Annotated in this window: 48 protein-coding genes, 1 tRNA gene, 6 pseudogenes and 1 other annotated feature; of the genes and pseudogenes, 31 read left to right on the plus strand and 24 right to left on the minus strand. The window is 48.3% G+C overall.

Annotation, left to right across the window (positions count from 1 at the left end; translation table 11 throughout):
* Positions 1-110 precede the first annotated feature (110 nt).
* The 4 genes and pseudogenes from ACJHWR_RS04155 to ACJHWR_RS04170 all read left to right on the plus strand — a co-directional run bounded on the left by ACJHWR_RS04155 (position 111) and on the right by ACJHWR_RS04170 (position 3,131).
* Positions 111-476 (plus strand): Kiwa anti-phage protein KwaB-like domain-containing protein, encoded by a 366-nt coding sequence (locus ACJHWR_RS04155; RefSeq protein ID WP_000900706.1) that lies wholly within the window; start codon positions 111-113, stop codon positions 474-476.
* 86 nt (positions 477-562) lie between these two features.
* A pseudogene (locus ACJHWR_RS04160) lies at positions 563-1,053 on the plus strand (IS3 family transposase); the annotation flags it as partial.
* A gap of 59 nt (positions 1,054-1,112) precedes the next feature.
* Positions 1,113-2,325, plus strand: a pseudogene (locus ACJHWR_RS04165) (IS3-like element IS1203 family transposase).
* Positions 1,394-1,509: a sequence feature (AL1L pseudoknot), on the plus strand. It overlaps the preceding pseudogene by 116 nt.
* Before the next feature lie 182 nt (positions 2,326-2,507).
* A complete protein-coding gene (locus ACJHWR_RS04170; RefSeq protein WP_001470157.1) occupies positions 2,508-3,131 on the plus strand; it encodes a hypothetical protein in 624 nt (207 codons plus the stop codon).
* 134 nt (positions 3,132-3,265) lie between these two features.
* Here ACJHWR_RS04170 and ACJHWR_RS04175 read toward each other — a convergent pair.
* Positions 3,266-4,856 (minus strand): annotated as a pseudogene (locus tag ACJHWR_RS04175) (IS3 family transposase).
* A 108-nt stretch (positions 4,857-4,964) separates the two neighbouring features.
* Between ACJHWR_RS04175 and ACJHWR_RS04180 the strand changes: the two are divergent.
* A complete protein-coding gene (locus tag ACJHWR_RS04180) occupies positions 4,965-5,165 on the plus strand; it encodes a hypothetical protein (RefSeq protein WP_012311738.1) in 201 nt (66 codons plus the stop codon).
* Positions 5,166-5,254: 89 nt separating this feature from the next.
* Positions 5,255-5,641, plus strand: coding sequence for a conjugative transfer protein MobI(A/C) (gene mobI, locus ACJHWR_RS04185; protein WP_001342709.1), 387 nt, complete (start codon positions 5,255-5,257; stop codon positions 5,639-5,641).
* A gap of 57 nt (positions 5,642-5,698) precedes the next feature.
* On the opposite strand, the gene ACJHWR_RS04190 is transcribed toward mobI, so the two are convergent.
* The 7 genes from ACJHWR_RS04190 to ACJHWR_RS04220 all read right to left on the minus strand — a co-directional run bounded on the left by ACJHWR_RS04190 (position 5,699) and on the right by ACJHWR_RS04220 (position 15,230).
* The gene (locus ACJHWR_RS04190) at positions 5,699-6,733 is read right to left on the minus strand and encodes a virulence RhuM family protein (RefSeq protein WP_000774671.1); all 1,035 of its coding nucleotides are present in this window, start codon (positions 6,731-6,733) and stop codon (positions 5,699-5,701) included.
* A 35-nt stretch (positions 6,734-6,768) separates the two neighbouring features.
* Positions 6,769-7,608, minus strand: coding sequence for a hypothetical protein (locus tag ACJHWR_RS04195; protein WP_000350135.1), 840 nt, complete (start codon positions 7,606-7,608; stop codon positions 6,769-6,771).
* A 2-nt stretch (positions 7,609-7,610) separates the two neighbouring features.
* Positions 7,611-8,165, minus strand: a complete 555-nt coding sequence (locus ACJHWR_RS04200; protein ID WP_001090220.1) for a hypothetical protein — start codon at positions 8,163-8,165, stop codon at positions 7,611-7,613.
* On the minus strand, positions 8,165-11,401 hold the full coding sequence (locus ACJHWR_RS04205; protein ID WP_000718842.1) for a type I restriction endonuclease subunit R: 3,237 nt from the start codon (positions 11,399-11,401) through the stop codon (positions 8,165-8,167). Before ACJHWR_RS04205 ends, ACJHWR_RS04200 begins: the two co-directional genes overlap by 1 nt.
* Complete coding sequence (locus ACJHWR_RS04210; protein ID WP_000991122.1) at positions 11,401-12,687, minus strand: restriction endonuclease subunit S; 1,287 nt, start codon at positions 12,685-12,687, stop codon at positions 11,401-11,403. The genes ACJHWR_RS04205 and ACJHWR_RS04210 overlap by 1 nt, the downstream gene beginning before the upstream one ends.
* Entirely contained in the window at positions 12,687-14,666 is a 1,980-nt protein-coding gene (locus ACJHWR_RS04215) for a class I SAM-dependent DNA methyltransferase (RefSeq protein ID WP_001053122.1), read from the minus strand. The genes ACJHWR_RS04210 and ACJHWR_RS04215 overlap by 1 nt, the downstream gene beginning before the upstream one ends.
* Positions 14,667-14,732: 66 nt before the next feature.
* Positions 14,733-15,230, minus strand: coding sequence for a type II toxin-antitoxin system RelB/DinJ family antitoxin (locus ACJHWR_RS04220; RefSeq protein WP_000648433.1), 498 nt, complete (start codon positions 15,228-15,230; stop codon positions 14,733-14,735).
* A 272-nt stretch (positions 15,231-15,502) separates the two neighbouring features.
* On the opposite strand from ACJHWR_RS04220, the gene ACJHWR_RS04225 reads away from it, so the two are divergent.
* Positions 15,503-16,200, plus strand: a protein-coding gene (locus tag ACJHWR_RS04225; protein ID WP_223677309.1) for an IS1 family transposase whose coding sequence is annotated in 2 segments (ribosomal slippage) — positions 15,503-15,752 and positions 15,752-16,200 — 699 coding nt in all. Because the reading frame shifts where the segments join, the coding sequence is not laid out codon by codon here.
* A gap of 16 nt (positions 16,201-16,216) precedes the next feature.
* Here the strand turns inward: ACJHWR_RS04225 and ACJHWR_RS04230 are convergent.
* Positions 16,217-16,399: pseudogene (locus tag ACJHWR_RS04230) on the minus strand (integrase); the annotation flags it as partial.
* 223 nt (positions 16,400-16,622) lie between these two features.
* Here ACJHWR_RS04230 and ACJHWR_RS04235 point away from each other — a divergent pair.
* Positions 16,623-17,363: an outer membrane protein gene (locus ACJHWR_RS04235; protein ID WP_001477155.1), complete on the plus strand. Its 741-nt coding sequence runs from the start codon at positions 16,623-16,625 to the stop codon at positions 17,361-17,363.
* Positions 17,364-17,536: 173 nt separating this feature from the next.
* The gene (locus tag ACJHWR_RS04240; protein WP_012311728.1) at positions 17,537-19,036 is read left to right on the plus strand and encodes a phosphoethanolamine transferase; all 1,500 of its coding nucleotides are present in this window, start codon (positions 17,537-17,539) and stop codon (positions 19,034-19,036) included.
* 323 nt (positions 19,037-19,359) lie between these two features.
* Here ACJHWR_RS04240 and ACJHWR_RS04245 read toward each other — a convergent pair whose 3' ends face one another.
* Together ACJHWR_RS04245 and ACJHWR_RS04250 are read right to left on the minus strand one after the other, a co-directional pair.
* Positions 19,360-20,625 (minus strand): tyrosine-type recombinase/integrase, encoded by a 1,266-nt coding sequence (locus ACJHWR_RS04245; protein WP_001218930.1) that lies wholly within the window; start codon positions 20,623-20,625, stop codon positions 19,360-19,362.
* A gap of 186 nt (positions 20,626-20,811) precedes the next feature.
* A tRNA-Leu gene (locus ACJHWR_RS04250) sits at positions 20,812-20,896 on the minus strand.
* A gap of 195 nt (positions 20,897-21,091) precedes the next feature.
* On the opposite strand from ACJHWR_RS04250, the gene ahr reads away from it, so the two are divergent.
* The gene (gene ahr / locus ACJHWR_RS04255; protein ID WP_012311922.1) at positions 21,092-22,111 is read left to right on the plus strand and encodes an NADPH-dependent aldehyde reductase Ahr; all 1,020 of its coding nucleotides are present in this window, start codon (positions 21,092-21,094) and stop codon (positions 22,109-22,111) included.
* 3 nt (positions 22,112-22,114) lie between these two features.
* Here ahr and idnK read toward each other — a convergent pair whose 3' ends face one another.
* Positions 22,115-22,678 carry a gluconokinase gene (idnK, locus tag ACJHWR_RS04260; RefSeq protein ID WP_000896742.1) on the minus strand — a complete coding sequence of 188 codons (564 nt, stop codon included), beginning with the start codon at positions 22,676-22,678 and terminating at the stop codon, positions 22,115-22,117.
* 216 nt (positions 22,679-22,894) lie between these two features.
* On the opposite strand from idnK, the gene idnD reads away from it, so the two are divergent.
* The 5 genes from idnD to ACJHWR_RS04285 all read left to right on the plus strand — a co-directional run bounded on the left by idnD (position 22,895) and on the right by ACJHWR_RS04285 (position 28,743).
* Complete coding sequence (idnD, locus tag ACJHWR_RS04265) at positions 22,895-23,926, plus strand: L-idonate 5-dehydrogenase (protein ID WP_001197412.1); 1,032 nt, start codon at positions 22,895-22,897, stop codon at positions 23,924-23,926.
* Between the two features lie 23 nt (positions 23,927-23,949).
* Entirely contained in the window at positions 23,950-24,714 is a 765-nt protein-coding gene (gene idnO, locus ACJHWR_RS04270) for a gluconate 5-dehydrogenase (RefSeq protein ID WP_000998703.1), read from the plus strand.
* Positions 24,715-24,778: 64 nt separating this feature from the next.
* Positions 24,779-26,098 carry a gnt-II system L-idonate transporter gene (idnT, locus tag ACJHWR_RS04275; protein WP_001128336.1) on the plus strand — a complete coding sequence of 440 codons (1,320 nt, stop codon included), beginning with the start codon at positions 24,779-24,781 and terminating at the stop codon, positions 26,096-26,098.
* Positions 26,099-26,164: 66 nt separating this feature from the next.
* Positions 26,165-27,163, plus strand: coding sequence for a DNA-binding transcriptional regulator IdnR (gene idnR / locus ACJHWR_RS04280; RefSeq protein ID WP_001304655.1), 999 nt, complete (start codon positions 26,165-26,167; stop codon positions 27,161-27,163).
* Between the two features lie 77 nt (positions 27,164-27,240).
* The gene (locus ACJHWR_RS04285; RefSeq protein ID WP_001294574.1) at positions 27,241-28,743 is read left to right on the plus strand and encodes a helicase HerA-like C-terminal domain-containing protein; all 1,503 of its coding nucleotides are present in this window, start codon (positions 27,241-27,243) and stop codon (positions 28,741-28,743) included.
* Between the two features lie 118 nt (positions 28,744-28,861).
* On the opposite strand, the gene lptG is transcribed toward ACJHWR_RS04285, so the two are convergent.
* The 3 genes from lptG to ytgA form a co-directional block, all read right to left on the minus strand.
* A complete protein-coding gene (lptG, locus tag ACJHWR_RS04290; RefSeq protein ID WP_001295681.1) occupies positions 28,862-29,944 on the minus strand; it encodes an LPS export ABC transporter permease LptG in 1,083 nt (360 codons plus the stop codon).
* The gene (gene lptF, locus ACJHWR_RS04295; protein WP_000584114.1) at positions 29,944-31,044 is read right to left on the minus strand and encodes an LPS export ABC transporter permease LptF; all 1,101 of its coding nucleotides are present in this window, start codon (positions 31,042-31,044) and stop codon (positions 29,944-29,946) included. The genes lptG and lptF overlap by 1 nt, the downstream gene beginning before the upstream one ends.
* A gap of 62 nt (positions 31,045-31,106) precedes the next feature.
* A complete protein-coding gene (ytgA, locus tag ACJHWR_RS04300) occupies positions 31,107-31,157 on the minus strand; it encodes a protein YtgA (protein WP_211180521.1) in 51 nt (16 codons plus the stop codon).
* 153 nt (positions 31,158-31,310) lie between these two features.
* Between ytgA and pepA the strand changes: the two genes are divergently transcribed.
* From pepA to valS, 3 genes are all read left to right on the plus strand, one after another.
* Entirely contained in the window at positions 31,311-32,822 is a 1,512-nt protein-coding gene (gene pepA / locus ACJHWR_RS04305) for a leucyl aminopeptidase (RefSeq protein WP_000397144.1), read from the plus strand.
* 133 nt (positions 32,823-32,955) lie between these two features.
* A complete protein-coding gene (holC, locus tag ACJHWR_RS04310; RefSeq protein WP_000786399.1) occupies positions 32,956-33,399 on the plus strand; it encodes a DNA polymerase III subunit chi in 444 nt (147 codons plus the stop codon).
* Positions 33,399-36,254, plus strand: a complete 2,856-nt coding sequence (valS, locus tag ACJHWR_RS04315) for a valine--tRNA ligase (protein ID WP_000416392.1) — start codon at positions 33,399-33,401, stop codon at positions 36,252-36,254. The genes holC and valS overlap by 1 nt, the downstream gene beginning before the upstream one ends.
* Before the next feature lie 53 nt (positions 36,255-36,307).
* On the opposite strand, the gene ACJHWR_RS04320 is transcribed toward valS, so the two are convergent.
* Positions 36,308-37,504, minus strand: a complete 1,197-nt coding sequence (locus tag ACJHWR_RS04320; protein ID WP_000079610.1) for a YjgN family protein — start codon at positions 37,502-37,504, stop codon at positions 36,308-36,310.
* Between the two features lie 192 nt (positions 37,505-37,696).
* On the opposite strand from ACJHWR_RS04320, the gene ACJHWR_RS04325 reads away from it, so the two are divergent.
* Positions 37,697-38,200 carry a GNAT family N-acetyltransferase gene (locus tag ACJHWR_RS04325; protein ID WP_001059402.1) on the plus strand — a complete coding sequence of 168 codons (504 nt, stop codon included), beginning with the start codon at positions 37,697-37,699 and terminating at the stop codon, positions 38,198-38,200.
* A 45-nt stretch (positions 38,201-38,245) separates the two neighbouring features.
* On the opposite strand, the gene rraB is transcribed toward ACJHWR_RS04325, so the two are convergent.
* A complete protein-coding gene (rraB, locus tag ACJHWR_RS04330) occupies positions 38,246-38,662 on the minus strand; it encodes a ribonuclease E inhibitor RraB (protein ID WP_000002953.1) in 417 nt (138 codons plus the stop codon).
* A gap of 161 nt (positions 38,663-38,823) precedes the next feature.
* Between rraB and argF the strand changes: the two genes are divergently transcribed.
* Positions 38,824-39,828, plus strand: a complete 1,005-nt coding sequence (argF, locus tag ACJHWR_RS04335; protein WP_000012928.1) for an ornithine carbamoyltransferase — start codon at positions 38,824-38,826, stop codon at positions 39,826-39,828.
* A 71-nt stretch (positions 39,829-39,899) separates the two neighbouring features.
* Here argF and ACJHWR_RS04340 read toward each other — a convergent pair.
* The 3 genes and pseudogenes from ACJHWR_RS04340 to ACJHWR_RS04350 all read right to left on the minus strand — a co-directional run bounded on the left by ACJHWR_RS04340 (position 39,900) and on the right by ACJHWR_RS04350 (position 42,866).
* Positions 39,900-41,553 (minus strand): annotated as a pseudogene (locus tag ACJHWR_RS04340) (DNA-binding protein).
* Between the two features lie 122 nt (positions 41,554-41,675).
* Complete coding sequence (tabA, locus tag ACJHWR_RS04345; RefSeq protein WP_001315168.1) at positions 41,676-42,128, minus strand: toxin-antitoxin biofilm protein TabA; 453 nt, start codon at positions 42,126-42,128, stop codon at positions 41,676-41,678.
* 144 nt (positions 42,129-42,272) lie between these two features.
* Positions 42,273-42,866 (minus strand): TetR/AcrR family transcriptional regulator, encoded by a 594-nt coding sequence (locus ACJHWR_RS04350; RefSeq protein WP_000256675.1) that lies wholly within the window; start codon positions 42,864-42,866, stop codon positions 42,273-42,275.
* Between the two features lie 70 nt (positions 42,867-42,936).
* On the opposite strand from ACJHWR_RS04350, the gene bdcA reads away from it, so the two are divergent.
* The 6 genes from bdcA to ridA all read left to right on the plus strand — a co-directional run bounded on the left by bdcA (position 42,937) and on the right by ridA (position 46,464).
* Positions 42,937-43,650, plus strand: a complete 714-nt coding sequence (gene bdcA / locus ACJHWR_RS04355; RefSeq protein ID WP_000500699.1) for an SDR family oxidoreductase — start codon at positions 42,937-42,939, stop codon at positions 43,648-43,650.
* A 131-nt stretch (positions 43,651-43,781) separates the two neighbouring features.
* Positions 43,782-44,177: a RidA family protein gene (locus tag ACJHWR_RS04360; RefSeq protein ID WP_000230273.1), complete on the plus strand. Its 396-nt coding sequence runs from the start codon at positions 43,782-43,784 to the stop codon at positions 44,175-44,177.
* 280 nt (positions 44,178-44,457) lie between these two features.
* Positions 44,458-44,592, plus strand: coding sequence for a pyr operon leader peptide (pyrL, locus tag ACJHWR_RS04365; RefSeq protein ID WP_001296693.1), 135 nt, complete (start codon positions 44,458-44,460; stop codon positions 44,590-44,592).
* 3 nt (positions 44,593-44,595) lie between these two features.
* Positions 44,596-45,531 (plus strand): aspartate carbamoyltransferase, encoded by a 936-nt coding sequence (gene pyrB / locus ACJHWR_RS04370; RefSeq protein ID WP_000013046.1) that lies wholly within the window; start codon positions 44,596-44,598, stop codon positions 45,529-45,531.
* 12 nt (positions 45,532-45,543) lie between these two features.
* A complete protein-coding gene (pyrI, locus tag ACJHWR_RS04375; protein ID WP_000148581.1) occupies positions 45,544-46,005 on the plus strand; it encodes an aspartate carbamoyltransferase regulatory subunit in 462 nt (153 codons plus the stop codon).
* Between the two features lie 72 nt (positions 46,006-46,077).
* Positions 46,078-46,464 carry a 2-iminobutanoate/2-iminopropanoate deaminase gene (ridA, locus tag ACJHWR_RS04380; protein WP_000047539.1) on the plus strand — a complete coding sequence of 129 codons (387 nt, stop codon included), beginning with the start codon at positions 46,078-46,080 and terminating at the stop codon, positions 46,462-46,464.
* Positions 46,465-46,669: 205 nt separating this feature from the next.
* Here the strand turns inward: ridA and mgtA are convergent, their stop codons facing one another.
* Both mgtA and mgtL read right to left on the minus strand, forming a co-directional pair.
* Positions 46,670-49,366: a magnesium-translocating P-type ATPase gene (gene mgtA, locus ACJHWR_RS04385; RefSeq protein ID WP_410226671.1), complete on the minus strand. Its 2,697-nt coding sequence runs from the start codon at positions 49,364-49,366 to the stop codon at positions 46,670-46,672.
* Between the two features lie 140 nt (positions 49,367-49,506).
* Entirely contained in the window at positions 49,507-49,560 is a 54-nt protein-coding gene (gene mgtL, locus ACJHWR_RS04390; RefSeq protein ID WP_001387276.1) for a mgtA regulatory leader peptide MgtL, read from the minus strand.
* Between the two features lie 181 nt (positions 49,561-49,741).
* On the opposite strand from mgtL, the pseudogene treR reads away from it, so the two are divergent.
* The 5 genes and pseudogenes from treR to nrdG all read left to right on the plus strand — a co-directional run.
* Positions 49,742-50,692, plus strand: a pseudogene (gene treR / locus ACJHWR_RS04395) (trehalose operon repressor TreR); the annotation flags it as partial.
* A 118-nt stretch (positions 50,693-50,810) separates the two neighbouring features.
* Positions 50,811-52,232 (plus strand): PTS trehalose transporter subunit IIBC, encoded by a 1,422-nt coding sequence (gene treB, locus ACJHWR_RS04400; RefSeq protein ID WP_001299664.1) that lies wholly within the window; start codon positions 50,811-50,813, stop codon positions 52,230-52,232.
* A 49-nt stretch (positions 52,233-52,281) separates the two neighbouring features.
* Positions 52,282-53,937 carry an alpha,alpha-phosphotrehalase gene (gene treC / locus ACJHWR_RS04405; RefSeq protein WP_012311860.1) on the plus strand — a complete coding sequence of 552 codons (1,656 nt, stop codon included), beginning with the start codon at positions 52,282-52,284 and terminating at the stop codon, positions 53,935-53,937.
* A gap of 393 nt (positions 53,938-54,330) precedes the next feature.
* Positions 54,331-56,469: an anaerobic ribonucleoside-triphosphate reductase gene (gene nrdD, locus ACJHWR_RS04410; protein WP_000187798.1), complete on the plus strand. Its 2,139-nt coding sequence runs from the start codon at positions 54,331-54,333 to the stop codon at positions 56,467-56,469.
* 184 nt (positions 56,470-56,653) lie between these two features.
* Positions 56,654-57,118, plus strand: coding sequence for an anaerobic ribonucleoside-triphosphate reductase-activating protein (gene nrdG, locus ACJHWR_RS04415; RefSeq protein WP_001009180.1), 465 nt, complete (start codon positions 56,654-56,656; stop codon positions 57,116-57,118).
* On the opposite strand, the gene ACJHWR_RS04420 is transcribed toward nrdG, so the two are convergent.
* Both ACJHWR_RS04420 and ACJHWR_RS04425 read right to left on the minus strand, forming a co-directional pair.
* The gene (locus ACJHWR_RS04420; protein WP_001105432.1) at positions 57,119-57,409 is read right to left on the minus strand and encodes a type II toxin-antitoxin system RelE family toxin; all 291 of its coding nucleotides are present in this window, start codon (positions 57,407-57,409) and stop codon (positions 57,119-57,121) included.
* Complete coding sequence (locus ACJHWR_RS04425) at positions 57,399-57,641, minus strand: type II toxin-antitoxin system RelB/DinJ family antitoxin (protein WP_000212715.1); 243 nt, start codon at positions 57,639-57,641, stop codon at positions 57,399-57,401. The genes ACJHWR_RS04420 and ACJHWR_RS04425 overlap by 11 nt, the downstream gene beginning before the upstream one ends.
* Positions 57,642-57,671 lie beyond the last annotated feature (30 nt).

Genomic DNA, 57,671 nt, shown 5'->3' on the forward strand with positions numbered 1-57,671 from the left:
ACATCTTGTTGTCTGATTATTGATTTTTCGCGAAACCATTTGATCATATGACAAGATGTGTATCCACCTTAACTTAATGATTTTTACCAAAATCATTAGGGGATTCATCAGTGCTTGGCATTAGTGCCATTGAGAGTATGGATATTATCGCTGATATAAATTCGATAAAAGAACTAATAGATGATGTAAAATATGCCAGAAAATTAACAAGGGTGGCAAAATCTTCGCCAGTAATATTGGCTAATATTGAAAATGAAAAAATAATAGAGTTTTGTAAGATCTACCCAGTGCTGGTCAATAGAATCAGATTCAATGAAGATGGAACAAAGATTACGCTTGACACGAAGGTCTCAAAAGATCTCTTTATTAAAGTCCTGATGGATGATTTTTTAACCTCACAGTTAACTCAGTTTTATTATGAAAGTCTAGCAAAAGATGCTTTAAAATTAGCGGCTGACAATACTAAAGAGAACTAATTAACATTGTGGTGAATATTTCACCACAATGTAATTCTTTAATAATTTAAATGAGGCCTGAAGCTTTTTATTTTTCATCCTGTTTCCCATTTGAGGTAGAGGTTAAATGTCAGGCTGTCATGGCGCTGAGTACTCTACGATTATCGACCTGTGAAGTTACCTGGCGCATTGGTATCAGTTGTACAGTATTGTATAAATGGAAAGCTGAAATTATCGGCAACAGTACTTACCAGACTATGAGTAAGCATAAGGAACTTTCCCTGGAGGCAAATTCGATGCGTTGAGGGAGGAAATCGCCCGACTGAGCAGGAAATACGCCACGATACGTACGATGCTGGCAGATATCTTTAACAGTAACTACCAGTGTTATGGTTATCGTCGCTTACATGCGATGCTCAGATATGAGGGGCTACGGCTATCAGAAAAAGTTGTACGCAGACTTATGGTGAAGGAACAGCTTGTCGTTAACTGGAACCACCGTCGCCACTACAGCCCATATTGCGGAGAAATCGGACCGGCTCCGGATAACTTTATTGCCAGAGATTTTAAGGCGGAGCAACCTAATCAGAAATGGCTAAAAACTGAACCGCCCCGGAAATCCTGGAGACTAAACTCCCTGAGAAAGAGGTAAACAGGATGACTAAAAATACTCGTTTTTCCCCCGAAGTCCGTCAGCGGGCGATTCGTATGGTTCTGGAAAGTCAGGATGAATATGACTCACAGTGGGCGGCAATTTGTTCCATTGCTCCAAAGATTGGCTGTACGCCGGAGACTCTGCGTGTCTGGGTTCGCCAGCATGAGCGGGATACCGGGGGCGGTGATGGTGGGCTCACCAGCGCTGAACGTCAGCGTCTGAAAGAGCTGGAACGTGAAAATCGTGAACTGCGCCGCAGTAACGATATCCTTCGCCAGGCTTCCGCTTATTTTGCGAAGGCGGAGTTCGACCGCCTCTGGAAAAATGATGCCACTGCTGGATAAGCTGCGTGAGCAGTACGGGGTCGGACCGGTATGCAGCGAACTGCATATTGCCCCGTCAACGTATTACCATTGTCAGCAACAGCGACATCATCCGGATAAACGCAGTGCCCGTGCGCAGCACGACGACTGGCTGAAGAGAGAGATACAGCGCGTATACGATGAAAATCATCAGGTGTACGGTGTGCGTAAAGTCTGGCGTCAGTTGTTACGGGAAGGAATCAGGGTGGCCAGATGTACAGTGGCACGTCTCATGGCGGTTATGGGACTTGCCGGTGTTCTCCGGGGTAAAAAGGTCCGTACGACCATCAGCCGGAAAGCCGTTGCCGCAGGCGACCGCGTAAACCGTCAGTTCGTGGCAGAACGACCTGACCAGCTGTGGGTGGCTGATTTTACTTACGTCAGCACATGGCAGGGCTTCGTCTATGTGGCGTTTATCATTGATGTGTTTGCCGGATACATCGTGGGGTGGCGGGTCTCATCGTCTATGGAAACGACATTCGTGCTGGATGCGCTGGAGCAGGCGTTGTGGGCCCGTCGTCCGTCTGGCACCATCCATCACAGCGATAAAGGCTCTCAGTATGTGTCACTGGCCTATACGGAGCGACTAAAAGAAGCCGGATTACTGGCATCAACAGGGAGTACAGGCGACTCGTATGACAACGCGATGGCTGAGAGCATCAATGGTCTTTACAAAGCGGAGGTAATACACCGTAAGAGCTGGAAAAACCGTGCAGAAGTGGAACTGGCCACACTAACGTGGGTGGACTGGTATAACAATCGACGATTGCTGGGAAGGCTGGGCCATACTCCTCCGGCAGAAGCAGAAAAAGCTTATTATGCTTCCATCGGAAACGATGATCTGGCAGCCTGAGTTCACAGATAAAACACTCTCCAGGAAACCCGGGGCGGTTCAAACAGTCGTTCAGTCCTTTATGTTACCCGTTATGACAACAATCAGTTGGTGATGGACGTATGAACCTTCTGTGCTTCCGTTGATTCTTATTGACTGATAAAGTTTTGTCTGCTGAATCTTTATACGGAATTCTCTTCAGTATGCCTGCACAAATTGACTATCTTGCGGATAAATATTGTTTTACAGAACTGAATGAATCTCCACGCCTTTGCCAGCAGTGGCAGGATGTTCTGGAGGAGTGTCGGCAGACAGAGGCCGGACCAGAAGAACGGCTGCGTATTGCCCTGCTGAATGTGGATTACGTCACCAGTTTTGAACTGCCTTTTCGTCTGCTTTTAACCCGCACGCCACAGCTGATTGCTGCGCTTCGAGAAGAATGGGATATCAGCCAGAAAAATGTGGTGTTCAACGATAAGCGATTTGGCTGCGTGTACAGCCTGAAGGCCAGTCTTTCCGGTGTGCCGGATACATTCCGGTATCATCTGTCTCACCGTATTCGCCGGATGGTTGGGAATGAAAATACATCATCACCCTATCAGCAGATTGCCCGGGAAGTGAAAGTGCCCCGTGAACGGCTGAAGTATGCGCTGGAGGCGGGATTGCTGGTGACTGCGCTGGACGGCCTGTTCTGGTCTGGCAGTCAGCGTATTGCGGCTGATGTCCTGAGACTAAGACAGAACGGAATGCCGGTAGTGACAACGAATGTGGAGGTGCACGATAACCTGACAGGAACAACCCGCAAAGTACCGGCATACCATCTCTGATACAACCATCAGGGGGAATATTGCTCTGGCAGCATGCAAAATGGCATCTGAATCGATCGCAGTTTGGCATTCGAATCGATCATGATTTGGCGGTGTTTTTCAAGGTAGTTGTCGCTTTTTGTAATAAAATTACGTTATGCAGCCTCTTTTTCTGGATTCAGGTAGACTTCTGATATGTAGTTCCAGTTACGTAGATACTTGCCCCAACGTTCAGGATGTTGCTCGCGAGCTAGCTGGTATACCGCTTTTCAGGCTGCCAGTATTTTCATGTCATTACCTTGATGACGCTCGGCTGGCGTGACGTATTTGATCCCGCAGTGCTTATGTTCAAAGTTGTACCAGTTTACAAAACTGGTTTACCCATACTCTGGCATCATCAATAGTGCGAAAACCGTTCTCAGGCCACCAGGGACAATATTTGAGAGTCCGGAACAAAGATTCTGAGTAAGGATTATCATTACTGACTCTTGGCCGGGAATAAGAACTTAGCACACCAAGCGCATACATTTTCGCCAACAACGTGTCACTGCGCATGGGACCACCGTTATCAGAATGGAGTACCAGATTGTTGGATGAACATTTTTCATTCCATACTGCACGCTGGAGTAGTTCTGCTGCATGTTTTCCAGATTCGCTGGCAAATACCTCAGCAGCAATAATTTTGCGACTGTAAATATCGACGATCATATAGAGGTAAAAATGCTGGCCTCTGACCCAGGACGGCAAATAGCTGATGTCCCAACTCCAGACTTGATTCGGTGCAACGGCCCTGAGTACATCAGGCCAGTTTATACTGGCATTCACGGGATCGTTTCTTCAACTGCTTGGCTGATTTCAGTACACGATAAAAACTTGATTCAGAAGCAATATAAATACCTCTGTCTGCCAGAGTTGGTACGATCACATTTGGAGGCAAGGATGCAAACTCTGGAGAGTTGCACAACTCCAGTATTCGCAATCTTTCCGCTTCTGACAGCTTATTTCGGGGAGAGCTGTTTACAGTATCGGATCTTCGGTCCGTGGTGATGATGTTGCCATTAGTCCAGCGCTGAAGTGTCCGAATAGAAATACCGATACACCTACAAGCCTGACCTTTCCGGGCGCCGTTGGCGACGGCCTCACGGACAAGAGAAATAATTTTATGCCGCTCCAGGAGAGGGGGCAGTCTTCCTCGCTGTTGTCCCAGAGGGCATTGAACTTTTCCCTTAATATAAGCAGGGCCGCAGCTTCCGCCAGAGTTTTATCTTTGCGCTTAAGCTCTTTCTCCAGTTCTCGTAACTTATTTTTTGCGTCACGCAATGCCCTGTCTGTTCGAATATTTTCCGTCAATTTTTTTCATGCGCCTGAATTGAGATAGCCCGCCATTCTTTAACCTGTTCAACAAACAATCCCATGCGTCGGCAATAATCGGCAAGCTCCATTTCTGACAGTGTCAACGACGGATGAAAAGTGATCCACTATTGCACCGTTCGTGACAGACAGCGTAGCCGTCTCAAGAACAACTGAGAATCGACGCTCCGGTGTCCAGTCTTCAACATCAACGGAGGTAATCTTTTCATTTTCAGGTAAAAGTCCTTGCTCCACTAACTCACATCTCCATTTTGATACAACTGAGGCACTGATCTTCAGCTTCCGGGCTATCTGACGGTGTGACCAACAGTATGGTGGCAAAAGCCATATCAGTCCTTTTTCTTTGAGCTCATTTGGTATTGGTTGTCCTGGCATTGTTATCTCCTTAAAAAATTGAGGCGACAACTATGCTGACACAGGGGGGTTATTGAGTGATCTCCTTTCATGAAAATACGCAGTATCAACCACACAGAGGATTATGTAATGACCAAAAATCATTCATTTTTAGAACAACAGATAGCTACATTTGGTGCAGCACTAAATGGGGGAAATCAACCGCAATCTGAGTACATAGAAGCCTTCTCAAAATCATTTAAAGGACTAGAAACACAAATTAATATTTGGGAAACCTTTATTGTCAATAGCACAAATGTTAATCAAGACGACGCAATGCTTTTTCCTTAACCATATCAGAGCAATATCTACACTACACCCATAAATCAACCGAAATAGAACAGCTCCGCTACTTCTACATAGCACAAAAAATTGCAGACTTGTTCTGGCTGAACAACGTTGCACATAGAGGTAAAAACTCTGAAGGCTACCCAGGTCATTTTGGTTGTCGTGTAAGGCAAAGAAACAAAAAACTCGAAATTTTCTGGGTTTACAACGAGTTTAAACCTAAAAAGAATTCTGACAAATACCAGGTGATCAGCCATTACCTCCCCCGTGAGGGCAATTATCGCTATTCACAAAGCACCTTTACCCGAGCACAAGATTGGGAAAAATCGGTGATTACTGCTGTTGAAGATGCTTTCTCAATAATCCGCAGAGCCAACTCAAATCTAATGCGGGTTAGACAACTGTGCCGTTGGAATGACACCAATCTATTCAAAATGACAGGCGATATCGACGATTTTAAGATGGATAATCCTTTATAGTTATGATCTTACAACACAGCCCTCAACTCATTAGAGATCAGGGCTGTACTATATCGGCTATTTATCTTTTTTTAGTATGGCCTTGAGGGCTGCGATATTGGCCCGTGCGCCTTCGGCTTCTTTTAAACGACGGCGCTGCTGGGCAAAGCGGTCAAACTCCAATTTCGCTTTGTCATCAGCGTCTTTCTTGGAGATTTTTCCTGCACCGTTTAATACATCTCTATCGTTAAAACTCAAGAACTGGTCAAGCTTATCGGCCCAGTCCTGTAAAAATACCTGCTTGCGACGCAGTGCTTGGTCTTCAGCAAAGTCGAGCCACATATTGACGATGCGATTAAGCTCTTTGATTTCGTCTTCACGCAAATAGTTCTTGGCAACAGTAACGTCTGTCTTGCGCACTTCATCGCCTTTATAGCTGGTTAAGCCCATATCCGGCTTACTGGCATCCACACGGCTGGCGATAAGCTCAGCAGCCGTCATATGCGTACAAGCATAATGCAGCTTATTCTGAATGGTTTGGAAGAAGCGGTTGGTCTCTTGGTTAGATGGCTCGTAATCAGCAGCCATGGTAAAGATTTCTTTGACTCGCAGATAAACGCGACGCTCACTAGCTCGGATATCACGAATGCGTTCCAGCATTTCATCAAAGTAATCTGGCACAGCAGAATGGCCAATGGGCGGATTTTTCAGGCGCTCGTCATCCATGACGAATCCTTTGATTAGGTATTCTTGCAACATTCTGGTTGCCCATTGGCGGAACTGGGTGCCACGTGTTGAGCGAACTCGGTATCCTACTGCAAGAATAACCGGAAGACTGTAGTGACGAATGCTTCGCTTTACTTCTCTGCCACCTTCCAGTTGAACTTGTAAGTAATCCTTACAAGTTGAAATTTGCTCAAGCTCTTCTTCAGAATAGACAGCTTTTACGTGTTGGGTGATTGCTTGAGAGCTAACTTGATAAAGCTCTGCCATTGCAGCCTGAGAAAGCCACAAGGTGTCAGACTCAAAACGACACTCAACGCGGGTTTGACCATCAGCACTGGTGAAAAGAACAAACTCACCTTGAGGAGCTTGTGGGATGTTATCGGCCATTGAATCAACCTTCATATGTTACTGATAATGGGCTATTATTTATCCATAGCGGTTACAGAGTTAGCGAGCCTTTTTTCTTTGCCAAACGGGGTCGTATAGAAGCGTTGTTCAATGCCATAAAGCAGTAACTTCAACTCATCGTCATTAGATATTTCAAACTTCTGATTTTCTTTATCGAATTTCAGCTTCTGTTCACCGCAGTAACCGTCGATATAATCAAGCATGTTAGCTTTATCGTCAGCAGACATCGCATCAAGTGTTGCCATAGCAAGGCCAATACGTTTTCTATTAGGTTTTGAGACGCTATCTACGTTGTAGTCATTACCCAACTCTATAAACTGTGCATCTAAAAACTGCTCAACTTCTTCTTTTGTTGCTTCCTTGTACAACTCATCGATACCTTTAAAAATGCTCGAGATCGTTGCCAGATTTTTGAATATCAAGGTATCGGCCACTTTGAAGTACACTGCATCAGGTAAGGCGTTTATTACTAAACGTGTTTGGCTCTTCTCAATTTCTGCGGCTTCACCAAAAACAAGCGTTTTGCGTTTTACGAATAGGCTTGGAGTGATTTTTTGAAAGTAAAAATCATTACCTTGAATTGCAAATAAGTAGGCGATCTTGGCGAAGTTATCTTTGGTTAAGTCATCGTAGTCTTTTGAATCATAGTCTTTTTTTAGCAGTTCAATACAAAACTCTTTTTGACTAAAGTCTTCAATTTTAAACCATGAGTCTTCGTCAAGGTTATGGTCTGGATTGTATGGAATACAGGCATTTAAGTCGATTGTGACGGTATCAAAAAGAGATTGATCAGAAACCAATTTGAAAATGCGTTTTTTTGCTCTAGTTTTTATATGTGCCAGTACATGGTCCATCATTATCCTCGCTCGATAAATGTGTAATTATTGATTCGATAAGCCAATGATATTTCGATGTCATCTGGCTTCTTGTAGCGCTCTCGGCTAATAAGGAAAATGGCCGTTCCGTTTTTGGTTGTAATGTTATAAAACTCATAACCAAACAGTAAAAACAATGGGTTAAAGTAGAGTGCTTGCGATAAGAGAGTAAAAACAAACAAAACGCCATAAACAAACCACAATGTCTCCCAGTTACCAATGCTCAACGCCACGAAAAAGTAACCCAAATAACTTGGTAGGAAGCTGTTATTGGCATGCTCAATACTCGCTACTTCACCCGCCTTAAAATCGTCTTTACCCAAATACTTACTCAGCCAAATACTCAATCCAGTCGATAAAACAGGGATAAGAAAATAGAGTAAATATGATACTGCGTTCGGAAGTGCTGCTATCCAATCGAAGCAAGCGAAACCACCAAAGAAATATCCGAGTGAGTACCCTTTTTGTACCGCAAAGATAATCACTAGTAGTGATGTTGCATTGAACGTAAGTAAAACCCGAAACGCAGTATTCATTATTTCACCGCCGCCTGTTCTGCACCTTGCTTCATCATGTCAAAAATCAACTCAACATAACTTGCCATAACTTGTGGGTCTTTGAGTAGCGTTCGGGCTATATCACCTTCTTTCAGCAGAGCCTGCACAACGGCTTGCTTCACCGCTTGCGGCAAGTCGCCTTTGAGGGCAATCGACTTGTCGTGCTTTTCTATCTGCTCAACCACAATTGGATTTTGGGTGACACGCGTAATAGTACCGTTGGCAAAGTTTCGGCGACCGGGTTCGTCGCCGACATCGCCAAACAGTTCGTTTAGGCGGCGAATGATATCGGCAAGAAATGCCTGTTCACGATCCGCAGGGTCGTTATAGTTGGGGCGGATAGGTTCAAGTACCTGATTAAACGCTTCTGGAAGCGGCTCTTTGTCGTATTTGATTTTGAATTTTTCTAGTACCAGTGCACTGAGATCGATGTTTTCTGGTGTTACCCCTTTCAATCGACGTGATAGCAAATGAGCAAACGCGGCAAAGTTTTCCAGTTCAGGATCACCAAACTCAATCAATTGCGCCATATAGCTATAGTGCTTCACAAATCGAGCTAAATCTGACTTAAAACGCATTAGTGCTTCGCGCTGCTTGGTGAAATCACTGCGCTGAGATTCTGCGTAGTTCGCCGCTTTTTCATCACCCGCAAGGTGCGCTTTGTTGTATTGCTGATCCCAATGGTTTGCAGCATCAACCAGCTCTTTGAGCTTAACGTTGAACACATCGGTAGGGCGTTGTGTGGCAGCTAGCAGTTTCTTGTGCGCGTGTGACTTTTTGTCAGGTGATTGGCCGAGAATCGATTTACCACGCGCTTGCTTAAACAACTCTAAATCTTGATGGTTGTATATGTTCTGTTCATCCAAAATATCTTTGATGTCATAGATGACGTTCACATCTTGCACTTCATTAAGCTGCGCGCCTTTGTCGTACTTTTTGAACGCATTGAGAATGGTTTGTGGATCGTTAACAAAATCAATCACGAAGGTTGTGTCTTTGCCTGGATAGGTGCGGTTTAGGCGAGACAGCGTTTGCACCGCTTCTACATCGGATATTTTCTTATCCAAATACATGGCAACCAGTTTTGGTTGATTAAAGCCCGTTTGGAACTTGTTGGCGACTAACATGACGCGATATTCGGTTTTCTCAAACTCATGGCGCAGGTCAGCCCCGTGCGTGTCTGGGTTTAAGTTGTACTCGGTGTACTCTTTATCGAAATCAATTTCTAGCGGGTCTTGGCTGTCTTCATCACCCAAATCTTTGCCGGGGACTTTGCCCGAGAAGGCAACCAAGGCTTGGATACCTTCAATACCATGCTTTTTAATGTATTTATCAAAAGCAAGCTTGTATTTCACCGCCTGTGGCCTGCCCGATGTGACCACCATGGCTTTGGCTTCACCTTCCAGTAGGTGAGCGATATTGGCCTTGAAGTGCTTAATAATAAATTCGACTTTTTGGCTGACCGTGGTTGGGTGCAGTGACATCCAGCGCGCCAACGCGCGGCGAGCTTGTTTGCTGTCTACGCGCTTCTCATCCAGATTGTTCTCACCAATTTTGTAGGCTGTATCGTAGTGGGTGTAATTCTCCAGCACATCAAGAATAAAACCCTCATCAATGGCCTGACGTTGGGTGTAGAGGTGGAACGATTCAGGAAGATTGTCATCTGACACTGGTTGGTTAGGGTCTTTCGGGCGGCCAAACAACATCTTGGTGCTGTGCTTGGGTGTTGCCGTAAAAGCAAAGTGCGAAACGTTCTTGGGCATGGCGCGCGCTTCTTGCACCTTAGTAAGAATGTCCTCAATGCTCATTTGCTCCAACTCTTGAGGGCTAAGGTTTAGAGTAAGCGCTGCGCGTAACCCTTTGGCTGTAGAGCCTGTTTGCGAGGTGTGTGCTTCATCGATGATCACCGCAAAGTTACTTTGTGCCAAAGATTGATTGGTCAGAATCGCTTCTAACGCATATGGGAAGGTTTGAATCGTCACTACAATGATCGGCGTGCCAGTCAATAGCGCTTCAGTCAGCTGTTTTGATTTCGACTCGCTGCTCTTTTCGCGATCAATCGCCTTAATCACCCCATATTGATGATCCAGCTGTTGCACCGCATCTTGCAACTGCGAATCCAGCACGGTGCGGTCGGTCACAATGATCACTGATTTAAAGACCGCTTTACCATCGGTGCTGCGTAAACGAATCAAATCATGGGCCGTCCAGGCTATGGTAGAGGTTTTTCCCGAACCGGCGCTGTGCTCACAAAGATACTGCATGCCTGCGCCGTTCTGGCGGGCATCATCAATCATCTTGTTGACTGCGGCTAACTGATGATAACGCGGAAAAATCTGTGTTTCCTTACGCTCAACCTTGCCATTGCTATCGGCAACCTCTTTGGTTTCGACATACACAAAGCTGTAGAAAATGCGTAGCCAATTATCTTTTTGGGCAATTTCTTGCCAAAAATAGCTGACCGGATACTCTCCATCTTCACCCGGCAAGTTGATGTGTACGGGCAAATCAGAGGTAGAACCATCATGGCCTTTATTGAAGGGCAGAAAATAGGTATTTTCTCCCGCCAGTTTGGTCGCCATGGCGATTTCTGTATCAGACATGGCAAAATGTACCACTGCACCGCGTTTAAAGGTTAACAGCGGCTCTTTACGCTTGGTTTTTGGGTCAACGGGCAGACGATCCTCTTTGTACTGCGCAATCGCCGATTCTAGCGACTGGGTAAAATCGGTTTTTAGCTCGGCGGTGGCAACGGGTAGACCGTTGATAAAGAACACCAAGTCAATTTCCCACTCGCGAGTCGGGCAATATTTCAGTTGGCGCACCACGCGCAAAATGTTGTGCTCATAACGGGCTATACGCTCTTCATTGCGCGCATCTTCGGGTTTGCGTTGGCCCATGGCAATCGTGCCGCAACCTGCAATGGTAAAGCCTTTACGCAGCACATTAATGGTGCCACCTGTTTTACTGCCAGCTTTGTGGGAAGAGAGGGCTTTTTCCAAACGCTCCAACAGCACCTGCTCGGCATTCACACCATGCAGTTTATTCAGTTTGTGCCAGGCATCTGGCTGGGTGGCCTTTACCCAATCCATGACATCTTGCGGGTAAAGGGCGCGTTGCTGGTCATAGTGGCAGGAATGGCCTTCTTTCCAGCCATTGTTCACCAACTGCTCGGTAATATATTGTTCAAAATGCACTTCATGATGTGCAGCCATTACACCGCCTCCCTGACGTCTATTTTTCCTGTGACAGCCGCGTTGATCAGCGATGTGCGGTGTTCTTTTAGAAGATCAATCGATTTATCAGTCTCTTGAATCAGTAAATCAATGTTTATCGTTGCTGCACTCAAGTAATTCGTTATTGTCTTTTGCTCATCAATTGGTGGGATAGCAATACTTGTATTAGCTAGTGAAGGAATGCTCAGGTTGTAGTTACCTACCGATGTTCTTGACTGAAATGTTAATGCTTGACGAACAGATAGTGAGTTCATCGCTTCCACTAAGAAGCTAGTATCCACTCCTTGCTTTGGTGTTAACTTTATTAGGTACGACGCAAATAAATACTGCCCATTTGAATCAAAAAGCGCGCTTTGGCCGACCAGATTAGGGTTACCGTTAGTTCTGATGACTAAAATGTCGCCTCTTGATAAAAGATAAGTTAAAGCATCAACATCACTGATATTTGCATATTTGAGATCTTCAAAATCAACATTGGTACTCTTGATGTTTGGTATCCTGAGAACAGGATAGCCAACATCAGACTGGTTACAGTCTTGAGAGGTTCCATACATAAAGTTGGAGCAAATATGCTTTATCTTTTTGACTTCCCAATGCTTCGGCACTTGCCCAATCCACTCGATGCCAGAGTCCTGCATCTCCACATTGGGATAGAGCCCCTTTGTGACCACATGGCTGATCAGTGCTTGGCGTTTTTCTTTGAGCAGCTTAATAAAGGTCTGCTTTTCCTCGATCAGACTGTCGATGCGCTGGGTTTCGCGATCAAGGAATGTGCTAACCTGCTTCTGTAATGAAATATCAATCAGTGGAACAGGTATTTCTAAAAGATCACCAGCTGTTAGGTTCTGACGAACTCCTCCACCCAGTTTGTTATAAATATTGGTTAGGTATAGAGCAAAAAAGTACCAGTAATAGAACCTTGGGTAGATGCTATTTGAACTCGCTGAAACACGGATGTATGCAGGGCTCATTATTCCTCGTTCATGCACAATCCCCACTCGGCTAGTCTTTATATTTTCAAGATCTATGAGCTTAAAAACTAAGTCATCTTTTTCAAAAATCTGATAAACAGAGTAATCAGAAGATTGAAGTCCTTGTAAATCGTCTAACGAGCGGTTTATGACACCTTTCATTGTTAGTGCAAGACGATTAGATTCTTTCATTCCTTGATTGATTTCTTTGCTACTCGTAAATAAACGTTTAGCTGGTACTGAGTTCCATTTCGAGTCAGATACGAAAGCATCTACTATGTTGCCAGCATTCATTACGCCACCTCATTCAGCAGAGCCTGAATGCGCGCTTCACATGCTTTTAGCTCACGATCAATCACACTCAACTCGCGTGGTGGCACGTATTGGTAGAAATAGCGGTTAAAGTTAATTTCATAACCGACAATGCCCACTTCGCCGTCTTTTTCATCACGCACTGAGTGATCAATAAAGGCATCCGGTACATGTGGCAGCACCTCTTGTGCGAAGTAATCTTCAACGTCGCGGTCAAAAGGAATGCTTTCGGTGTCTTTGAGTTTAGGGTCGGCGATCACTTGGCCTTTTTCATCCAGTGCAGGCTCAAATTGCGGATCAATTTTTACAAAGTGCGCAGTTAAGGCCGTAGCCAGTGCTTTTGAGCACTTACCAAAGTCACCCTTATTGTTATTCTTCTTAACCGCCAAACGTGCCCATTCATAAGGCTGAAGGCCAAGGTTATCGGTGAGGTATTGTACCCATGCCGCTTGTTGCTCTGGTTTGAGTTTTTTAAACGTATCTTGCTGCACAAATGCAGCAATGCCCGCAGCGGTAATATCTAGTTTGGCACGCAGTGGACGCTGAATGGTGACTTTACGGTAGGCAAAATCAGTAGTCTGGAAGATCTTACAGTTGTCACTGGCTTCAAAGCCATCGTACGCACGGACAATATCGTCAATCTGTTCATCACTCAGGTACTTGCGCTTATCGCCTTGCGATTTACGCATGGGAGTCCAAATATCTGCCAAGTTAATCAGTTGCACCTGATTCTTGCGTCTTGGCTCTTTATGGTTAGTCAAAATCCAGATGTAGGTGCCAATGCCGGTGTTGAAGAACATATCGGTTGGCAGGGCAACAATCGCTTCGACTAAGTCTTGTTCTAGCAGCCAACGGCGGATTTCTGATGGGCCTGAGCCTGCATCGCCATTAAACAGTGGCGAGCCAGAAAGGACTATACCCACTCGGCCACCACCATTTTCCGGCGTTTCCATTTTTGATACCAAGTGCAGTAAAAACAGCATTGAACCATCAGAAATACTCGGCAGGCCTGGCCCAAAGCGTCCGGCGTATTTGAGCTGTTTGTGCTCACGTTCTACTTCTTTCTTGGCTTTTTCCCACTTAATGCCAAATGGCGGGTTGGCAAGGCCGTAGTGAAACTTGTCGGCACGTAACTGATCGTCTGATAAGGTGTTGCCTTGCTTGATGTTATTGGCATCAAAACCGCGGATCATCATATTGGTCAGCGCCATGGCATGGGTCGCGGGGTCGAGCTCTTGACCAAAAGGCACGACTTTAGCGCTGCTGCCCATTTCTTCAATTTGGCTAATGGCATCGGAAAGGAAACCGCCCGTGCCACAGGTTGGGTCATAGATGGTGCGGATCACACCCTTTTCACTAAAGATATCTTCATCCGCCGCCAGCACCAGTTTGGTGGCAAGACGCACGGCATCACGCGGGGTCATAAATTCCCCGGCCTTTTCATTAACCGAACTGGCGAACTTTAGAATCAGCTCTTCATAAGCATCTGATAATACGCGGTCAGACACTACATCAGGATGCAAGTCGAGGTTGGCAAAATGGTTTACCATGCGATACAGCAACTTGGCTTTTTCCAGATCTTCTATGGTTTGACCAAATTTAAACTCATCAAAGATGGTACGAACGTTTTTGCTGAACTGGCTGATGTAGTGTTCTAGGTTGTCGCCGGTGTCTGACGCGCCTAAGGTTTCTAGGCTATATTCACTGGTGTTGTAAAAGGCGAATCCCGCAATTTCTGGCAACACTAAACCAAGGTCTATGCCGGATTGTTTTTCGGCCAGATAGAACTTACGAACTTCCTCACGGGTGGGTTCTAACACGCATTCAATACGACGCAGTAGCAAAAATGGCAGGATAATCCGCGCAAAATCGGTGTGTTTGAAATCACCCCATAAATCATCTGCCATACGCCAAATAGCACTGGAGAGTTTGGCGCTTTGTTCTTTGTCTTGTAAGTTCATTGATACTACCTAAATGAAGTTAAATCGTTAAAAAATCAGTGTATTGTTTGGTTATTATTTTGCGTTCTAGCTAAAGATGGCTTGCCAACGGCAAAATGCAGAACGATGTCTGTCGGTCCATTGGGTGCAAATAACATAGGTTTTTTCATCTCGCTGGGCCACTTTAGTGGTGGAGTAGCGGTTTCGCTCTTTGGCATCTTTGGCTGCACTGCGAATGTCTTCTGGCCGTGATGATTTAGCCAGTTTGAGCACGGGGAATGACAACCCAAAAATGTTGCGACAATAAGTTAGCTGCGTGAGGTTTTCTATTTCACTCAGTGGTAGAGCATGTTCAACCAAGTCTTGGATAGCTTCGGTTATCTCTGCATTGCTGATATTGTGTTGCGTTTGTGCAACTTCCCGTGTCTCTACTTCATTTTCAAGAGCAACAGAAAACGGAAAACCTTTGGCTTGAACGGATTTAGCTAAAAAGACGTTAATAGCCTGCTCAATAGGTAAGCCCAACTCAGCAAAGATACTCGTGGCTTTTTCAAGCAGTTGAGGGTCTATATTGGTTGCCTTCATATGACTCACAAAACCTACAAATTGTAATTTTTGTATCCTATAGGCTTTGCATTTTCACGGCTAGCAATAAAGTCAAAAAATGAGAAATAATTGATCTTAAAAAACTTAAAACAGGCTAACAAATCAGCAGTTACACTTGTCATGCCCTGCTAGTGAGAGGATCTTATCACTTTCGATATTGATGCAATCAGGTGCCGCAATAGAGGAAGCTTGGTCAGGTAATGGTGCCAACTTACTGATTTAGTGTATGATGGTGATTTTAAGGTGCTTGCGTGGCTTCCATTTCCATCAGATGTCCTTCCTGCTCCGCTCCTGAAGGCGTGGTGCGTAACGGCAAAAGCACTGCCGGACATCAGCGCTATCTCTGCTCTCATTGCCGTAAAACATGGCAACTACAGTTCACTTACACCGCCTCTCAACCCGGTACGCACCAGAAAATCATTGATATGGCCATGAATGGCGTCGGATGTCGTGCCAGTGCACGCATTATGGGCGTTGGCCTCAACACGGTTTTACGTCACTTAAAAAACTCAGGCCGCAGTCGGTAACCTCGTGCATACAACCGGGCAGTGATGTGATTGTCTGCGCTGAAATGGACGAACAGTGGGGCTACGTCGGTGCTAAATCACGTCAGCGCTGGCTGTTTTACGCGTATGACAGGATACGGAGGACAGTTGTGGCGCACGTCTTCGGTGAACGCACTCTGGCCACACTGGAGCGTCTTCTGAGCCTGCTGTCGGCCTTTGAGGTCGTGGTATGGATGACGGATGGCTGGCCGCTGTATGAATCACGCCTGAAGGGAAAGCTGCACGTTATCAGCAAGCGTTACACTCAGCGCATTGAGCGACATAACCTGAATCTGAGACTACATCTGGCAAGGCTGGGCAGGAAGTCACTGTCGTTCTCAAAATCGGTGGAGCTGCATGACAAGGTCATCGGGCATTATCTGAACATAAAACACTATCAGTAAGTTGGAGTCATTACCACTATTTTAATGGATTGTTAATCTTTGCATATTCAAACGGGCTGATACATTGTTCTCTGTTCGCATCCAGAAAATCTGCCCACCACTGTAGCATAAGTCGACGTTCTTCCAGATGTTCGGCTTTATGGATATACGCAGCACGTACACCATTACGCTCCTGATGGCTCATCTGACGTTCAGCCGCTTTATCTCGTGCTGTTCTGGTCTCAATACTTCCATGCCGTTGCAATTACCTCTTAAACCATTCCTTACCATTTTTATGGGTACGATAAGAAAACTTTATCGGGCACGATCGATTTTATCGATCGATTCGATCGAAAACATTCCTTTTACCTTATCTTTTTCATGGTCTTAGAATGAGCAACCCCATTTATCGTTCGGGGAAAGTGATAGCGGAGATGATTGAAATGAATAAGGTTATTGCGGTTTCAGCGCTTGCCATGGCAGGCATGTTTTCGACCCAGGCTCTGGCTGATGAAAGCAAAACAGGCTTTTATGTGACCGGTAAAGCAGGTGCTTCTGTTATGTCACTTGCAGACCAGCGTTTCCTGTCGGGGGATGGAGAGGAAACATCAAAATATAAAGGCGGTGATGGCCATGATACGGTATTCAGTGGCGGTATCGCGGCCGGTTATGATTTTTACCCGCAGTTCAGTATTCCGGTTCGTACGGAACTGGAGTTTTACGCTCGTGGAAAAGCTGATTCGAAGTATAACGTAGATAAAGACAGCTGGTCAGGCGGTTACTGGCGTGATGACCTGAAGAATGAGGTGTCAGTCAACACACTGATGCTGAATGCGTACTATGACTTCCGGAATGACAGTGCATTCACACCATGGGTATCTGCAGGGATTGGCTACGCCAGAATTCACCAGAAAACAACCGGTATCAGTACCTGGGATTATGGGTACGGAAGCAGTGGTCGCGAATCGTTGTCACGTTCAGGCTCTGCTGACAACTTCGCATGGAGCCTTGGCGCGGGTGTCCGCTATGACGTAACCCCGGATATCGCTCTGGACCTCAGCTATCGCTATCTTGATGCAGGTGATAGCAGTGTGAGTTACAAGGACGAGTGGGGCGATAAATATAAGTCAGAAGTTGATGTTAAAAGTCATGACATCCTGCTTGGTGTGACTTATAACTTCTGACGACACTGCTCCTGAACGATAATACGTATATTTAGCAATTAAGATAATTGCGTATCTTCTGCAATTAAACAGAAATACCCTGCAGTCTATTACTGCAGGGTTATCTGTTTCACAGATAATTTCTGATTTTTATTATCCTGTTCTCTTCATCATAATGTTGTCGATATACTCCGATGAATATCAGAAAACTGTTTTGTCCGGGAAACACACCCCGGATTTTATTGTTTTTATTCTTTTTTGTTGTTTCTGCAATAACCACAATTGCATGCGGATACACTGAGAAGAATGCCACAGGAAATGTGCTGCTTCTGTTTCTCCTTCTTCTCCTTGCACACAGAAATACCCTCACATCCATTACAGCGCTGTTATTTCTGTTCTGTTGTGCACTGTATGCGCCTGCGGGTATGACGTACGGTAAAATCAACAACAGTTTTATTGTCGCGTTGCTGCAGACCACGGCTGATGAGGCTGCAGAGTTTACCGGGATGATTCCTGTTTATCATTTTCTGGTCAGTGCCGCGATTCTGGTATTCATGGTGATTTTCTGGCGGACACACCACCGCGGTCACCGTAACTGGCTGGCACTGCTGCTATTCGTATTATGCTCTGTAAACAGCTGGCCGTTGCGGATGGTTAAAGGAACTGTTGTGGGGACAACTGACACATTGCGTGAAATGCAGCGTTATAAACAACTGAGTCAGCACGGGGCTGATAACTGGAAAATCCTGCCGGGTGTGCCGTTGTATGACACGATTGTTATCGTTACTGGTGAGAGTGTGCGCAGGGATTATATGTCGGTATATGGCTATCCCGTGCCAACCACGCCGTGGCTGAATACAGCTCCCGGTTTATTTATTGACGGCTATACATCGGCAGCAGCCAGTACCGTACCTTCCCTGAGCCGGACACTGATTTATGACTATGAGCAGAACCCTGATTCCGGCAACAACGTGGTGGCGCTGGCAGCAAAAGCAGGATACAGCACATGGTGGATATCCAATCAGGGAAAACTGGGAGAGCATGACACACGCATCTCTGTTATTGCTTCTGATGCGGAGCATACCGTTTTCCTCAAGAAAGGCAGCTTCGCTTCCCGTAAAACGGATGACATGTTGTTGTTACAGGAAACAGAACGTGCGCTGGCGGATAAATCCTCGCCGAAGGTGATTTTCCTGCACATGATTGGCTCTCATCCGAATCCGTGTGACCGACTTAACTCCTGGCCGAATTATTACCTGGAGCAGTATCCCCGAAAGATTGCCTGTTACCTCGCCAGCATCAGTAAACTGGATAACTTTCTCGGTCAGCTTGATGGTATCCTTCGCCGGCATTCCCGTCACTTTGCAATGCTTTACTTTTCTGACCATGGGCTGTCGGTCAGCGACAGTGCTAATCCTGTTCATCATGATGGTCATGTGCAGGGGGGCTACAGCGTTCCCCTGATTATTACCGCCAGTGACATCACGTCTCATCAGTCCGTCAGCAGGAAAATCAGTGCCCGTAATTTCGCAGGCATTTTTCAGTGGCTGACCGGTATTCGTACCGAAAATATAACGCCATTCAATCCGCTGACAGACGAAGATAATGAACCCGTTATGGTTTTTAACGGAGAGAAAAATGTGCCGGCAGACAGTCTGAAACCGCAGCCACTTATTCTTCCGGACCACAGGTAATCATATATGGCAAACTGTAATACAGTCTCTTGTACTGAAAAGGATTCTGTATAGAATAGAACCTGTATTCATATCAGCACAAGGGACCACCAAATCCCGGCAACATTCCTTACGTCAGTTATCCCGCATCACCCTGTGGGTGCGGGATTTTTTATGATGTTTCTTTTTATTGAATATATATAAATAACGAATAACTGCGGATTCTGATAATCCACCTGCAGGGAGCAATCCGGTAAACATTTAATACATCAGTTAATATCGTTTTGCCTTTTTAACAAAGAAAATATTCATGGAGTAAGTTCCCGGGCATTTGCCCGGGATGATTACTGTTTTAATGGATTATTAATCTTTGCATATTCAAATGGACTGATAAATTTTTCTCTGTTTGCATCCAGAAAATCGGCCCACCATTGTAGCATCAAGCGGCGTTCTTCCAGATGCTCTGCTTTATGGATATACGCGGCCCTCACTGAATTTCGCTCCATGTGGCTCATCTGACGTTCAACAGCATCACGAGACCACAAACCTGATTCGACCAATGAACTACAGGCCATTGTTCGAAAGCCATGACCACAAACCTCTACTTTTGTATCATACCCCATGACCCGTAACGCACTATTTACCGTATTCTCACTCATGGGTTTGTGCGAATCGTGATCACCAATAAATATCAAGTCATGGGCCCCACAAAACTGTTTTATCTGCTTTAAAATTGCAAGAGCTTGCGTTGAAAGAGGCACTAGATGCGTTGTACGCATTTTTGAGCCTCTATGGGAATGTTTCACTCCAGGAATAGGCTCCCGCTCCGGTGGGATAGTCCATATAGACGCTTCGAAATCGATCTCTGACCAACGAGCAAAACGCAGCTCACTGGACCGAATAAAGATCAGCAAAGAGAGTTCTGTCGCCCATCGGGTTAGCGGCCTACCAGTATAGCTATCTATTTTTGTAAGCAACTCAGGGATGCGCTTTAATTCAAGCGCGGGACGATGTTGTCGATTACAGGAAGCAACCGCCCCAGCCATCTCTTGTGCCGGGTTATAATCAATTAACCCACTTTGCACTGCATAGCGCATGATGGCTGTAGTGCGCTGCTGAAGACGAGCGGCCACTTCAAGACGTCCAGACATTTCTACGGCCTTAATGGGTGCTAATAAATCTCGAGTTTTTAACTCAGCGATATTACGTTCACCAAGCGCTGCAAAAAGATTATCTTCCAGACTTTTTAGCACACGATGGGCGTGATCTTCAGACCACTTTTTATTGGTGCCATGCCACTCAATCGCGACTTCTTTAAAGGTTCGTGCTTTACTCTGTTCAACCTTATCATTTTTCTTTTTGTCTCCCGGATCGACGCCATTCGCAAGCAGCTTACGCGCCTCGTCACGACGTACTCTGGCATCCGCTAGTGTGATTTCAGGATAAACCCCAAGTGCCAGCATTTTTTGCTTTCCCTCATAACGGTACTGCAAACGCCAGTACTTAGAACCATTTGGATGGACAAGCAGATGCATACCGCCACCATCAGTCAGCTTATATTGCTTATCCGTTGGCTTGGCTGCTCTGACTTTGATATCTGTTAATGCCATGCGTATTCCCTCCCTGTTGGTACAAGCATTATCGAACCGGAAATACCATCATCTGTACCAACATATGTTGGTAGATGTACGTTGATATCGGTTGACCTTGAGAGAGTTAATATAGCGGGAAAGGTAGATAAACACTGGATTTCAGGCATAAAAAAAGACCTCAGTTGAGGTCTATTTACATACTTTTGGTGCCGAAGGCCGGACTCGAACCGGCACGTATTTCTACGGTTGATTTTGAATCAACTGCGTCTACCGATTTCGCCACTTCGGCACTGAAGAGGTATGCGGAAAACGTTGTGGATTATACCTGTCGCACGCCACCATGCAAGCGCCAGCTTGCTCGCATCTCGCTAAGTGCTGAAATTTTCAGCATTACACTCAGCGATGTGTAACCTTTGTCACACTCCAGGCACCCCGCCCTGCCATGCTCTACACTTCCCAGACAACACCAGAGAAGGACCAAAAAATGTCGATGATAAAAAGCTATGCCGCAAAAGAAGCGGGCGGCGAACTGGAACTTTATGAGTACGATCCCGGTGAATTGAAGCCACAAGATGTTGAAGTGCAGGTGGATTACTGCGGGATCTGCCATTCCGATCTGTCGATGATCGACAACGAATGGGGATTTTCACAGTATCCGCTGGTTGCCGGGCATGAGGTGATTGGTCGCGTGGTGGCGCTCGGGAGTGCCGCACAGGATAAAGGTTTGCAGGTCGGTCAGCGTGTCGGGATTGGCTGGACGGCACGCAGCTGCGGGCATTGCGATGCCTGTATTAGCGGTAATCAGATCAACTGCGAGCAAGGTGCGGTGCCAACAATTATGAATCGCGGCGGTTTTGCCGAGAAGTTGCGTGCGGACTGGCAATGGGTGATTCCGCTGCCAGAAAATATCGATATCGAGTCCGCCGGGCCGCTGCTGTGTGGTGGTATCACGGTCTTTAAACCACTGTTGATGCACCATATCACTGCTACCAGCCGCGTTGGGGTAATTGGTATTGGCGGGCTGGGGCATATCGCTATAAAACTTCTGCACGCAATGGGATGCGAGGTGACAGCCTTTAGTTCTAATCCGGCGAAAGAGCAGGAAGTACTGGCGATGGGTGCCGATAAAGTGGTGAATAGCCGCGATCCGCAGGCACTGAAAACTCTGGCGGGGCAGTTTGATCTCATTATCAATACTGTGAACGTCAGCCTCGACTGGCAGCCTTATTTTGAGGCGCTGACGTATGGCGGTAATTTCCATACGGTCGGTGCGGTTCTCACGCCGCTGTCTGTTCCGGCCTTTACGTTAATTGCGGGCGACCGCAGCGTCTCTGGCTCTGCTACCGGCACGCCTTATGAGCTGCGTAAGCTGATGCGCTTTGCCGCCCGCAGCAAGGTTGCGCCAACTACCGAACTGTTCCCGATGTCGAAAATTAACGACGCCATCCAGCATGTGCGCGACGGTAAGGCGCGTTACCGCGTGGTTCTGAAAGCCGATTTTTGAAAATCATTCGCAGCGCTGATCTGAGGCGCTGCCCCCTTTCGCACATATTCTGTCTTGTCGTATCGCCAGCACGGCCTGCCGACATTGTTCGGTGACATTGGCAATATCATGGTTGATATCAATGCGCACAATATCCTGTTCATCTGCTTGTGGACGCTCCAGCGCCTCAAACTGACTTTTTAGTAACGCTACCGGCATAAAATGCCCAGCCCGCCGCTGCATTCGCGCGAGAATAGTTTCATAGTCGCCATCTAACCAGAGGAAATGAACATGGGGGCTACCCTTGCGTAAAATATCACGATACTGTTTTTTTAATGATGAACAGACAATAAATCCTGTTTCATTCTTTTTATAAAGACTGTATGAAGCATCATTTAAGCGTTCCAGCCAGGGAAGTCGATCTTCATCAGATAATGGAATACCCTGCGACATTTTATCTATATTTTTGGCTGGATGAAGATCGTCACCATCAATAAATTTAGCAGATAATAACGTGGCAACCTTGCTACCAATTAATGTTTTACCACTCCCTGAAACGCCCATCAAAATAAAGCTTTCACCCGCCATTTAAAATCTCCTGAGTCATCTTACCTGCTGCGATACTACGCCTGGTGGCATAATAATTTCACGTTTTTTTATTTCTGCTGATAAGAATTACAAGGCACATCACGTTATGCGTAACATAGTAATGTAACAATTTTCTGACGTGATCTTCATCACAAATAATGACAATTAAAACCGCTTAAATGCTTCCGAGGTGTCTACCTGACCAGTGAGGAATTTATGCAAGTGAAAACACAGTCCTGCGTTGTTGCGGGCAAGAAAACTGTTGCCGTTACCGAGCAGACGATAGATTGGAATAATAATGGAACATTAGTACAAATAACCCGAGGTGGAATTTGCGGTTCCGATTTACATTATTATCAGGAAGGAAAAGTAGGTAATTTCATGATAAAGGCACCGATGGTGTTAGGTCATGAAGTTATCGGTAAAGTTATTCATAGCGACTCATCAGAATTACATGAAGGGCAAACGGTAGCCATTAATCCGTCTAAACCGTGCGGTCACTGCAAATACTGCATTGAACATAACGAGAATCAGTGTACAGATATGCGTTTTTTTGGCAGTGCCATGTATTTCCCTCATGTTGATGGTGGTTTTACCCGTTATAAAATGGTCGAAACGTCGCAATGTGTCCCTTATCCGGCCAAAGCTGACGAAAAGGTTATGGCTTTTGCCGAACCTTTAGCCGTCGCGATTCATGCCGCACATCAGGCCGGCGAGTTACAGGGCAAGCGAGTATTTATTTCTGGTGTTGGGCCCATTGGCTGCCTGATTGTCAGTGCTGTGAAAACACTGGGGGCCGCGGAAATTGTCTGTGCCGATGTGAGTCCCCGTTCCCTTTCGCTGGGCAAAGAGATGGGGGCGGAGGTGCTCGTAAACCCACAAAACGACGACATGGATCACTGGAAAGCGGAAAAAGGCTATTTCGATGTCAGCTTTGAAGTGTCCGGTCATCCTTCATCAGTGAATACCTGCCTGGAGGTCACTCGTGCACGCGGCGTAATGGTGCAGGTAGGGATGGGAGGCGCGATGGCAGAATTCCCAATGATGACGTTGATTGGTAAGGAGATTTCACTCAAAGGCTCTTTCCGTTTTACCAGCGAATTTAATACCGCAGTGTCATGGCTGGCGAATGGCGTTATCAATCCACTGCCTTTACTGAGTGCTGAATATCCCTTCACTGACCTGGAAGAGGCGCTACGTTTCGCCGGTGATAAAACCCAGGCAGCAAAAGTCCAGCTTGTTTTCTAAGAGATAAATAAAGGAATAATACAATGAACGATCTATTTTCACTGGCAGGAAAAAATATTTTGATTACCGGTTCAGCACAGGGCATTGGCTATTTACTGGCAACCGGCCTGGGTAAATATGGCGCACAAATAATTATTAATGATATTACTGCCGAACGCGCAGAACTTGCTGTAGAAAAACTCCACCAGGAGGGTATTCAGGCCGTTGCCGCACCTTTTAATGTTACTCATAAACATGAAATTGATGCCGCCGTTGAACATATCGAAAAGGACATCGGCCCCATTGATGTGCTGGTGAATAACGCCGGTATCCAGCGCCGTCATCCTTTTACTGAGTTCCCTGAACAAGAGTGGAATGATGTGATCGCAGTAAACCAGACCGCCGTGTTCCTGGTATCGCAAGCGGTAACTCGTCACATGGTTGAACGCAAGGCAGGTAAAGTTATTAATATTTGCTCGATGCAAAGCGAACTGGGACGTGACACCATCACCCCTTATGCCGCATCGAAAGGGGCGGTAAAAATGCTCACCCGCGGCATGTGCGTCGAGCTGGCGCGCCACAATATTCAGGTCAACGGTATTGCGCCGGGCTATTTCAAAACAGAAATGACTAAAGCACTGGTTGAGGACGAAGCCTTCACCGCCTGGTTGTGCAAACGGACCCCCGCCGCACGCTGGGGAGATCCGCAGGAACTGATTGGTGCTGCGGTGTTCCTTTCTTCAAAAGCCTCTGATTTCGTAAACGGCCACCTGTTGTTTGTTGATGGCGGCATGTTAGTGGCTGTTTAACACCTACTACCCTACGTGCAGCGCGAAAGCGCTGCTTTTCTGGCACTAATAAGAGATAAAGACTATGCCATTAATCATTATTGCGGCAGGCGTCGCGCTGCTTCTTATCCTGATGATCGGCTTTAAAGTTAACGGCTTTATTGCCCTCGTTCTGGTCGCTGCCGTCGTCGGATTTGCCGAAGGGATGGATGCACAGGCCGTCCTGCACTCTATACAAAATGGTATCGGCAGCACGCTCGGCGGGCTGGCAATGATCCTCGGTTTCGGGGCCATGTTAGGCAAGCTGATTTCTGATACGGGCGCGGCACAACGTATCGCCACTACGCTGATTGCTACTTTTGGTAAAAAACGCGTGCAATGGGCGCTAGTGATCACCGGTCTGGTTGTCGGCCTCGCCATGTTTTTTGAAGTGGGTTTTGTCCTGCTGCTGCCGTTGGTATTTACCATCGTGGCATCATCTGGATTACCCCTGTTGTATGTTGGCGTACCGATGGTAGCAGCGCTCTCTGTAACCCACTGTTTTCTGCCGCCACATCCAGGGCCTACTGCCATCGCGACTATCTTTGAGGCTAATCTCGGAACGACTCTACTGTATGGATTTATCATTACCATTCCGACAGTTATTGTCGCAGGACCGCTGTTTTCTAAACTGCTAACTCGCTTTGAGAAAGCACCACCGGAAGGCTTATTTAATCCTCATCTGTTTAGCGAAGAGGAGATGCCCTCCTTCTGGAACAGTATTTTCGCTGCAGTGATCCCGGTCATCCTGATGGCTATCGCCGCCGTTTGTGAAATTACGTTACCGAAAACTAACACCGTGCGCCTCTTCTTTGAATTTGTCGGTAACCCTGCCGTTGCGCTGTTTATTGCCATTGTTATTGCGATTTTCACACTGGGCCGACGTAATGGACGCACCATCGAGCAAATCATGGATATCATTGGGGATTCTATAGGCGCTATCGCGATGATTGTGTTTATTATCGCTGGCGGCGGCGCGTTTAAGCAGGTATTAGTAGATAGCGGTGTCGGGCAGTATATTTCACACTTAATGACCGGAACTACACTTTCGCCGTTATTGATGTGCTGGACTGTTGCGGCGCTGTTGCGTATCGCTCTGGGCTCTGCCACCGTCGCGGCCATTACCACCGCGGGTGTGGTGTTGCCGATTATCAACGTTACCCATGCCGATCCCGCTTTAATGGTACTGGCAACTGGTGCGGGCAGCGTGATCGCGTCACACGTAAACGACCCTGGCTTCTGGCTATTTAAAGGGTATTTTAATCTGACGGTTGGTGAAACGTTGCGTACCTGGACGGTGATGGAAACCCTTATTTCTATTATGGGTTTGCTGGGCGTGTTAGCCATTAACGCCGTATTGCACTGAAAGAATAAAATATTGTGATGTAGTTTCGGGGGAAGATTGAAGATTCCCCCGACGTTGGGAGAAGTTATGCGCAATCACAGAATTTCTTTACAGGATATCGCTACGCTGGCTGGCGTAACAAAAATGACCGTGAGTCGTTATATCCGCTCGCCGAAAAAGGTGGCAAAGGAAACAGGCGAGCGCATCGCCAAAATTATGGAAGAGATCAATTATATCCCTAATCGCGCTCCCGGCATGTTGTTGAATGCACAAAGTTATACCCTCGGTATCTTGATTCCGTCATTTCAAAATCAACTCTTCGCTGACATTCTCGCGGGAATAGAATCCGTCACCTCTGTGCATAATTATCAGACCCTTATTGCTAATTACAATTACGATCGCGATTCCGAAGAAGAGTCGGTGATTAACCTGCTCTCTTATAACATTGACGGGATTATTCTTTCGGAAAAATATCACACCATCAGGACGGTGAAATTTCTGCGTTCAGCCACCATTCCGGTCGTGGAATTGATGGATGTACAGGGAGAACGGCTGGATATGGAGGTCGGTTTTGATAATCGGCAGGCTGCTTTTGACATGGTGTGTACCATGCTGGATAAGCGAGTCAGGCGCAAAATTCTGTATCTCGGTTCCAAAGATGACACCCGCGATGAACAGCGTTATCAGGGGTATTGCGATGCGATGATGCTGCATAATCTTTCCCCATTACGCATGAATCCACGCGCCATCTCATCCATTCATTTAGGAATGCAGTTAATGCGTGATGCCCTTAGCGCAAACCCGGATTTAGACGGTGTATTTTGCACCAATGACGATATTGCGATGGGTGCGCTTCTGCTGTGCCGCGAGCGAAACCTCGCCGTGCCAGAACAAATTTCCATTGCGGGTTTTCATGGGCTGGAGATTGGCAGGCAAATGATCCCAAGCCTCGCCAGCGTAATTACTCCCCGTTTTGATATTGGTCGGATGGCCGCCCAAATGTTGCTGAGCAAAATTAAGAATAACGATCACAACCACAACACTGTTGACCTCGGGTATCAGATTTATCACGGTAACACGCTTTAGGTTATTTTCTCTTCATTACACATATTCTCTTTGCCGGACGTTGCCTATACTCCAGGCAGGAAACTGGAGGAAATCTCATGAGCGAACCCCTGTTAATTGCCCGCACGCCGGACACAGAACTGTTTTTACTGCCGGGAATGGCTAACCGTCACGGGCTGATTACTGGCGCAACGGGGACGGGTAAAACTGTCACGTTGCAAAAACTGGCAGAGTCATTGTCGGAAATCGGTGTTCCGGTGTTTATGGCCGATGTGAAAGGCGATCTGACCGGCGTCGAGCAGGCAGGAACGGCGTCGGAAAAACTGCTCGCAAGGCTTAAAAATATCGGCGTCAATGACTGGCAACCGCATGCCAATCCGGTGGTGGTGTGGGATATCTTTGGCGAGAAAGGCCATCCGGTGCGGGCGACGGTTTCGGATCTGGGGCCGCTGTTGCTGGCACGACTGTTGAATCTCAACGATGTGCAATCTGGCGTGCTGAATATCATTTTCCGCATTGCTGACGATCAGGGATTGTTGCTGCTCGACTTTAAAGATCTGCGGGCAATTACCCAGTACATCGGCGATAACGCCAAATCCTTCCAGAATCAGTACGGAAATATCAGTAGCGCATCGGTTGGTGCCATCCAGCGCGGATTACTGTCGCTGGAACAGCAAGGCGCAGCACACTTCTTTGGTGAGCCGATGCTGGATATCAAAGACTGGATGCGCACCGATGCCAACGGTAAAGGCGTTATCAATATCCTCAGCGCCGAGAAACTTTATCAGATGCCGAAACTGTACGCCGCCAGCCTGCTGTGGATGCTTTCAGAATTGTATGAACAATTGCCTGAAGCGGGCGATCTGGAGAAACCAAAACTGGTGTTTTTCTTCGACGAGGCACATCTGCTGTTTAACGATGCACCGCAGGTACTGCTGGATAAGATTGAGCAGGTGATAAGGCTTATTCGCTCAAAAGGCGTGGGCGTCTGGTTCGTTTCGCAAAACCCGTCTGATATTCCGGATAATGTGCTCGGGCAGCTAGGTAATCGCGTTCAGCACGCTTTGCGGGCTTTTACGCCAAAAGATCAGAAAGCAGTGAAGGCAGCGGCGCAAACCATGCGGGCCAATCCGGCATTTGATACCGAAAAGGCAATCCAGGAACTGGGGACCGGCGAGGCGTTAATCTCGTTTCTCGATGCAAAAGGAAGTCCTTCTGTGGTGGAACGGGCGATGGTGATCGCACCTTGTTCGCGAATGGGGCCGGTGACGGAAGATGAGCGTAATGGCCTGATTAATCACTCTCCGGTGTATGGCAAATATGAAGATGAGGTGGACCGCGAGTCCGCCTATGAGATGCTGCAAAAAGGCTTTCAGGCCAGTACCGAGCAGCAAAATAATCCCCCCGTGAAAGGTAAAGAGGTGGCGGTGGATGACGGTATTCTTGGTGGATTGAAGGATATTTTGTTTGGCACTACCGGACCACGCGGCGGGAAGAAAGATGGTGTGGTGCAAACAATGGCGAAAAGCGCCGCTCGCCAGGTGACGAATCAGATTGTACGCGGGATGTTGGGGAGTTTGCTGGGGGGGAGAAAAAGGTAAGTCAGACGTGATCTGTGCCCCTCACCCTAACCCTCTCCCCAAAGGGGCGAGGGGACCGTTCGAACTCGTATTTGACTTTGTCAACAATAATAAAGGGAGCTTTCGCTCCCTTGTTAGATTACGATTTTCTCATTAACAGCCACAGGCTGATTAAGAAGAAGCTGGCGCTTGGCAACAGTGCGCCGATGATCGGCGGGATGCCATAAACCAACGTCAGCGGGCCGAAGATCTGGTCCAGTACGTAGAAGACAAAACCGAAGCTGATACCGGTGACCACACGCACGCCCATCGGTACGCTACGCAGTGGGCCAAAGATAAACGACAGCGCCATCAGCATCATCACCGCCACGGATAGCGGCTGGAAGATTTTGCTCCACATGTTGAGCTGATAACGTCCGGCATCCTGACCGCTCGACTTCAGATACTTCACATAGTTGTGCAAACCACTGATGGAGAGTGCATCCGGGTCCAGCGCCACCACGCCCAGTTTGTCTGGCGTGAGGTTGGTTTTCCAGGTGCCGCTCACCGTCTGCGAACCGGTGATCTGTTTCGGATTGGTCAGATCAGATTCATCAACCTGCGACAGACGCCAGACTTTATGTTCCGGGTCAAACTTCGCGGTAGCGGCATAACGTACGGATTGCAGACGACGATTCTCGTTAAAGGCATAAATACTGATGCCACCTAACTCTTCGTCACCTTTAACCCGCTCAATGTAGACGAAGTTGTTGCCATCTTTCGCCCATAAGCCTTGCTGAGTGGAGAGCAACGAGCCGCCGTACATCGCCTGCGCACGGTAGTTACGCGCCATCTGCTCGCCCTGCGGCGCGACCCATTCACCAATCGCCATCGTCAGCAAGACCAGCGGAATGGCGGTTTTCATCACCGACAGCGCCACCTGCATACGGGTAAAACCAGAAGCCTGCATGACTACCAGTTCGCTGCGCTGCGCCAGCATCCCAAGACCAAGCAACGCCCCAAGCAGAGCCGCCATCGGGAAGAAGATTTGCACATCTTTCGGCACGCTCAGCAAGGTATACATTCCTGCGCCTAACGCGTCGTAACTCCCCTGCCCGGCTTTTTTCAGCTGATCGACAAACTTGATAATGCCCGACAGCGACACCAGCATGAACAGCGTCATCATGATGGTGGTGAAAATAGTTTTACCGATATAGCGGTCAAGTACGCCAAAAGGTTGCATCACACCGCTCCTTTACGCGAAAAACTGGCGCGCAGGCGGCGGACCGGCACGGTGTCCCAAAGGTTGAGAACAATCGCCAAAGCCAGATAAATCAGGTTAACGGTCCACATCCACAGCGTCGGGTCCAGCTTACCTTTACCGCCGTTCGATTTCAGGGAGGTCTGGATCAGGAAGAACAACAGATACAGCAGCATGGCTGGCAGCATCGATAGTACGCGTCCCTGACGCGGGTTAACCACGCTCAGCGGTACGACCATAAGTGCCATCATAAACACGGTGAACACCAACGTGATACGCCAGTTCAGTTCTGCGCGAGCACGATCGGTGTCAGTGTTCCACAATGTGCGCATGTCCATCTGGTCGGTATCGTTCGGGTCGAGCGCCACCGCCTGGTGACCAATGATCGCCTGATAATCCTGGAAATCCGTAATGCGGAAATCACGTAACAGTGCAGTGCCTTCGAAGCGCGTTCCCTGGTTGAGAGTGACGACCTGGGAGCCGTCGCGCAGCTGGGTTAAATGTCCGGAATCGGCCACCACCACAGAAGGTCGTGCATTACCTTTTGGTCGAATTTGCGCGAGGAACACATCTTTGAAATCGCTGCCGTCAACGCTTTCGATGAACAGCACCGAGCTGCCATTAGTCGCTTGCTGGAATTGCCCTTGCGCAAGCGCCGCCATGCCAGGGTTCGCTTTCGCTTCTGCTAACACTTCATCCTGATGACGCGATGACCACGGTCCCGCCCACATCACGTTAACCGCCGCGACGATTGCCGTGAATACCGCAAGGATCATTGCCGCTTTCACCAGCACCGCTTTGCTCAGGCCGCAGGCATGCATTACCGTAATTTCACTTTCGGTATACAGTTTGCCCAGCGTCATCAGCAGCCCGAGGAACAGGCTTAATGGCAGGATAAGCTGCGCCATTTCCGGCACGCCCAACCCGAGAAGGGAGAGCACCAGATTCGCCGGAATATCGCCGTCAACCGCTGCGCCGAGGATCCTCACTAACTTTTGACAGAAGAAGATCAAAAGCAAGATGAAGAGTATCGCCAGCTGGCTTTTGAGCGTCTCCCGCACCAGATATCTTATGATTATCACTTTAAATACGCCCGTAAAAACTCGTCTTTTGCAGGATTTTAGCTTGTTTCATGGCTTAAACGTCATTTATTCTCTTGAGTCGTCGAAATCGTCGCTAAGATAATTATACTCAACGGATTCACCTCTCAGATTTTGTTCTGACGTGCCAATGCCGTAATAACGTTAAGATTAACACGAAGTCATCGCAACAGCGGACATGAGTTACGAAAGCTTGCAATTCTATCTGTAGCCACCGCCGTTGTCTTTAAGATTCAGGAGCGTAGTGCATGGAGTTTAGTGTAAAAAGCGGTAGCCCGGAGAAACAGCGGAGTGCCTGCATCGTCGTGGGCGTCTTCGAACCACGTCGCCTTTCTCCGATTGCAGAACAGCTCGATAAAATCAGCGATGGGTACATCAGCGCCCTGCTACGTCGGGGCGAACTGGAAGGAAAACCGGGGCAGACACTGTTGCTGCACCATGTTCCGAATGTACTTTCCGAGCGAATTCTCCTTATTGGTTGCGGCAAAGAACGTGAGCTGGATGAACGTCAGTACAAGCAGGTTATTCAGAAAACCATTAATACGCTGAATGATACTGGCTCAATGGAAGCGGTCTGCTTTCTGACTGAACTGCACGTTAAAGGCCGTAACAACTACTGGAAAGTGCGTCAGGCTGTCGAGACTGCAAAAGAGACGCTCTACAGTTTCGATCAGCTGAAAACGAACAAGAGCGAACCGCGTCGTCCGCTGCGTAAAATGGTGTTCAACGTGCCGACCCGCCGTGAACTGACCAGCGGTGAGCGCGCGATCCAGCACGGTCTGGCGATTGCCGCCGGGATTAAAGCAGCAAAAGATCTCGGCAATATGCCGCCGAATATCTGTAACGCCGCTTACCTCGCTTCACAAGCGCGCCAGCTGGCTGACAGCTACAGCAAGAATGTCATCACCCGCGTTATCGGCGAACAGCAGATGAAAGAGCTGGGGATGCATTCTTATCTGGCGGTCGGTCAGGGTTCGCAGAACGAATCGCTGATGTCGGTGATTGAGTACAAAGGCAACGCGTCGGAAGATGCTCGCCCAATCGTGCTGGTGGGTAAAGGTTTAACCTTCGACTCCGGCGGTATCTCCATCAAGCCTTCAGAAGGCATGGATGAGATGAAGTACGATATGTGCGGCGCGGCGGCGGTTTACGGCGTGATGCGTATGGTCGCGGAGCTGCAACTGCCGATTAACGTTATCGGCGTGCTGGCAGGCTGCGAAAACATGCCTGGCGGGCGTGCCTATCGTCCGGGCGATGTGTTAACCACCATGTCCGGTCAAACCGTTGAAGTGCTGAACACCGATGCCGAAGGCCGCCTGGTACTGTGCGACGTGTTAACTTACGTTGAACGTTTTGAGCCGGAAGCGGTGATTGATGTGGCGACGCTGACCGGTGCCTGCGTGATCGCGCTGGGTCATCATATTACTGGTCTGATGGCGAACCATAATCCGCTGGCCCATGAACTGATTGCCGCGTCTGAACAATCCGGTGACCGCGCATGGCGCTTACCGCTGGGTGACGAGTATCAGGAACAACTGGAGTCCAATTTTGCCGATATGGCGAACATTGGCGGTCGTCCTGGTGGGGCGATTACCGCAGGTTGCTTCCTGTCACGCTTTACCCGTAAGTACAACTGGGCGCACCTGGATATTGCAGGAACCGCCTGGCGTTCTGGTAAAGCAAAAGGCGCAACCGGTCGTCCGGTAGCGTTGCTGGCACAGTTCCTGCTGAATCGCGCTGGGTTTAACGGCGAAGAGTAAGTTTGCGTTTTACCCTCACCCTAACCCTCTCCCTAAGGGAGGGGGAACCGATCGAGCGCAATAGAAATTCATTGCTCATCTTTCAGGGTGAGGAATGCAGCAATATTTAAATCCACCACAAGAAGCCCCATATATGAAAAACGCAACGTTCTACCTTCTGGACAATGACACCACCGTCGATGGCTTAAGCGCCGTTGAGCAACTGGTGTGTGAAATTGCCGCAGAACGTTGGCGCAGCGGTAAGCGCGTACTCATCGCCTGTGAAGATGAAAAGCAGGCTTACCGGCTGGATGAAGCCCTGTGGGCGCGTCCGGCAGAAAGCTTTGTCCCGCATAATTTAGCGGGAGAAGGACCGCGCGGCGGTGCGCCGGTGGAGATCGCCTGGCCGCAAAAACGCAGCAGCAGCCCGCGCGATATATTGATTAGTCTGCGAACAAGCTTTGCAGATTTTGCCACCGCTTTCACAGAAGTGGTAGACTTCGTTCCTTATGAAGATTCTCTGAAACAACTGGCGCGCGAACGCTATAAAGCCTACCGCGTGGCTGGTTTCAACCTGAATACGGCAACCTGGAAATAATGGAAAAGACATATAACCCACAAGATATCGAACAGCCGCTTTACGAGCACTGGGAAAAGCAGGGCTACTTTAAGCCTAATGGCGATGAAAGCCAGGAAAGTTTCTGCATCATGATCCCGCCGCCGAACGTCACCGGCAGTTTGCATATGGGTCACGCCTTCCAGCAAACCATCATGGATACCATGATCCGCTATCAGCGTATGCAGGGTAAAAACACCCTGTGGCAGGTCGGTACTGACCACGCCGGGATCGCTACCCAGATGGTCGTTGAGCGCAAGATTGCCGCAGAAGAAGGTAAAACCCGTCACGATTACGGCCGCGAAGCTTTCATCGACAAAATCTGGGAATGGAAAGCGGAATCCGGCGGCACCATTACCCGTCAGATGCGTCGTCTCGGCAACTCCGTGGACTGGGAGCGTGAACGCTTCACGATGGACGAAGGCCTGTCCAATGCAGTGAAAGAAGTTTTCGTTCGTCTGTATAAAGAAGACCTGATTTACCGTGGCAAACGCCTGGTAAACTGGGACCCGAAACTGCGCACCGCTATCTCCGACCTGGAAGTGGAAAACCGCGAATCGAAAGGTTCGATGTGGCACATCCGCTATCCGCTGGCTGACGGCGCGAAAACCGCAGACGGTAAAGATTATCTGGTGGTTGCGACTACCCGTCCGGAAACCCTGCTGGGCGATACCGGCGTGGCCGTTAACCCGGAAGATCCGCGTTATAAAGATCTGATTGGCAAATATGTCATTCTGCCGCTGGTTAACCGTCGTATTCCGATCGTTGGCGACGAACACGCCGACATGGAAAAAGGCACTGGCTGCGTGAAGATCACCCCAGCGCACGACTTTAACGACTATGAAGTCGGTAAACGTCACGCCCTGCCGATGATCAACATCCTGACCTTTGACGGTGATATCCGTGAAAGCGCCCAGGTGTTCGATACCAAAGGTAACGAATCTGACGTTTATTCCAGCGAAATCCCGGCAGAGTTCCAGAAACTCGAGCGTTTTGCTGCACGTAAAGCCGTCGTTGCTGCGGTTGACGCGCTCGGCCTGCTGGAAGAAATTAAACCGCACGACCTGACCGTTCCTTACGGCGACCGTGGCGGCGTGGTTATCGAACCGATGCTGACCGACCAGTGGTACGTGCGTGCCGATGTACTGGCGAAACCGGCAGTTGAAGCGGTTGAGAACGGCGACATTCAGTTCGTACCGAAGCAGTACGAAAACATGTACTTCTCCTGGATGCGCGATATTCAGGACTGGTGTATCTCTCGTCAGCTATGGTGGGGTCACCGTATCCCGGCATGGTATGACGAAGCGGGTAACGTTTATGTTGGCCGCAACGAAGACGAAGTGCGTAAAGAAAATAACCTCGGTGCTGATGTTGTCCTGCGTCAGGACGAAGACGTTCTCGACACCTGGTTCTCTTCTGCGCTGTGGACCTTCTCTACCCTTGGCTGGCCGGAAAATACCGACGCCCTGCGTCAGTTCCACCCAACCAGCGTGATGGTATCTGGTTTCGACATCATCTTCTTCTGGATTGCCCGCATGATCATGATGACCATGCACTTCATCAAAGATGAAAATGGCAAACCGCAGGTGCCGTTCCACACTGTTTACATGACCGGTCTGATTCGTGACGACGAAGGCCAGAAGATGTCCAAATCCAAGGGTAACGTTATCGACCCGCTGGATATGGTTGACGGTATTTCGCTGCCAGAACTGCTGGAAAAACGTACCGGCAATATGATGCAGCCGCAGCTGGCGGACAAAATCCGTAAGCGCACCGAGAAACAGTTCCCGAACGGCATTGAGCCGCACGGCACCGATGCCCTGCGCTTCACCCTGGCGGCGCTGGCTTCTACCGGTCGTGACATCAACTGGGATATGAAGCGTCTGGAAGGCTACCGTAACTTCTGTAACAAGCTGTGGAACGCCAGCCGCTTTGTGCTGATGAACACAGAAGGTCAGGATTGCGGCTTCAACGGCGGTGAAATGACGCTGTCGCTGGCGGACCGCTGGATTCTGGCGGAGTTCAACCAGACCATCAAAGCGTACCGCGAAGCGCTGGACAGCTTCCGTTTCGATATTGCCGCAGGCATTCTGTATGAATTCACCTGGAACCAGTTCTGTGACTGGTATCTGGAGCTGACCAAGCCGGTAATGAACGGTGGCACCGAAGCCGAACTGCGCGGTACTCGCCATACGCTGGTGACTGTACTGGAAGGTCTGCTGCGCCTCGCGCATCCGATCATTCCGTTCATCACCGAAACCATCTGGCAGCGTGTGAAAGTACTTTGCGGTATCACTGCCGACACCATCATGCTGCAACCGTTCCCGCAGTACGATGCGTCTCAGGTCGATGAAGCCGCACTGGCCGACACCGAGTGGCTGAAGCAGGCGATCGTTGCGGTACGTAACATCCGTGCAGAAATGAACATCGCACCGGGTAAACCGCTGGAGCTGCTGCTGCGTGGTTGCAGCGCGGATGCAGAACGTCGCGTAAATGAAAACCGTGGCTTCCTGCAAACGCTGGCGCGTCTGGAAAGTATCACCGTGCTGCCTGCCGATGACAAAGGTCCGGTTTCCGTTACCAAGATCATCGACGGCGCAGAGCTGCTGATCCCGATGGCTGGCCTCATCAACAAAGAAGATGAGCTGGCGCGTCTGGCGAAAGAAGTGGCGAAGATTGAAGGTGAAATCAGCCGTATCGAGAACAAACTGGCGAACGAAGGCTTTGTCGCCCGCGCACCGGAAGCGGTCATCGCGAAAGAGCGTGAGAAGCTGGAAGGCTATGCAGAAGCGAAAGCGAAGCTGATTGAACAGCAGGCTGTTATCGCCGCGCTGTAATCAACACCGTGATGAAAACGAAGGCCGGAGCATGCGCCGGCCTTTTTTATCTCTTACAGAAATGGTAAAGAAGGCATAACTCCCCGTGAAATACTGGCTAAGAAGCCTTTATCTGGTTGTTCTTCTTTATTGATTAAAGGAAGGTCATCCAAATCGCCCAGCAAATACGTATTTTTTGCCTGCCAGTCAATCATCCATATTTTCAGCAGTGGGTAAGCCAGACCACCCGTAATCCCGGATATCACCACCAACGCACACATGCGATAAAGCATACCGTGGTACGTTAAAGTTGAGCGAAAACGAATACGCCCATCATTCAGTGACAGGTTGCTCATAAAATGATTTCGCAACGACACCGTTAAATAACTGGTGCTAACAGCAATCCCAAAATAATAGATTAACTGCGCGATTATCATTTTACGTTGCATTTCCATAAATTGCTGTAAATTCTCAATATTATCATTTGCATACCCAGAACTATCATACTCATTTAATATTTGATCGAAGATAATATAACCAGCAACAGCGAGAAAAGGTAATAAAGCTAAAAATGCGAGAATGGCATATTTTATACAATATGTAGTATCTAATTTCACCTTGAAACGGTGTATACCGAAACTGGTATTACTCCAGAGAAAACTCATTACCAGACTATATAAAGTGCCATTAAAAATACCAATGGAAACAATACCAACTATTGTCATCAGAACCACAGATATAATAACGCTACTTGAACTATTGGCATGTAGCATCTTTGTCGAGATAAAGAAAACAGTCCCCATCCCAAGGGCCATTAAAATCGGCAAGAAAAAGGTCACCCACCAGAACCCTTTCATAGAGCAATTAAAACTAAATCTTACGCCGTTGAGACTGGTCATCAAGGCCTGATAACGCAGTCCTTTTGCTGCCATAAATATAAGCAAAACCAACAGTGACAAAGTCAAAACACAGCCAATAAGCGGCATATCTGCTGACACTGTCATTAAGATTGCGAAATAGAAAAAAACAAAAACAAGACAACTAACAAAAACATTCCCACCGGTAATCCCATAAGAAAATCGTTGTCCGTTAACTTCCATATTAGCATAGAGATAACGCTTACATTTCATTAATGCCCATGGTAAATAGATACCTAGCGTTATAATCGTTAACAACACATTCACCACACAAATAAGAAAATATCTCTCACCTGTACCATGAAAAACAAACGAATGGGACGGAACATCCATATCATTAATAACTTGAGCCATAAAAATTCCCTGAATTAAAAAATCCATTGATATAATTTATATATACAGACAGTAAAATGTTCTGCCACGTTACAATACTCTTATCAGTAATAGGCTGGCAAAAACTTTATTGCTTTATAAGATGCTTGCGCACGTAAGAAGAGAGTGGTATTAAACAAATGTATAATTACTTTATTTTTATTGGGTTAAACTATGAATAACATTGCGCCGCAATCACCTGTAATGCGTCGCCTGACGCTGCAGGATAATCCTGCTATCGCCCGCGTCATTCGTCAGGTATCCGCCGAATACGGTCTTACCGCTGATAAAGGCTACACCGTCGCCGATCCGAATCTTGACGAGCTGTATCAAGTGTATAGTCAGCCTGGCCATGCATATTGGGTGGTTGAGTACGAGGGTGAAGTGGTCGGCGGCGGTGGGATTGCGCCATTAACCGGGAGTGAGTCGGACATTTGCGAACTGCAAAAGATGTATTTTCTTCCGGCTATTCGCGGTAAAGGGCTAGCGAAAAAACTGGCCTTAATGGCGATGGAGCAGGCACGAGAGATGGGCTTCAAACGCTGCTATCTGGAAACGACCGCTTTTTTAAAGGAAGCCATTGCGCTTTATGAGCATTTGGGCTTTGAGCATATCGACTATGCGCTTGGCTGCACGGGCCATGTCGATTGTGAAGTGCGGATGCTACGCGAACTCTAAAAAAATGCCCGCTAGTATGTGCTATCGGGCATTTTAATCAATTAATTAGTGGCGAACCCCGTCATCGTCTTCATCGACAAAATCTTCATCGTCGCCATCTTCGCCGTTAGGATCTTCAAAGTAAGTGCCCCAACCGTCGTACTCAACGTCAAATTTCTCCGCCAGCGTCATCAGTTGTTCAACCTGGGCATCGATCAGATCGGCATTCAACGCGCACTCGCTGAGGATGTCGCAGCAAATCACGATATCACCATCTTCAACTTCCAGCTCTTCTGGATCGGTCACTTCGTAACCGAGTTTAAACGCTTCAACTGCCGCTTTTTCCAGAGTTTCCAGATCGTCTGCGGAAAGATGGTGTTCGATGGTGTACAGCGCGTCCGGATCGCTGCCATCTTCCAGTAATTCTTCAATAATCAAACGTGTTTCTTCACGCTGTTCTTCCAGTTGTTCCGGGTTTGCCATGGCTCATTCCTCTTAATGTCCTGCCGATACTCTTATTGTCACACACCACTGACATTGCCTCCACCTTTGTGATAAAGATTTATGCTTTAGACTTGCAAATGAATAATAATTCATATAAATTGAATTTTAATTCATTAAGGCGTTAGCCACAGGAGGGATCTATGTCCGGGTTTTATCATAAGCATTTCCTGAAATTACTCGATTTCACGCCAGCTGAACTCAACAGCCTGCTGCAGTTAGCCGCGAAGCTGAAAGCCGATAAGAAAAGCGGTAAAGAAGAAGCCAAACTCACTGGTAAAAACATCGCGCTCATCTTCGAAAAAGACTCGACCCGTACCCGATGCTCTTTCGAAGTTGCCGCATATGACCAGGGTGCTCGTGTTACTTATCTCGGCCCAAGCGGCAGCCAAATTGGTCATAAAGAGTCGATTAAAGACACTGCCCGCGTGCTTGGTCGCATGTATGACGGTATTCAGTATCGCGGCTATGGTCAGGAGATTGTCGAAACACTGGCGGAATACGCTGGCGTGCCGGTATGGAACGGCCTGACCAATGAGTTTCACCCCACGCAGCTGCTGGCGGATCTCCTCACCATGCAGGAGCATTTGCCCGGCAAAACGTTCAACGAAATGACGCTGGTCTATGCAGGTGACGCACGTAACAACATGGGCAATTCGATGCTCGAAGCTGCAGCGCTTACCGGTCTGGATTTGCGTCTGGTCGCGCCACAGGCATGCTGGCCGGAAGCTGCGCTGGTTACGGAATGCCGCGCCCTGGCACAACAAAATGGCGGGAATATTACGCTGACGGAAGATGTAGCTAAAGGAGTTGAAGGTGCTGACTTTATCTATACCGATGTATGGGTGTCGATGGGTGAAGCAAAAGAGAAATGGGCTGAACGCATTGCATTGCTGCGTGATTATCAAGTGAACAGCAAGATGATGCAGTTGACCGGTAACCCGGAGGTCAAATTCCTCCACTGCCTGCCCGCGTTTCATGACGACCAAACGACGCTTGGCAAAAAAATGGCGGAAGAGTTTGGCCTACATGGCGGAATGGAAGTGACTGATGAGGTCTTCGAATCTGCCGCCAGCATTGTATTTGATCAGGCGGAAAACCGCATGCATACCATCAAAGCGGTGATGGTCGCGACGCTCAGTAAATAATTGATATCGCTATAAAGATGCCGGGAAATACAAAAACATCCCGGCGTCACATTATTTTATGCAGTGATAGTTCAATTATTCCACCCCAATTTTTTTATTGCTATACGTAAATCTTCCGGAGGATTTAATTTTCCTAACTGTTCTTCATTAATATATCCATATATATTGATTTTGCCATTCCGGAGGATTTTCATCATTCTTGTTCTAATTTTTAATTCATTACCCATCTTTTCTTCAAAAATCTTAACGACATAACCCGGAAGTTTATTTACAATTTCTTTTGTTTTTTCTTCATCACCATAAACATATCCTAACTCATTAAGATACAGCTGTTCGCCCTCATAACACTTAAGTAATTGATAGAAGTACCACTTAGCAAAATCAGGTTGCTTCATGAAAAAATCCTTCAAAAAAAATATCATTTACTAAAATGCTGACAGGCACTTCATTAAATAGTAACTTAACATCATCAAATAACCTTAGTATTAAGCGTGATTTTTCTTGATTGCTTAAGCTAAAATCATTGACATATGCAACCAACTTATCCCAAATCAATTCCTGTAATTTACGGCTATTTTTATAGGGTTCTTTATCGAGATTGAAAAATAAGGTCTCAGCTATTTTAATTTTAGATTGATCGCAGCTAAAATCTTTAGATTGATCGCGGCTAAAATCAATATGATTTATCACAGAGCATGCATGCTTTATCTTTGCTGAATCATCAAAATATTGCATGCTTTTATTAAAACACCAATCCAGTATTCTTACATCATTAATATATGGGGATTTTAAAAAAGTCTCCAGAATCGAAACGATGACCGGTGCAAGGTTAACTTTTGCATCATCTAAGGAATCAATAAGAATATGAGACAGGTTAACTTTGACGTCATTAATTTCATTGTCAGTAGCTTTTTTATTATTAATAAGATAATTATTTAATACGTTAAGGTCATCTATTTCTTTCAGTATCCCTTTTTTACCCAGCAAGTATGAAATCGATTCATTACATACATAAGGCATTAATAGCAGATGTTCTTTCCTTATTGCTAATAATGCATTATTCAATGGTTTTTCTAATAAATCCGTAATCGTAGAATCAACTGAACCTTTACAACTCACCTGCGAGTTATTTAAGTCATGAGAATTATTTAACTCCTGCGGAATATTTAATAGACGAGCTATTTCCTTGTTAGCTTCGCGTTGGTAACACGCCAGAATCTTGTTAGTAATCAGGTGTAATGAACTCTCATCTTTTCTTTCAAAGGACTTTCCTTCATAACGATTAGTCGAACCATCAGGTTGTTGAAATATAATAGCCGTATGTCCTTGACGAGTCCCCATAGTAGTGATAGTGGAAAGTGTAATTTCTATTTCCACCTTAGATAAATCCGCTCGATCCCCTTCAGGATTATTCATAACAAACTTCATTAACTCACTGCCATCATTATTTTTGATATAAGATGAGGACTCAATATGAGCCATCATATTTCTTCCCGCTTCGTTGGAGCGTTTGCTAAAATCCACATAACCCAGGGTAAATATTTTTACCAAAAACTCCAAAAATGTCTTAGGATCAAGGATATTTCTTGTATTATCCTGCCCCTCGGCATTACGGGCAAAATTATTCATTCCAACACGCCAGGTATTTAAAACTTCACTTTTTTGTTTAAAATTGTCGGCTAATGTAATGTGTTGAAAATAATTCAAATCTGATATTTTGCTCATGACGAACTCCTTGAGTTAATAAGAACGTCTAAGCATTACAAATTTTACTCACAAAAAAATATCAAAAAACGCTCTTTTCACAAACTCGCCGTAAACCTGGAGTTATTTACGGCGAAAAGTCATCACGCCATCAGCATCTTCACTACTGCTTTGCGAACCTGGGCTGGCGCGCCCACTGCGCACAGCGGTTTATGCACTTCCCCCGGATAAAACACAACAAAATCACCTTCATTAAGAATAACTGTTTTCTCATCAACGCCTTCCGGCAAAAATGCGATGTCTTTGTCTGCTAACCAGTCGGTATCCGGGGTGCCTGCAGGTTGCGTGCTGAAGGTCATGCCTTCCTGACCTTTTAACACAATCTGAATGTCGAGATAGCGGGCATGGTACTCCGCACGGCGAGCTTCGTACGGCTCGGTCATATCTTCCGAGATAAGATAAAACAGACGATTGCCTTCGATATCGTGCTTGCCCTTGGGCGTTTCTGCCGTAACGTTTGCTTTGATATGCTCAATCGCCTGGCGTAACTCTTGGGGTAGCCACGGCTGAAGATTATGAATATTTCCGATGATCATCTTTTCCACTCCTTAATTAAAACAATGTTTCATTTCTATCGTTATACGAAAAGATGATCAATTCCGCCAGCCTTAACGCGTGAATTATTGTCTTATCACAACTTATCGGCAGGCGCGTTCCCGCCTTTCGGATCAAGGCCAGCATCACTCCTTGAGAAGAGTTGTTATCGCTTCCCCCGCCATGGCAGCTGTTGCACAGAGTTGTTCGATGGAGTGCCCCTCCCGTGCCTTCGCAGAAAGCCCTGACATCACGGTACTCATAAAATCAGTCACACATTGTGCGCTTTGTGGATGCCGCCTGGCGATATAGTCATAAATGGTCGTTTCTGCGGCGTGATAATATTGAACGGCAATATCACGCGCTTGTGGATCATGACTATGAATACCTTCAAGAACCATACAGCCAGCGCAGCCGCCGTTTTGGCTATATCTGCGCGCCGCTTCTTTTAATACCTCAACCAGGCACTCGCCTACCGGACGATCATCACGAAGAATATCGGCAAGCGGAATAGCTTCCGTACCGACATATTCATTGAGTACACGGCTAAATAACCCAGCCTTACTGCCAAAAGCCGCGTAGAGGCTCGGGGGGTTAATACCAAGATAATCAGTAACTTCAGCAACACTGACAGCATCGAAACCTTTTTGGTGAAAAAGCACTTTTGCCGCAGAGACTGCCTGCTCAGGAGCGAAACGTCTGGGACGACCTGGAACGCGAGATTGTTTTTTAGTGACCATTACAAAACTTGTTGACAGAAAGTTAAAACAGTTTTGTAATGCATGTTACATAATAAATCAAGGAGTCCTTATGGGCGCTTTTACAGGTAAGACAGTTCTCATCCTCGGTGGTAGCCGTGGAATCGGTGCCGCTATCGTACGTCGTTTCGTCACCGATGGAGCCAATGTACGATTCACCTATGCGGGGTCGAAAGATGCCGCTGAACGCCTGGCACATGAGACTGGATCGACAGCAGTATTCACAGATAGTGCTGACAGAGACGCTGTTATTGATGTCGTTCGTAAGAGCGGCGCATTGGATATCCTGGTGGTAAATGCAGGTATTGGCGTCTTTGGCGATGCCCTGGAATTAAATGCCGACGATATTGATCGCCTTTTCAAAATCAATATTCATGCTCCTTATCATGCCTCTGTTGAAGCCGCCCGGCAGATGCCCGAAGGCGGGCGTATCTTAATCATCGGCTCCGTGAATGGCGATCGTATGCCTGTTGCAGGCATGGCTGCTTATGCCGCCAGTAAATCTGCCCTGCAAGGCATGGCGCGCGGGCTGGCCCGTGATTTTGGACCGCGTGCGATCACCATTAACGTCGTCCAGCCAGGACCAATTGATACCGACGCTAATCCCGCCAACGGGCCAATGCGCGATATGTTGCATAGTTTTATGGCCATCAAAAGACATGGGCAACCGGAAGAGGTCGCTGGTATGGTCGCATGGTTAGCAGGGCCAGAAGCCAGTTTTGTTACTGGCGCGATGCATACCATTGATGGCGCATTTGGCGCATAACCGACTACGCTCAATTAAGCCCAGCCATTATCCATGATGTCTGGGTTTTGTTTACTCACGTCGTCCCCCTAAAAGCGGCTCCCGGTAAATATAAATCTTCTGTTCATGTCGTAAATCTTGAGGATAACCAAATGGTAGAAAGAACCGCTGTTTTCCCTGCTGGCCGACATTCACTGTATGCTGAGCATCGTTATTCTGCGGCTATTCGTTCCGGCGATTTGCTGTTTGTTTCCGGGCAAGTAGGAAGTCGAGAGGACGGAACACCAGAACCCGATTTTCAGCAACAAGTCAGACTGGCATTTGATAATTTGCATGCGACCCTGGCTGCTGCGGGATGCACTTTTGACGATATCATTGATGTTACGAGCTTTCATACCGATCCTGAAAAACAATTTGAAGACATCATGACAGTCAAAAATGAAATATTTAGCGCCCCACCTTATCCAAACTGGACGGCGGTGGGTGTTACCTGGCTGGCAGGCTTTGATTTTGAAATTAAAGTGATAGCGCGCATCCCTGAGCTGTAAGCAACAGTGTTAGCCGTGAGTTTTCACACTCCGCCCTATAAGTCGGATGAATGGAATAAAATGCATATCGGATTGGGTGAAAGTGAAAAAGAAAAAAGCAGGAAATGTCTGCAATTATTGATACCGAACGACCGTTCCCCTCCAGAACCATAGAAAATAAAAATGCACATACTTTGACTTTTAATTCAAATAAACCGTTTGCGCTGACAAAATATTGCATCAAATGCTTGCACCGCTTCTGGCTATGAGTATAATGCCGGACAATTTGCCGGGAGGATGTATGGTTCAATGTGTTCGACATTTTGTCTTACCGCGTCTGAAAAAAGACGCTGGCCTGCCGTTTTTCTTCCCGTTGATCACCCATTCCCAGCCCCTCAATCGAGGGGCTTTTTTTTGCCCAGGCGTCAGGAGATAAAAGATGGCTAATCCGCTATATCAGAAACATATCATTTCCATAAACGACCTTAGTCGCGATGACCTTAATCTGGTGCTGGCGACAGCGGCGAAACTGAAAGCAAACCCGCAACCAGAGCTGTTGAAGCACAAAGTCATTGCCAGCTGCTTCTTCGAAGCCTCTACCCGTACCCGCCTCTCTTTCGAAACTTCCATGCACCGCCTGGGTGCCAGCGTGGTGGGCTTCTCCGACAGCGCCAATACATCACTGGGTAAAAAAGGCGAAACGCTGGCCGATACCATTTCGGTTATCAGCACTTACGTCGATGCGATAGTGATGCGTCATCCGCAGGAAGGTGCGGCGCGCCTGGCCACCGAATTTTCCGGCAATGTACCGGTACTGAATGCCGGTGATGGCTCCAACCAACATCCGACGCAAACCTTGCTGGACTTATTCACCATTCAGGAAACCCAGGGGCGTCTGGACAATCTCCACGTCGCAATGGTTGGTGACCTGAAATATGGCCGCACCGTTCACTCCCTGACCCAGGCGCTAGCGAAGTTCGACGGCAACCGTTTTTACTTTATCGCGCCGGATGCGCTGGCAATGCCGCAATACATTCTGGATATGCTCGATGAAAAAGGGATCGCCTGGAGTCTGCACAGCTCTATTGAAGAAGTGATGGCGGAAGTAGACATCCTGTACATGACCCGCGTGCAAAAAGAGCGTCTGGACCCGTCCGAGTACGCCAACGTGAAAGCGCAGTTTGTTCTTCGCGCCAGCGATCTCCACAACGCCAAAGCCAATATGAAAGTGCTGCATCCGCTGCCGCGTGTTGATGAGATTGCCACCGATGTTGATAAAACGCCGCACGCCTGGTACTTCCAGCAGGCAGGCAACGGGATTTTCGCTCGCCAGGCGTTACTGGCACTGGTTCTGAATCGCGATCTGGTACTGTAAGGGGAAATAGAGATGACACACGATAATAAATTGCAGGTTGAAGCTATTAAACGCGGCACGGTAATTGACCATATCCCCGCCCAGATCGGTTTTAAGCTGTTGAGTCTGTTCAAGCTGACCGAAACGGATCAGCGCATCACCATTGGTCTGAATTTGCCTTCTGGCGAGATGGGCCGCAAAGATCTGATCAAAATCGAAAATACCTTTTTAAGTGAGGATCAGGTTGATCAGCTGGCGTTATATGCACCGCAAGCCACGGTTAACCGTATCGACAACTATGAAGTGGTTGGCAAATCGCGTCCCAGTCTGCCAGAGCGCATCGACAATGTGCTGGTCTGCCCGAACAGCAACTGTATCAGCCATGCCGAACCGGTTTCATCCAGCTTTGCCGTGCGAAAACGCGCCAATGATATCGCGCTCAAATGCAAATACTGTGAAAAAGAGTTTTCTCATAATGTGGTGCTGGCCAATTAATTGCGGTTGGTAATAAAAGTCTGGCTCCCTATAATGAGCCAGACTTTTTACCGCTGTAATAAAGGAGAAATCATGAGCAAAACTATCGCGACGGAAAATGCACCGGCAGCTATCGGTCCTTACGTGCAGGGCGTTGATCTGGGCAATATGATTATCACTTCCGGTCAGATCCCGGTAAACCCGAAAACGGGTGAAGTACCGGCAGACGTCGCTGCACAGGCACGTCAGTCGCTGGATAACGTAAAAGCGATCGTCGAAGCCGCTGGCCTGAAAGTGGGCGATATCGTTAAAACCACCGTGTTTGTGAAAGATCTGAACGACTTCGCAACCGTTAATGCTACCTACGAAGCCTTCTTCACCGAACACAACGCCACCTTCCCGGCACGTTCTTGCGTTGAAGTAGCCCGTCTGCCGAAAGACGTGAAGATTGAGATCGAAGCGATCGCTGTTCGTCGCTAATCTTGATGGAAATCCGGGCTATCATGCCCGGATTAAGTCTGATGACAAACGCAAAATCGCCTGATGCGCTACGCTTATCAGGCCTACGTGATTCCTGCAATTTATTGAATTTATTGGCCGGATAAGGCATTTACGCCGCATCCGGCATGAACAAAACTCACTTTGTCTGCAATCTGAATCCGGGCCACCATGCCCAGTTTATTCTTTACTGCCAACCGTAACGACGGCTATAGAACCCTTTCACCAACTGGGTTAACGTCATATACCCTGCCAGAATCGCAACCAGCCACGGGAAATAGCTTAACGGCAGCGCCTGCAGTTGCAGATAACTGGCCAGCGGTGAAAAAGGCAATGCGATCCCGACAATCATCACGATCACGGTCATGATCATTAACGGCCACGATGCACAGCTCTGAATAAACGGTACACGACGGGTGCGGATCATATGCACAATCAGCGTTTGCGACAGTAAGCCCACCACAAACCAGCCCGACTGGAACAGCGTTTGCGTTTCCGGCGTGTTGGCATGGAATACCCACCACATCAGGCAAAACGTCAGAATATCGAAGATCGAGCTGATCGGTCCGAAGAAGATCATAAAGCGCCCCAGATCCGCCGGATTCCAACGCTGCGGCTTTTGAATTTGCTCGTCGTCGACGTTATCAAACGGGATCGCCACCTGTGACACATCGTACAGCAGGTTCTGAATAAGCAAGTGTAACGGCAACATCGGCAGGAAGGGCAAGAAAGCACTCGCCACCAGCACGCTGAACACATTACCGAAGTTAGAGCTCGCCGTCATTTTGATGTATTTCAGCATGTTGGCGAAAGTGCGACGTCCCTCAATAACCCCCTCTTCCAGCACCATCAGGCTTTTTTCCAGCAGGATGATATCAGCCGCTTCACGGGCAATATCTACCGCGCCGTCCACAGAAATGCCGATATCCGCAGCACGTAAGGCGGGCGCATCATTTATACCATCGCCCATAAAGCCAACCACATGCCCTTCGCGCTTCAGTAAGGTCACAATGCGTTCTTTATGCATCGGCGTCAGGCGAGCAAACAGCGTGGTGCGCTGTGCGAGATTTGCCAGTTCGTCGTCAGATAGCGTTTCAATATCACTACCAATGACCACCTCTCCCGCGTCCAGCCCCACTTCATGGCACACTTTCGCTGCAACTAACTCACTGTCGCCAGTAAGGATTTTTACGGTAATGCCACTCGCTTTTAATGCCTTCAGTGCCGGAGCAGTTGTCTCTTTTGGCGGATCAAGGAAAGCAATATATCCTTCGAGGATCAGGTCGGATTCATCCGCCCGCTGGTAATCACCTTCACGCGCTGGCAGGTATTTCGTCGCCACCGCAACCACGCGCAGCCCCTGACGATTCAGCGTATCAGTAACCCGCTTAATCTTACGCAGCATGATGTCATCGAGCGGCACAATCTCGCCATTGTGACGCACCTGCGAACACACATTGAGGATTTCCTGCAATGCACCTTTGCAAACCAGCTGATGGTGCTCGGTATTTTCTGCCACTACCACCGACATCCGGCGACGCTCGAAATCAAACGGAATCTCATCGATTTTTTGCCAACGACTGGCCAGCGAGCGCGCTGACTCTTCATCCGTACCTTCGAGCACCGCTGTATCGAGCAGGTTTTTAAGCCCGGTCTGGTAATGACTGTTCAACCACGCACTATGCAGCACGCGTTCGCTAGTTTTACCGGAGATATCGGTATGATTCTCCAGCACAATTTTATCCTGTGTCAGGGTGCCGGTTTTATCAGTGCACAGAATATCCATTGCGCCAAAGTTCTGAATGGCATCCAGATGTTTGACGATCACTTTCTGTTTCGACAACTTGACTGCACCGCGCGCCAGCGTCGAGGTAACAATCATCGGCAACATTTCCGGCGTTAAGCCTACCGCGACCGAAAGCGCAAACAGTGCCGCTTCCCACCAGTCGCCTTTGGTGTAACCATTGATTAACAGCACCACCGGAGCCATCACCAGCATAAAGCGAATCAGCAGCATACTGACGCGGCTGATCCCTTGCTGAAAGGCATTCGGCTCGCTTTCCTGCTCACTAACACGCCCCGCCAGTTGACCAAACCAGGTATTGGCACCTGTGGCAATCACCATTGCTTGTGCCGTGCCGCTCACCACGGTGGTGCCCATAAAACACAGGGTGTCGCACTCCAGCGGATTGCTGTGCTCCGGCTGGCGAGTAGTAGCGGCTTTTTCCACGGGCAGAGACTCACCGGTTAACGACGCCTGAGCGACGAACAGATCCCGCGCCTGCAAGATACGTAAATCTGCCGGGATCATATCCCCTGCCGCCAGTTTTATAATATCGCCGGGCACCAGCTGGTCGATCGGGATCTCCAGCCAGCCATTTTCGCTTTTGTCGTTAATTACGCGCAGCACCGTCGCAGTATTGCTGACCATCGCTTTCAGGGCATCTGCCGCTTTAGTGGAACGTGCTTCCTGAATAAAGTTCAGCAACGTAGAAATAGCGACCATTAGCGCGATAACGCCCGCGGCAAATAAATCTTCCGTGGCGTAAGAAATAGCGCCGAGAATGGTGAGTAAAATATTAAAGGGGTTGCGATAGCAGACCCATAAATGAACCCACCACGGCGACGGTTGTTGTGCGGGTAATTTATTTTCACCATGTTGTTCGCGGGCAGATTCCACTTCCGCCTGATTTAATCCTTCCGGATGGGTGTCGAACGTTTTCCACAATTCTTCTTCGGGCATCACCGCCATTTTCAGGCAATGCGCACTTAAGGACGGCGGGACCGCCGTATTCACTGTCTGCTGCGCGCCAGGCAATGGATCGCGATGAACCAGACGGGAAGGTAAATGGCGAATGAACCGGGTAAAAATTTCTTTAAACATAAGGAGTCCCTCCGCACTGTCTGAAACAGTACAGAAATGTCTTCAGGCGTGGCGAAGCCTTACCTGAAGGTAATAAAGCTGAGCAGGGACGTTAAAACGTCACGGCCTTACGCATCCGGTAACGCCGTGAAAAGACGGGCTTACCGGAAAAGTTTTAATCTCCGTCGAGGGAGAGGCGTGGGATCAGGTTCCATATAACCTCCGGTAAGTGAAAAAAGCGCCGCAAATAATAAGGAGAATCCAATAATATTCGTAGCATCTATGGCGATATAATACCTGCTGGCAACTAAACCAACGATAAACCAGACTTTACCCATTGCTGAATGCACGGGTAAAGTTAGGCTCAAATAATTAAACAACACGTTACGGGACAACAGGATGCAAAATCGGCTGACCATCAAAGACATCGCGCGCTTAAGCGGCGTGGGGAAATCTACGGTTTCCCGGGTGCTGAATAACGAAAGCGGCGTGAGCCAGCGCACGCGCGAGCGTGTTGAAGCAGTGATGAATCAGCATGGATTTTCCCCTTCCCGCTCTGCGCGCGCTATGCGTGGGCAAAGCGATAAAGTGGTCGCCATCATTGTTACCCGTCTGGATTCGTTGTCAGAAAATCTCGCCGTTCAAACCATGCTGCCAGCGTTCTATGAACAAGGTTACGACCCAATCATGATGGAAAGTCAGTTTTCCCCGCAATTAGTTGCCGAACATTTGGGGGTCCTGAAACGGCGTAATATCGACGGCGTAGTGCTGTTCGGTTTTACCGGCATAACAGAAGAAATGTTAGCCCACTGGCAGTCATCGCTGGTTCTGCTGGCGCGTGACGCAAAAGGCTTTGCTTCAGTCTGTTATGACGACGAAGGGGCAATCAAGATCCTGATGCAACGGCTGTATGACCAGGGGCATCGTAATATCAGTTATCTCGGCGTGCCGCATAGTGACGTGACGACCGGTAAGCGACGTCACGAAGCCTACCTGGCGTTCTGCAAAGCGCATAAATTGCATCCCGTTGCCGCTCTGCCAGGGCTTGCTATGAAGCAAGGCTATGAGAACGTAGCAAAAGTGATTACGCCTGAAACTACCGCGTTACTGTGCGCAACCGACACGCTGGCACTTGGCGCAAGTAAATACCTGCAAGAGCAACGCATCGACACCTTGCAACTGGCGAGCGTCGGTAATACACCGTTAATGAAATTCCTCCATCCGGAGATCGTAACCGTAGATCCCGGTTACGCCGAAGCTGGACGCCAGGCGGCCTGCCAGTTGATCGCGCAGGTCACCGGGCGCAGCGAACCGCAACAAATCATCATCCCCGCCACCCTGTCCTGATCGTTTCCTGAACGATAAATTGTGATCTTCGCTGCGTTTCGGGAACGTTCCCGTTTTTAAATTTTTCCGCGCAATATATTCTGCAGCCAACCAAAAATGTCATCTGCCATGGGGCTTTATGATGAGCAAAATAAACCAAACGGATATCGATCGGTTGATTGAACTGGTCGGCGGGCGCGGCAATATTGCGACGGTGAGCCACTGTATTACTCGTCTGCGCTTTGTCCTCAACCAACCGGCCAATGCCAGACCGAAAGAAATTGAGCAACTCCCCATGGTGAAAGGCTGTTTCACCAATGCCGGGCAATTTCAGGTGGTGATTGGCACCAACGTGGGTGATTACTATCAAGCACTGATTGCGTCAACCGGACAGGCGCAGGTTGATAAAGAGCAGGTAAAAAAAGCCGCCCGGCAGAATATGAAATGGCATGAGCAGTTGATCTCTCATTTCGCGGAGATCTTCTTCCCGTTGCTGCCCGCGTTGATTAGTGGTGGTTTGATCCTCGGTTTTCGCAATGTGATCGGCGATTTGCCCATGAGCAACGGTCAAACGCTGGCGCAAATGTACCCTTCCCTGCAAACGATCTACGATTTTCTATGGTTGATCGGTGAAGCGATCTTCTTCTACTTGCCGGTCGGGATTTGCTGGTCAGCGGTGAAAAAAATGGGCGGTACACCGATCCTCGGTATCGTGCTTGGCGTGACACTGGTTTCTCCACAGCTGATGAACGCTTATCTGCTCGGGCAGCAGCTGCCGGAAGTGTGGGACTTTGGCATGTTCAGCATCGCTAAAGTGGGCTATCAGGCGCAGGTGATCCCGGCACTGTTAGCCGGGTTGGCGCTGGGCGTTATTGAAACTCGCCTTAAACGCATCGTACCGGATTACCTCTATCTGGTGGTGGTGCCCGTCTGTTCGCTGATCCTCGCGGTGTTCCTCGCCCATGCGCTGATTGGTCCGTTTGGTCGCATGATTGGCGATGGCGTTGCCTTTGCGGTACGTCACCTGATGACCGGCAGCTTTGCTCCGATTGGCGCGGCATTGTTTGGCTTCCTGTACGCCCCGCTGGTGATCACCGGCGTACACCAGACCACGCTTGCTATTGATTTGCAGATGATTCAAAGCATGGGTGGCACGCCAGTGTGGCCGCTGATTGCGCTGTCGAATATCGCTCAGGGCTCCGCTGTGATAGGTATTATCATTTCCAGCCGCAAGCACAATGAACGCGAGATCTCCGTGCCTGCGGCGATCTCCGCCTGGCTTGGGGTCACTGAGCCTGCAATGTACGGCATCAACCTGAAATATCGCTTCCCGATGCTGTGCGCGATGATTGGTTCTGGTCTGGCAGGATTGCTATGCGGCCTGAACGGCGTTATGGCGAATGGCATCGGCGTAGGCGGCCTGCCGGGAATTCTCTCGATTCAACCGAGCTACTGGCAGGTGTTTGCGCTGGCAATGGCTATCGCCATCATCATCCCGATTGTACTCACCTCGTTTATCTATCAGCGGAAATACCGCCTGGGCACGCTGGACATTGTTTAATTTTCTTCGGGGCGCAATTGCGCCCCCTCGCATTTGCAGGAATAACGTAATGACTCATCTTCCCCACTGGTGGCAAAACGGCGTTATCTACCAGATTTATCCAAAGAGTTTTCAGGACACCACGGGTAGCGGCACCGGCGATTTACGTGGCGTTATCCAGCGCCTGGACTATCTGCATAAACTGGGCGTTGATGCCATCTGGCTAACCCCCTTTTATGTCTCTCCCCAGGTCGATAACGGTTACGACGTAGCAAATTATACGGCGATTGATCCCACCTATGGCACGCTGGACGATTTTGACGAACTGGTGACACAGGCAAAATCGCGTGGGATTCGTATCATTCTCGATATGGTGTTTAACCATACCTCTACCCAACATGCCTGGTTTCGCGAGGCGCTGAACAAAGAAAGCCCTTACCGCCAGTTTTATATCTGGCGCGATGGAGAACCAGAAACGCCACCGAACAACTGGCGTTCAAAATTCGGTGGTAGTGCGTGGCGCTGGCATGCGGAAAGCGAACAGTACTATTTGCATCTCTTTGCACCAGAACAGGCGGATCTCAACTGGGAGAATCCAGCGGTACGCGCAGAGCTGAAAAAAGTCTGTGAGTTCTGGGCCAATCGTGGGGTCGACGGGTTGCGCCTGGATGTGGTGAATCTGATCTCCAAAGATCCGCGTTACCCTGAAGACCTGGATGGCGACGGGCGTCGCTTCTACACCGACGGGCCACGAGCACACGAGTTTTTGCACGAGATGAACCGCGATGTGTTTACGCCACACGGGTTAATGACCGTAGGTGAAATGTCCTCCACCAGCCTTGAGCATTGCCAGCGATACGCGGCACTGACAGGCAGTGAATTGTCGATGACCTTTAATTTTCATCACCTGAAGGTCGATTATCCCGGTGGTGAGAAATGGACGCTGGCTAAACCTGACTTTGTGGCGTTGAAAACATTGTTCCGCCACTGGCAACAAGGAATGCACAACGTGGCATGGAATGCCTTGTTCTGGTGTAACCACGATCAGCCGCGCATTGTTTCTCGCTTTGGTGATGAAGGTGAATACCGCGTGCCTGCGGCAAAAATGCTGGCGATGGTGCTGCATGGCATGCAGGGAACGCCGTATATCTACCAGGGCGAAGAGATTGGCATGACCAACCCACATTTCACGCGCATTACTGACTATCGCGACGTGGAGAGCCTCAATATGTTTGCCGAGCTGCGCAACGATGGTCGTGATGCCGACGAGTTATTGGCAATCCTCGCCAGTAAATCCCGTGACAACAGTCGCACACCCATGCAATGGACCAACGGCGATAATGCCGGGTTTACGGCTGGCGAACCGTGGATTGGCCTGGGCGATAACTATCAGGAAATCAACGTAGAAGCAGCGCTGGCCGATGAGTCCTCGGTGTTTTACACCTACCAAAAGTTAATCGCACTGCGTAAGCAAGAAGCCGTCCTGACATGGGGCGATTACCAGGATCTGCTGCCAAACAGCCCTGTATTGTGGTGCTATCGCCGTGAGTGGAAGGGGCAAACCTTGCTGGTCATTGCCAACCTTAGCCGTGAGACCCAACCCTGGCAGCCAGGGAAAATGCTCGGCAACTGGCAGCTTGTGATGCATAACTACGAAGAAGCCTCACCACAACCCTGTGCCATGACTTTACGGCCTTTTGAGGCTGTCTGGTGGTTACAGAAGTAAATCTTCGCTAAGCCCCGGTAATGCCTGTCATTCCGGGGTTTTGCCTGTCAGCATGTTGTTTTTGTTGATTTTATAATCAAAAAATTCATTAAAAAATTTACATATCGCTGTAGCGCCCGTCATCCGTACGCTCTGCTTTTTACTTTGAGCTACATCAAAAAAAGTTCAAACATCCTTGATGCAAAGCACTATATATAGACTTTAAAATGCGTCCCAACCCAATATGTTGTATTAATCGACTATAATTGCTACTACAGCTCCCCACGAAAAAGGTGCGGCGTTGTGGATAAGCGGATGGCGATTGCGGAAAGCACCGGAAAACGAAACGAAAAAACCGGAAAACGCCTTTCCCAATTTCTGTGGATAACCTGTTCTTAAAAATATGGAGCGATCATGACACCGCATGTGATGAAACGAGACGGCTGCAAAGTGCCGTTTAAATCAGAGCGCATCAAAGAAGCGATTCTGCGTGCAGCTAAAGCAGCGGAAGTCGATGATGCCGATTATTGCGCCACTGTTGCTGCGGTTGTCAGCGAGCAGATGCAGGGCCGCAACCAGGTGGATATCAATGAGATCCAGACCGCAGTTGAAAACCAGCTGATGTCGGGGCCATACAAACAACTGGCTCGTGCTTACATCGAGTACCGTCACGATCGCGACATTGAACGTGAAAAACGCGGTCGCCTGAACCAGGAGATCCGTGGTCTGGTCGAGCAGACCAACTCCTCGTTACTCAACGAAAACGCCAACAAAGACAGCAAGGTGATTCCAACCCAGCGCGACCTGCTGGCCGGGATCGTGGCTAAACACTATGCACGCCAGCACTTGCTGCCGCGTGACGTGGTGCAGGCACATGAGCGTGGCGATATTCACTATCACGATCTCGATTACTCGCCGTTCTTCCCGATGTTCAACTGCATGTTGATCGACCTGAAAGGCATGCTGACCCAGGGCTTTAAGATGGGGAACGCCGAGATTGAACCGCCGAAGTCGATCTCTACGGCAACCGCGGTAACTGCGCAGATTATTGCTCAGGTCGCCAGCCATATTTATGGCGGCACCACCATTAACCGTATCGATGAAGTGCTGGCACCGTTTGTCACCGCCAGCTACAACAAACATCGCAAGACCGCGGAAGAGTGGAACATCCCGGACGCCGAAGGCTACGCTAACTCTCGTACCATCAAAGAGTGCTACGATGCCTTCCAGTCGCTGGAGTACGAAGTAAACACCCTGCATACCGCCAACGGTCAAACGCCGTTTGTAACCTTTGGTTTTGGTCTGGGCACCAGCTGGGAATCGCGCCTGATTCAGGAATCGATCCTGCGTAACCGTATCGCAGGCCTCGGTAAAAACCGTAAAACGGCGGTGTTCCCGAAACTGGTGTTTGCGATTCGCGATGGCCTGAACCATAAAAAAGGCGATCCGAACTACGACATCAAACAGCTGGCGCTGGAGTGCGCAAGCAAGCGCATGTATCCGGATATCCTGAACTACGATCAGGTAGTGAAAGTCACCGGTTCGTTTAAAACCCCGATGGGCTGCCGCAGCTTCCTCGGCGTGTGGGAAAATGAAAACGGCGAGCAGATCCACGATGGTCGTAACAACCTCGGCGTGATCAGCCTGAACCTGCCGCGTATTGCTCTGGAGGCAAAAGGCGATGAAGCCACCTTCTGGAAGCTGCTGGATGAACGTCTGGTGCTGGCACGTAAGGCGCTGATGACCCGTATCGCTCGTCTCGAAGGCGTGAAAGCGCGCGTAGCCCCGATCCTCTATATGGAAGGTGCTTGTGGCGTGCGTCTGAATGCTGACGATGATGTTTCTGAAATCTTCAAAAACGGTCGTGCGTCTATTTCGCTGGGTTACATCGGCATCCACGAAACCATTAACGCGCTGTTTGGCGGCGAGCATGTGTATGACAACGAGCAGCTGCGCGCGAAAGGTATCGCCATTGTTGAACGTCTGCGTCAGGCGGTGGATCAGTGGAAAGAAGAAACGGGTTACGGTTTTAGCCTTTACAGCACGCCAAGTGAAAACCTGTGCGACCGCTTCTGCCGTCTCGATACCGCTGAGTTTGGCGTGGTGCCGGGCGTGACTGATAAAGGTTACTACACCAACAGTTTCCACCTCGATGTGGAGAAGAAGGTGAACCCGTACGACAAGATCGACTTTGAAGCGCCTTACCCGCCGCTGGCGAACGGTGGTTTCATTTGCTACGGCGAATATCCAAACATTCAGCACAACCTGAAGGCGCTGGAAGATGTCTGGGATTACAGCTATCAGCATGTACCGTATTACGGCACCAATACGCCGATTGATGAGTGTTACGAGTGTGGTTTTACCGGTGAGTTTGAGTGCACCAGTAAAGGCTTCACCTGCCCGAAATGTGGTAACCATGACGCCTCCCGTGTGTCGGTGACTCGCCGCGTGTGCGGATATTTAGGTAGCCCGGATGCGCGTCCGTTTAACGCTGGTAAGCAGGAAGAAGTTAAGCGCCGCGTTAAACATTTGGGGAATGGGCAGATAGGTTAATCCTTCCCCCTCACCCTAACCCTCTCCCTCAAGGGAGAGGGGACCGTTCCGTGCCCCTTCCTGATTCCCGACATAATGAATTGCCTCTGGCCAGTTTTTGTCGTCGCAAGGAGGCAAATGCGTAGCATCGGGGGACTTCGCCCGTACGCACCAGAGCATTCATGGCGTCAATTGAGAAGCGAAAATGAACTTTCATCAGTACTATCCTGTCGACATCGTCAACGGTCCCGGCACTCGCTGCACCCTGTTTGTCTCCGGGTGTGTTCATGAATGCCCCGGTTGCTATAACAAAAGCACATGGCGGGTAAATTCCGGTCAGCCATTTACCAAAGCAATGGAAGACCAGATCATTAACGATCTGAATGACACTCGTATCAAACGCCAGGGGATTTCCCTCTCCGGCGGCGATCCGCTGCATCCGCAAAACGTGCCGGATATTCTGAAACTGGTACAACGCATCCGCGCCGAGTGTCCGGGTAAAGACATCTGGGTGTGGACAGGCTATAAACTCGACGAACTCAACGCTGCGCAAATGCAGGTTGTTGATTTGATTAACGTGCTGGTCGACGGCAAATTTATGCAGGATCTAAAAGACCCTTCCCTGATCTGGCGCGGCAGCAGCAATCAGGTGGTGCATCATTTACGTTAGTCACTCATCCAGCCGTTTTGTCGCGTCTTCATAAACGGCTGAGTTTTCTCTCTTACCAATAGCTATCACCAACACGAGTAACTCTTTATCATTGACGGAATAGACCAGGCGATATCCCAGTGTGCGCAGCTTAATTTTGTAGCAGTCCGGTAAATCCCGCAGTTTAGCCGATGGATTGCGCGGCCTTTTCAGCACATCCTCAAGCTTTTTTTTAAATTGTTCCCGGACTGTCACGCCCAGTTTTTGCCACTCTTTCAGCGCCCGCGGATCAAACGCCAGCTCATAGTTCATCCAGTCGGACCTTAATGGCCTCTTGTGGGTTGGCCAGTCGTTCCCTGACAGTGCGTAACAAGGCTTCTTCACTATCACTGACAGTGAGCGTTTTTACCGGCATTCGTCCATTTTCCGCAACGTACTGAAACAGCAGCCGCACTGCTTCAGTAGGCGTAATATTTAATTTTTCCAGCACCGCATAAGCCTCATTTTTCAGTTTGTCATCCAGGCGGACGTTAAGTGTGGCCATTATGCCTCCGGTAATTATGAAAAGTGTAAT

The organism is Escherichia sp. WS568 (genome assembly GCF_046486085.1).
Taxonomy (GTDB): domain Bacteria; phylum Pseudomonadota; class Gammaproteobacteria; order Enterobacterales; family Enterobacteriaceae; genus Escherichia; species Escherichia coli.

Coding starts and splice junctions, on each gene's coding strand:
- ACJHWR_RS04170 (WP_001470157.1), top strand. CDS start 2,508: ATGCCTGCACAAATTGACTATCTTGCGGATAAATATTGTTTTACAGAA.
- ACJHWR_RS04180 (WP_012311738.1), top strand. CDS start 4,965: ATGACCAAAAATCATTCATTTTTAGAACAACAGATAGCTACATTTGGT.
- ACJHWR_RS04190 (WP_000774671.1), bottom strand. CDS start 6,733: ATGGCCGATAACATCCCACAAGCTCCTCAAGGTGAGTTTGTTCTTTTC.
- ACJHWR_RS04195 (WP_000350135.1), bottom strand. CDS start 7,608: ATGGACCATGTACTGGCACATATAAAAACTAGAGCAAAAAAACGCATT.
- ACJHWR_RS04200 (WP_001090220.1), bottom strand. CDS start 8,165: ATGAATACTGCGTTTCGGGTTTTACTTACGTTCAATGCAACATCACTA.
- ACJHWR_RS04205 (WP_000718842.1), bottom strand. CDS start 11,401: ATGGCTGCACATCATGAAGTGCATTTTGAACAATATATTACCGAGCAG.
- ACJHWR_RS04210 (WP_000991122.1), bottom strand. CDS start 12,687: ATGAATGCTGGCAACATAGTAGATGCTTTCGTATCTGACTCGAAATGG.
- ACJHWR_RS04215 (WP_001053122.1), bottom strand. CDS start 14,666: ATGAACTTACAAGACAAAGAACAAAGCGCCAAACTCTCCAGTGCTATT.
- ACJHWR_RS04220 (WP_000648433.1), bottom strand. CDS start 15,230: ATGAAGGCAACCAATATAGACCCTCAACTGCTTGAAAAAGCCACGAGT.
- ACJHWR_RS04235 (WP_001477155.1), top strand. CDS start 16,623: ATGAATAAGGTTATTGCGGTTTCAGCGCTTGCCATGGCAGGCATGTTT.
- ACJHWR_RS04240 (WP_012311728.1), top strand. CDS start 17,537: ATGAATATCAGAAAACTGTTTTGTCCGGGAAACACACCCCGGATTTTA.
- ACJHWR_RS04245 (WP_001218930.1), bottom strand. CDS start 20,625: ATGGCATTAACAGATATCAAAGTCAGAGCAGCCAAGCCAACGGATAAG.
- ahr (WP_012311922.1), top strand. CDS start 21,092: ATGTCGATGATAAAAAGCTATGCCGCAAAAGAAGCGGGCGGCGAACTG.
- idnK (WP_000896742.1), bottom strand. CDS start 22,678: ATGGCGGGTGAAAGCTTTATTTTGATGGGCGTTTCAGGGAGTGGTAAA.
- idnD (WP_001197412.1), top strand. CDS start 22,895: ATGCAAGTGAAAACACAGTCCTGCGTTGTTGCGGGCAAGAAAACTGTT.
- idnO (WP_000998703.1), top strand. CDS start 23,950: ATGAACGATCTATTTTCACTGGCAGGAAAAAATATTTTGATTACCGGT.
- idnT (WP_001128336.1), top strand. CDS start 24,779: ATGCCATTAATCATTATTGCGGCAGGCGTCGCGCTGCTTCTTATCCTG.
- idnR (WP_001304655.1), top strand. CDS start 26,165: ATGCGCAATCACAGAATTTCTTTACAGGATATCGCTACGCTGGCTGGC.
- ACJHWR_RS04285 (WP_001294574.1), top strand. CDS start 27,241: ATGAGCGAACCCCTGTTAATTGCCCGCACGCCGGACACAGAACTGTTT.
- lptG (WP_001295681.1), bottom strand. CDS start 29,944: ATGCAACCTTTTGGCGTACTTGACCGCTATATCGGTAAAACTATTTTC.
- pepA (WP_000397144.1), top strand. CDS start 31,311: ATGGAGTTTAGTGTAAAAAGCGGTAGCCCGGAGAAACAGCGGAGTGCC.
- holC (WP_000786399.1), top strand. CDS start 32,956: ATGAAAAACGCAACGTTCTACCTTCTGGACAATGACACCACCGTCGAT.
- valS (WP_000416392.1), top strand. CDS start 33,399: ATGGAAAAGACATATAACCCACAAGATATCGAACAGCCGCTTTACGAG.
- ACJHWR_RS04320 (WP_000079610.1), bottom strand. CDS start 37,504: ATGGCTCAAGTTATTAATGATATGGATGTTCCGTCCCATTCGTTTGTT.
- ACJHWR_RS04325 (WP_001059402.1), top strand. CDS start 37,697: ATGAATAACATTGCGCCGCAATCACCTGTAATGCGTCGCCTGACGCTG.
- rraB (WP_000002953.1), bottom strand. CDS start 38,662: ATGGCAAACCCGGAACAACTGGAAGAACAGCGTGAAGAAACACGTTTG.
- argF (WP_000012928.1), top strand. CDS start 38,824: ATGTCCGGGTTTTATCATAAGCATTTCCTGAAATTACTCGATTTCACG.
- tabA (WP_001315168.1), bottom strand. CDS start 42,128: ATGATCATCGGAAATATTCATAATCTTCAGCCGTGGCTACCCCAAGAG.
- ACJHWR_RS04350 (WP_000256675.1), bottom strand. CDS start 42,866: ATGGTCACTAAAAAACAATCTCGCGTTCCAGGTCGTCCCAGACGTTTC.
- bdcA (WP_000500699.1), top strand. CDS start 42,937: ATGGGCGCTTTTACAGGTAAGACAGTTCTCATCCTCGGTGGTAGCCGT.
- ACJHWR_RS04360 (WP_000230273.1), top strand. CDS start 43,782: ATGGTAGAAAGAACCGCTGTTTTCCCTGCTGGCCGACATTCACTGTAT.
- pyrL (WP_001296693.1), top strand. CDS start 44,458: ATGGTTCAATGTGTTCGACATTTTGTCTTACCGCGTCTGAAAAAAGAC.
- pyrB (WP_000013046.1), top strand. CDS start 44,596: ATGGCTAATCCGCTATATCAGAAACATATCATTTCCATAAACGACCTT.
- pyrI (WP_000148581.1), top strand. CDS start 45,544: ATGACACACGATAATAAATTGCAGGTTGAAGCTATTAAACGCGGCACG.
- ridA (WP_000047539.1), top strand. CDS start 46,078: ATGAGCAAAACTATCGCGACGGAAAATGCACCGGCAGCTATCGGTCCT.
- mgtA (WP_410226671.1), bottom strand. CDS start 49,366: ATGTTTAAAGAAATTTTTACCCGGTTCATTCGCCATTTACCTTCCCGT.
- treB (WP_001299664.1), top strand. CDS start 50,811: ATGATGAGCAAAATAAACCAAACGGATATCGATCGGTTGATTGAACTG.
- treC (WP_012311860.1), top strand. CDS start 52,282: ATGACTCATCTTCCCCACTGGTGGCAAAACGGCGTTATCTACCAGATT.
- nrdD (WP_000187798.1), top strand. CDS start 54,331: ATGACACCGCATGTGATGAAACGAGACGGCTGCAAAGTGCCGTTTAAA.
- nrdG (WP_001009180.1), top strand. CDS start 56,654: ATGAACTTTCATCAGTACTATCCTGTCGACATCGTCAACGGTCCCGGC.
- ACJHWR_RS04420 (WP_001105432.1), bottom strand. CDS start 57,409: ATGAACTATGAGCTGGCGTTTGATCCGCGGGCGCTGAAAGAGTGGCAA.
- ACJHWR_RS04425 (WP_000212715.1), bottom strand. CDS start 57,641: ATGGCCACACTTAACGTCCGCCTGGATGACAAACTGAAAAATGAGGCT.